This window comes from Pseudomonas sp. NPDC087336 (assembly GCF_044744285.1).
Classification (GTDB): domain Bacteria; phylum Pseudomonadota; class Gammaproteobacteria; order Pseudomonadales; family Pseudomonadaceae; genus Aquipseudomonas.
Window position 1 is genome coordinate 162,606 of sequence record NZ_JBIUYA010000004.1, and the last position, 56,738, is coordinate 219,343.

The following is a 56,738-nucleotide window of genomic DNA, read 5'->3' on the forward strand; positions in this document are numbered from 1 at the left end:
CGTGCGAATACCGCCAGGGACGCTCCGCGTTCCGCTGACGACGCATGACATGAGCCATGCGCAACGGTGGCGCGGAGCGTCACATGATGCATTCCCACGCAGAGCGTGGGAACGATCATTTGGGTGCCCCATTAAACCTTCGTGTATTCAGCTCTCGGCTTTTTTCTCGGCCGTACCCAGTTCCTTGAGCCGCTGATCGATCAGCTGGCACTTATCCGGTAAATCCTTGGAGGCCGTGCCCAGATCCATCTTCTGCAGCTCGTCGTTGATCTCCTTGGCCTTGGCCGGGTTCTGTTCAGTGAGCTTGGTGACTTCCTTGGCCAACTGCTCGCGCTTGAGGGTGGCCTCCTCCGGCGTGCAAGCCCATACGGGCAGGGCGCAGGCGAGGGTGGCGGCGAGGGTGAGTTTCAGCAGGATTTTCATCTGTCGGGCCTCAGTTCCGGTTAAGGCGGGTTAACCGGTTGAGGGCTTTCGGTCGGAAAAAGTTCACCGCCATCCTCTCGATTTGGGCCTAGCCGCCATGGCAGCAACTCGTCGTTGCCTTCTCCTCATACCGATCATGATGCCGCACCCAATCCATGATTTCTTCTTCATTGCGGCCCTTGGGCATCAGGTCGAGGTAGTTGTAGGTGCCCACCAGCAGATCCAGCCCTCGGGCATAGGTGGAGTAGGTGTGGAAAATCTCGCCGGCTTCATTGCGATAAAACACGCTGAGGCCGGGAAGTTCTTCTTCCGAACCGTCGGTTTTTTCGTAGTTGTAGGTGGCTTTTCCGGCGGCGACGTCTTCGGGGCGGGCCGTCACGCCGAAGTCATAGTTGAAATCGCAGCCTTCGGACGACACCCAATCGAATTTCCAGCCCATGCGCCGCTTGAACGCCTGGAATTGGGCGAACGGTGCGTGGGAGACCGCCACCACCGAGACGTCGTGGTGTGCCAAATGCTGGTTGGCCCCGTCGATGTGGTCGGATAGGAACGAGCAACCGGGACAGCCTTCGTCCCAGCCGTCGGCGAACATGAAATGGTAAATGACCAGTTGGCTGCGGCCACCAAACAGGTCCGCGAGTTTCAGTTCACCGTCGGGTCCCTGGAAGTGATAGTCCTTGTCGATTTTTACCCAGGGCAGGGCGCGGCGTTCTGCACTGAGTTTGTCCCGCTCCTTGGTGAAGGCTTTCTCGTGGGCCAGGTGTTGTTTGCGCGCGGCGAGCCATTCTTCCCGCGACACAACGGGGTGGTTCTGCATGTTCATTTGGCGTTCTCCTGCGTGATGCGGGGGAGGTTGACTTACACAGCCTAGTCGTTTGACCTGCCGGTAAATCGACATACCGCCGGTCGGTCGCAAGAAAGGAACACGGGCTGAACGGCTGCCGTTCGCTTGTGTCACAACCTATGAAGGCCCTCTTTCTCACGGCCACCGGAGGTTGAATCAGGATGACGACTTATAACTGGGATTTGATTGAGCACTTGCTGCATGAAGTGCAGAAAGGTGCGAGCAGCTACACACCACGGCACTACGCCGAGGAGTACGCCGCGCAGAAAGCAGCGCAAGGTGAGCAGATTGAAAACCTGGATCACTTGAAAGCGGTGGCCGGTGAGTATGAAAAATTACTCCTACTGCGCGGTTATATCGAGCCTCGGCCCGAGGAGCAGGGAGGTACCGGTTCCAATTATATTTTGACGATGCGTGGTTCGAGGTTGTTGAGCCTGATCGACAGCAGCATTCCGGGCGATGAGCATCCACGACAGGTGCTGGATGATCAAGAGGATGCGCTGGACGAAGAGATGTTTGATGAAGTGGCTTCGAAGGCGCAGATTGCCTGAATCAAAGGATCGCAGCCTGTTTCCCAGCTTTCAGACACTTCAAATCACTGAAATCCTTCTTCACGCCCTCGATCTTCGTCAACAAGCGCTGACGTTGTTGCGGCGTACTTTGCGCCATCAGATCCACAAACAGCGCCCGCGCCTGGGCTTCGGTCCTGGCGAAGGCCTGGCGGTAGGCCGGTGTCCATAAGCTCTCACGGTTGACCAGGAGCGTCTCGATTCGCTGTGGGAATTGTGGGGTGTGGCGCTGCGATACGGCGGCACTGAACTGTTTTTGCCAGTGGATGCGGTTGGCGATCCATTGCGTGTACTGGTCGCCCAGGGCGTTCGACCATGCCATGACGCGCTGGTGCTGACTTGTGCTGAGAGGCCCGAGCCATTCATTCAGGCGTTTCTCCATGCGCGCGCCACGCTGCTTGATCTGCTGGTCCAGCGTGGGTTTCAGGTATTGCTCCTGGCGCTTGCGCTGGTCCTTGGCGAAGGCCTCGTTCATTTCTGCGACTTGATTGTCGTCCAGTCCTTGCAGCAATTCGATGGCGGATGGCGTGATTTCCCGGGCTGTCTCGGCAATGGCTGCTTCGGCTTCAGCCGTGCGCGCCTGCAGCGCGGCATCGGTGACCTGATTGGTAGCGATCATGGTCTGCAAGCGGTCCAGCCAGTCGAGATACCCCGGCATTTGTGTCGTGCAATGCCAGCTCAGGTGTTCCTTCAGGCGTTCGTTGAGCCAGCTTTTCTGCTCGCCGTTCATGTCCAGGTAATCGCTGAGCGTCCAGGGGACAATCACGTCGAGGTTGCGATAGGCCAGGCCCATGCGGCTGCACGCGCCGAGGGCAACGGTGAACATGAGCACAAAGGCGATGTGTTTAATCCAGCGAGACATGGGCGAATCCTTGCTAAAGCCTGGCTTCTGGAGCTGATTCTTATCAGAGCGCGCGATGAATCCGGCAGTTCACCTCATCAATAGAACGCGCGTTCGGCCTTGAGGGTGAAAAGTGCGTCGCACTGGCTATTTTGCCCGGTATAGGCTGAACAATAGCTGCCGTTGAGGCTCGAATCGCTGTAGATCAGATCAAGGTCGATGCCCATGAACGGTCGGGAAAACTTTACCGACCAATCGGTGAAGCTGCCGACATAACCGCCGTCCACCGCGACTGGCGTGTTCAACTGATGGGTGGTGTATTTCATGCTGACCCCGATGCCGAACGGCTGGTTGCCGCGCAGGTCGGCAAACAACGTGCTGTTTTGTTTGTCTGGATCGTTGCTCAAGGCTGCGCCAAAACGGCTGCCCAGCAGGGTCAGGCCACCGAACACTTCCTGGCTGTCGAGGGTGTCAACTTCGGGGTAGCTGTAATGGATGATGCCCACTTCGTAGCCGAGGACCTGGTCGAAGGGTTGCTTGTAGCCCACGTAGGAGTCGATCTCGAGGTTTTTTCCCGGGCTGATGCCCATGCTGGGTGACCATTGGCCGACGTAGAAACCGCTGTCATGGGTCAGGTCCAGGCCGCCATGGAACGAACCGACGGCCGATGGCTTTACGAGGCCCTGGGCCATGCTGCGACTGGGACTGGTCCCGAGCTTGAGGTCGAAATCCCCCAGCTCGCGTTGAAAGATTTGCCCCTGCACTCCCGAACAGGTCAGCAGGCCGCCGAGCAGCAAGGATAAACAAGAGGGTGTGCGCATGCGTCGCTCCATGAACCGCGCAGGCAGGTTTAAGTCTGCTGAAACGCTTGATCTAGACGCGTGCAAGGATACCGGCGAATGACAGGCAGCGTGGGCCGTTCGTCGATTTCTACAAGATGGGGAGAGTCAGGGAGAGGGTGTAGCCAGGTTCCAGTCCAAGCGCTTCGATGCTCAAAGCGCTTAGGGACCAGGTGCAGCGCGGGGGATTACTTCTTGCCCAGGGTGATCTGCTTGGATGGGCCGAACGACTGGCCGCTGACACCTTTGGCAATTTGCTGGATTTCACCACCGGATTTGAGGAACGCAGCGATCTGGCTGTTGATCGACTCGCTGGTTTCGACGGCTGGAGCTGGCTTTGCTTTGCTGTTGGATGCTTTTACGCGCATGGCGGCCATTAACCTGTAGAAAATTAACTTGGCCAGGCATCGTACAGGATTGAGTTCATATTTGCTTGGCAAATATCCGCTGGGGGACATTGAGTGGGGATGCCACAAATTGCAAGTTATAATTGAAATATTGCCCTAAGCCGCTGTTTTAATTAAGAACCTGGTTGGGAAAACTGCGTTTCACCCAGGGCAGGCGGGAGGATGAGCCTCGGCCCCGGTCTGACGGGCGGCGGACAAAAAATGGCAAAACCAGGAAAATCAGGGCTTTGCGGGGAATTTCTGGCGCCACCGGGCTGACTGGCGAACCTGGCCGCTAAAAAAGGGTAGAATGCCGCCACGCAATGAGGGTATTGGACATGGCTTTAGTCGGGCGTTACAACAGTTTACAAGTGGTTAAACACACTAACTTCGGTTTATATCTGGACGGTGGCGCGGATGGCGAAATCCTGTTGCCTAATCGTTATATTCCCAAAGATATTCCCAGCGAAGATGAAGACTGGCTCAACGTTTTTGTTTATCTGGACAGCGATGACAAACTCATCGCAACTACTGAAAAGCCGAAAGTTCAAGTTGGTGAATTCGCCAGTTTGAAAGTTGTTGAAGTCAACAGCATTGGCGTGTTCCTGGATTGGGGATTGCCCAAAGACCTGTTGCTGCCGTATTCGGAAGAAAAGCGTCAGATGCAGGCCGGTGAATACGCCGTGGTGCATGTCTACCTCGACAAGCATACCCGCCGCATTACCGCGACAGCGCGCCTGGACCGGTACCTGGACAAGACGCCCGCCAACTACACCCCGGGGCAGGAAGTTGACCTGCTGGTGGCTGAAGCCACCGACATGGGTTTCAAGGCCATCATCAACAACAAGCACTGGGGCCTGATTCACAAGAACGAAATCTTCAAGTTCATGCGCGCCGGCAAGGAAGAGAAGGGCTTCATCAAGGAAGTTCGCAGCGACGGCAAGATCAGCCTGAGCCTGCAACCGGTGGGCGTCGAAGCGGCCAGCAGCCTGAACTCGAAGATCCTCGCCAAGTTACGCGAGAACAACGGCAGTCTGGCGGTCAGCGACAAAAGCGATCCGACTTTGATCAGCAGCATGTTCGGCGTCAGCAAGGGCAACTTCAAGAAGGCCATCGGTGCGTTGTACAAGAACGGCCAGATCGTGATTCATGCCGACCGCATCGAATTGAGCTGAGCGCACCCTCGCACAATGACGTGCGCAGAGAAGTAAAGGTCTCTAACAGACGGCAATTTCTGTCCATCTGGTTAATAATCGACAGCATGATATTGACGCCCCGGCATCGCACCGGGGCTTTTGTTTTTGACTGTCGAGCCACTGCCATGTTCTGTGTTGTCGAGGTATTACGGTGAGCGCCACCCGGCGCAGCGCCGATGGATTTGCCCTGCAAGTAATGGTGGGGTTGTGCCTGGTCTGGGGCATTCAGCAGGTGATGATCAAGTGGGCGGCGCCCGATATCGCGCCGGTCATGCAGGCAGCCGGGCGTTCGGGCATGTCCGCGCTGCTGGTGGGGTTGCTGATCTGCTGGAAGGGCGGCTGGGATCAGGTGGGCGCCACCTGGCGCGGCGGCCTGTTGGCCGGGGCCTTGTTTGGCCTGGAGTTCCTGTTCATTTCCGAAGGCCTGCAACTGACCACGGCGGCGCACATGTCGGTGTTCCTCTACACCGCGCCGATTTTCACGGCGTTGGGTGTGCACTGGTTGTTGCCGAGTGAGCGTTTGCGGGCTGTGCAGTGGCTGGGTATTTTCCTGGCCTTCGTCGGCATCGGCATTGCGTTTGCCGGGGGATTGTCCTGGGATAACCTCGATCGCCGCATGTTGCTGGGCGATGCACTGGGCGTTCTGGCCGGGGCTTGTTGGGGCGCGACTACCGTGGTGGTACGCGCTTCGCGTCTGTCGGAGGCGCCGGTGACCCTGACATTGTTTTACCAGTTGATCGTCGGTTTCGTCGGCCTGCTGTTGATTGCGTTGCTCAGCGGCCAGATCAGCCACGTCAGCTTCACCGGCGTGGCGGTGGCCAGTGTGTTGTTCCAAGGCATTGTGGTGTCGTTTTTCAGCTATCTGGTCTGGTTCTGGCTGCTGCGGCGTTATCTGGCAGCCAACCTGGCGGTGTTTTCATTCATGACGCCTTTGTTCGGCGTCACGTTCGGGGTTGTCCTGCTGGGGGAGGCGCTGAGCCTCAATTTCGTCATCGGTGCCGTGCTGGTGTTGCTGGGGATTACCTTTGTCAGCGCTGAACAGTGGGTGCGGCGCCGTCTGCGCAGAGCGCTTGGGCAGCCTTGATTGGGCTGCAAGGCAAGCCGCTCGCCGTCGACAAAGCCTCTGGGTGAACTCATGTCGTCGGATTGTGATCCATTCAGTAACAGATCGTTGCTATGTTCGGCGAGCATTGCTCAGCACTTCGGACTATTATCAGTGCGAAGCGACTACAGAATTCCGGTCGCCCGGCACTACCCTGAAGGGGGCATCATGAAAGAGAAAATTCAAAACTGGCTGCATGACCTGGGTGTTGCACTCGGTTTGATCGAACCGCCTCTGCAACCTGTGCCTATTCGCACCGACGACGAACAGCGCCGACGCCAACAACGTCGCCGGTAAACGCGACGCCGTTTTGCAGCAGCAGCCAAGAGCTGCTGTTTGATGAGTAATGAGGGCTTCCTGGGAGATCGGCCAGGTCAATGCCGTCCGATCTCCATCAAGAACCGGCTCAAGTCATTCGCCGTCCTGGCAGTCTTGAGCATCTGGTCTTCCTCGGCGGTGAACGCCGTCAAGCCGAGTTCGTCTTCCAGATGGAAGATCAGGTCTTCGATATCCGCCTTTTCCAATCCCAAATCCGCCAGGCTGGCGTTGTCGTCGAAGTCATCCCGGCCTTCAAGCATCCGGCTGATGAACAGACGTACGGCGGCACGCACGGCAGCTCTTTTCATGGCAGGTCTTCGACGACGTTGTTGTGATCATCCCTGCGCTTTGTTCCTGGGATTGAGTACAGCAGGCTTCAGCCGTGCGAGCGTTGCCACTGGTCAATCATGTGGCGCAGATGCGCCCCGGAAAAACTGCCGAAATGCCCGCCATGCACCGTACGGATCGGCAGGGCGCGCAAGCGCTGCAGGCTGCGTGCGTAATCATCGAGGTTGGAGTGGTAGGCGTCTTCGATCAACGGCCCGTCGTAGATGATGTCGCCGCTGAACAGGGTCTCGGTGGCCGCTTCGTACAGGCTGATGCCGCCCGGCGAGTGCCCCGGCGTGTGCAGTACTTGCAGCACCCGGTTACCCAGGTCAAGTACATCGCCTTCGTCGATTGTCCCGGTGGCCGGTGCGGCTTTGACCCGGTATTCGGCGTAGCACAACGGGCAATCGGGGTGCGCTTCGAACATGTCGTCGCCGACGAAGGCCTTGCTCAAGTCGTTTTCGCCATCCGGTGCGGCCAGGATGTCCGCTTCCGCCGGGTGCACCAGGCGCTGCGCGAATTCGTGGTGCCCGGCGATGTGGTCGAAATGGCAGTGACTGGCCACCGCCACCAGGGGCCGCTCGGTGATCCACGGCAGTTGTTCGCGCAGGCTGACCAACCCCGAGCCGCTGTCGAGCAACAGGTCTTTGTCGCGGCCTTGAATGTGCCAGAGGTTGCAGCGATAGAAGGGGCGAATCCAGGGCTCATGGATCAGGCGGATGCCATCACTGAGCGGTTTGACTTCGAACCACTGGTCGCGGCTGACGATCTTCATGGGCAGTTTCCTTCAGGCGAAAAAAAACGAGTGTGGCAACCGACGCCACACTCGTCGAAGAAAGCATCAAGTCGTTATGTTTCAGCTTAGGCGGCGCTTGCCTGCATCGCCGGGCGACGGGACAGCAGGCTGACCACCACGAAGCTCACCAGGCCTACGCCGAGGCTGTAGTAGATCGGCGTGTTGGCGTCCAGGCCGTCCTTGAACATGAACAGCAGCGCAGTGGCGAAGCCCAGGCCCATGCTGGCGATGGCGCCGGCGGTGGTGGCGCGCTTCCAGAAGATCGCACCGATCAGCGGAACCAGCATGCCGCCTACCAACAGGTTGTAGGCCAGGGTCAGGGCGCTGATCACGTCGTTCACCACCAGGGCGATACCCAGCACGACGATACCGGTCAGCATGGTCACCAGGCGGTTCAGGCCCAGGCTCGACTGTTTACCGCCACGCAGTTTTGGCAGCAGGTCTTCGGTCAGGGTGGTGGCAGCGGCGAGCAGGCCGGCGCTGGCGGTGGACATCATGGCGGCCAGTGCGGCAGCGATCACCAGGCCACGGATACCGTCGGGCAGGGACAGTTTGACGATGGCGGCGAACGCGTTGTTGACGTTGTCCAGATCCGGGATCAGTACGTGGGCAGCCATGCCGATCAGGGCGCAGGCCAGACCGTAGAGGATGCAGTAGACACCGGCGAACGTACCGGCAACCTGGGCCACTTTGGCGGTCTTGACGGTGAACACCCGTTGCCAGATGTCCTGACCGATCAGGATGCCGAAGAAGTAGATCATGAAGTAGGTGATGATGGTGTCCCAGCCGATGGTGGTGAAGCTGAAGCTTGCCGCCGGCAGTTTCAACACCAGTTCATCCCAACCGCCGACGCGGTACAGGCAGATTGGCAACAGGATGAACATCAGGCCTACGGTCTTGATGATGAACTGGACGATGTCGGTCAGGGTCAGCGACCACATGCCGCCAATGGCCGAGTAAACCACCACGACGCCACCGCCGAGCAGTACCGAGACCCAGAATGGCAAGCCGAACAGTACTTGCAGCACGGTGCCGATGGCCAGGATCGAGGTCACGCCGATCATCAGTGCGTACGCCAGCATGATCGCCGCGCTCGCGGAGCGGGCCATCGGGTTGTAGCGTTTTTCCAGCACCTGGGTAACGGTGTAGATCTTCAGTTTCAACAGCGGTTTGGCGAGGAACAGGTTCAGCGCGACGATGCCGCAACCCAGTGCGGCGCACAGCCAGAAACCGGAGATGCCATGTACGTAGCCAAGGCGCACGGTGCCCACGGTGGACGCGCCGCCGAGGACGGTGGCGGCCATGGTGCCCATGTACAGACTCGGGCCGAGGTTACGACCGGCGACCAAAAAGTCTTCGTTGGTCTTGGCCTTGCGCATGCCGTAATAGCCGAGTATCAGCATCGCGGCGGCGTAGATGAGTACGACGAATAAATCCAAAGCCATTGTGGCGTGTCTCCGATTGTCTTTTTTATGTGAGGCTGAAAATCAAATCCTGTGGACTGATTCCTGTGGGAGCGTGGCTTGCCCGCGATGGGGGGCCGCGGTCTGTCAGGCAGACCGAGTCATCGTTCATCGCGGGCAAGCCCGCTCCCACAAGTGATGCGTTAGTCACAGGTAATGCGTTTATCAGGCGACTTGTCGCATCGCCGGTTTTGCGAGCGAATCCGTGCTCTTGCTGCGTGAATCATTTGGTCCGAACACCGCGCGGGGTTCCGGGAACAGGCTCAGCAGCACCAGGTACACCACCGAGGCCAGGCCCAGGGTGACCGGCAGGCTGATGTCGATGCCGCCGGCCATTTCGCCCAGTGGTCCGACGAACTGCCCCGGCAGGTTCACGAAACACAGGCCGACGGCCGCGCTCGGGATCCAGGCACCCAGGCCACGCCAGTTCCAACCGTGGGTGAACCAGTAGCGGCCCCCTTTTTCGCCGCGTGTGAACACTTGCAGGTCATCCGGGCAGTAGAAGCCGCGACGCACCAGCAGACCGATGATCATGATCACCATCCACGGGGTGGTGCAGGTGATGATCAGCACGGCGAAGGTCGACACGCTCTGCACCAGGTTTGCCGCGAAGCGACCGATGAAGATGAAGGCAATCGACATCACACCGATCAGCAGCGTGGCCTTGACCCGCGACAGCACCCGGGGGAACACGCTGGACATGTCCAGGCCAGTGCCGTACAGCGAGGTGGTGCCGGTGGACATGCCGCCGATCACCGCAATCAGGCACACCGGCAGGAAGAACCAGCTCGGCGATACCGCCAGCAGGCCGCCGACATAGTTGTTGGCCGCGATGTAGTCCGGTGCCTTGACCGCTACGATAGTGGCGGTGACGAGGCCGAACAGGAACGGAATCAGCGTGGCCAACTGCGCAGCGATCACCGAAACCATGATCCGGCCTTTCGGCGTTTCACGCGGGATGTAGCGCGACCAGTCGCCGAGGAACGCACCGAAGGAAATAGGGTTGCTCATGGCTACCAATGCAGCGCCGATGAACGCGGCCCAGAAACCGGCCTGACCCATGGCCACAGTGCCGGCGTACTGGCTGTCGAACGCCGGGGCAAAAGCGAAAATGCCCAGCAGGAACAACAGGCTGGCCGCCCACACCGCGATGCGGTTGACCCACAGCATGAAGCGGAAACCGTAGATGCACACCGTCAACACCAGCAGCGCGAACAAACCGTAGGCCAGGCCCAGGGTCAGGTCGGTTTCCGGCAGGTCGATCAGGCGCTTGGCGCCGCCTACCAGTGCGTCGCCCGAACTCCAGACGGAGAGCGAGAAGAACGCGATGGCGGTCAACAGCGACAGGAAGGAACCGACGATGCGCCCGTGCACACCGAAGTGCGCGCCGGAAGACACGGCGTTATTGGTGCCGTTGATCGGACCGAACAGGCCCATCGGCGCGAGGATCAATGCACCGAGCACCACACCCAGCACAATCGCCCAGACGCCGGCCTGGAAAGACAGGCCGAACAGTACCGGGAAACTGCCGAGTACGGCGGTTGCAAAGGTGTTGGCGCCACCGAAGATCAAGCGAAACAGATCGCTGGGTCGGGCGGTGCGCTCATTGTCCGGGATCTGTTCGACCCCGTTTGTTTCGATGCTAAGGCTGGTTTCGTTGTTTTTGTTATTCATGATCTGCTCCGATCATAAAGGCGCACTCATCGTGTGTGAGCGTCACCTGTGTTGGCTAAGGGGTTGGCAGCCCTTCCGGCATCGCGGACAAATGTTCGTGGCAGGCCAGCCATGGGCCTTGTTGTTCTAGGCCAGACGCTTGTTTCCTGAAAACAATCGTCTCGCGCTCCTGGCTGAAGTGTTGCTCCCCTTGCATGCGCAGCTCGGTGGCCACGTCATGGATGAAAATCGCCACGTCACCCTGCAGGCTGACGAAAGCGTTGCTCGAAGTGCACGAGAGCACTTCGAAGCCGTCCTCGGCGCGCCAGCTGTCCCACAACGCCTGGTAGGCATCGCGCGACAGCAGGGGCTGTTCGAGGGTGTAGAAGACGAAGCTGGCATCGGCGCTGAACGCGTCGAAGTAGGCTTCGCGATCGTTGCGGGCGAAGGCGGACACCAGGTGGGCAGCCGCTTTCAAGACCTGATCGCGTTCATTCATGACCGATCCTCAGCGATGGACCACGCCAGGCAGTACGCAGAGCATTTCGTACAACAGGTTGGCGGCCAGCAGCGAGGTGTTGCCGGTGGTGTCGTAAGCGGGCGAGACTTCTACCAGATCGCAACCGACCAGGTCCAGGCCTTGGCAGCCACGCACGATCTCGATTGCCTGAATGGTCGTCAGGCCACCGATTTCCGGGGTGCCTGTGCCAGGCGCCCAGGCCGGATCGATACCGTCGATGTCGAAGCTCAGGTATACCGGACCGCCGCCGACTTTCTCGCGCACTTCGGCCATCAGGGGTGCCAGGGACTTGTGCCAGCACTCTTCGGCCTGAACCACACGGAAGCCCTGGTTGCGGCTCCAGTTGAAGTCGTCAGCAGTGTAGCCCTGGGCGCGCAGACCAATCTGGACCACGCGATCCGGGTCGATAAGCCCTTCTTCGACGGCACGACGGAAGGTGGTGCCGTGGGCGATTTTCTCGCCAAACATGTGATCGTTCACATCGGCGTGGGCGTCGATGTGCACCAGGCCGACCTTGCCGTGCTTTTTATGGATGGCACGCAGGATCGGCAGGGTGATGGTGTGGTCGCCACCCAGGGTCAGGGGGATCACATCGTGTTCGAGGATGTTGTCGTAGGATTCTTCGATGATCCGTACGGCATCCAGCAGGTTGAAGGTGTTGATCGCCACGTCGCCGATATCGGCAACCGACAGCGAGTCGAACGGCGCAGCGCCGGTGGCCATGTTGTACGGGCGAATCATGACCGATTCAGCGCGGATTTCACGAGGCCCAAAACGGGTGCCTGGGCGCAGGGAAGTACCGATGTCCAGCGGCACGCCGACAAAAGCGGCGTCCAGACCTGCAGCGGTCGGTACATGGGGGAGTCGCATCATGGTGGCGATGCCGCCGAAGCGCGGCATTTCATTGCCGCCCAGTGGTTGGTGAAGAATCTTGTCCACGGGTAGGGCCTCATCGTCGTTGTTTTATTTATTGGGTTACACCGTTCACAGAGGGACGGGTACCACGAGTAGGTGCCGATTCTGCGAAATGTAGTGGCCGGGAAGAATCGCTACGGGCAAATACTTAGTTCAGATTTTTCTAAACTAATGGAAGTGGCGGCGTTAGACTTCTCCCCGATCGTTCCCACGCTCTGCGTGGGAATGCATTCCGTGACGCTCCGCGTCACAGCCGTGACGCGGACGCAGAGCGTCCGAGGCGGCATTCCCACGCAGAGCGTGGGAACGATCTTTGGAGAGAGCCCCCATGGCCAACGCTTTACCCGACCTGAAACTTTTGCGCATTTTCGTCAGCGTGGTGCGGCTTCAGGGCTTCGCCAACGCCCAGCAAGAGCTCAACCTCTCGACGTCGGCCATCAGCACCTACATGAGCCAGCTCGAATCCGCCCTGGGGCTGGTGTTGTGCCATCGCGGCCGTGGCGGGTTCAGCCTGACCAGCAAGGGTGAACTGTTTCATCAGGAAACCCTGCGCTTGTTGGGCGAGCTCGAAGGTTTCGAGCAATATGCCGCCGCGCTCAAGGGCGAATTGCGCGGCACGCTGAACCTGGGGGTGATCGACTCCACGGTCAGCGACAAGGCCTTGCCGTTCGCCGAAGCCATCGGCGCCTACAGCCAGGAGCACCCGGCGGTGCACTTGCACCTGTCGGTAATGAGCCCCTACGAACTGCAACTGGGCGTGCAGGACAACCGCCTCGACCTGGCCATTGGCGCGTTTTCCACGCGCATGAGCGGTCTGGTGTACATGCCGCTGTACCGCGAACAGCACTGGTTGTATTGCAGCACGCGGCATCCGCTGTTCAACGAACGGCGCATCCCCGAGCAGGTCATCACCCAGCAGCGCATGGTCGGTCGCGGCTACTGGAGCCAGGCGGAGTTGGCCCGTCACGGCTTCAAGCACAGCGCCGCGACCGTGGAAAGCATGGAGGCGCAGCTGATTCTTGTGCTGTCCGGTGCCTACATCGGTTACTTGCCGGAACACTACGCCCAGGCCTGGGCGGACAAGGGCGACCTGCGAGTGCTGCTCCCGGCCACCTTTGGTTATCAGGCACCGTTCTCGATGATCGTGCGCCGTGGTCGTAGCCGTGAGCCGCTGATCCAGACCTTTCGCGATCTGCTCAAAGCACAACTCAACCAGGCGTGAAGAAGATGCCGAGAATTCAATGTCCCCGCTGCCTGCGTCCGCAGAGCCACTGCCTCTGCCCGCTGATCCCCAACCTCGACAGCCGCACCCGGGTGTTGCTGTTGCAGCATCCCGGCGAAGTGAACCATGCACTGAACACCGCGCGGTTGGCGGCGCTTGGGTTGAGCAATGCCGAGTTGATCGTTGGTGAGGTGTTCGAGGATCTGCCGAGGTTGTTGAATCAGCCGGGCTATCAGGCGCGGTTGCTGTTCCCCGGGGAGGCCGCGCAGTCGATGCGGGCTTATGCGGTCACCGATGAGCCGCTGTTGCTGGTCGTCCCCGACGGCACCTGGCGCAAGGCGCGCAAGATGTTGCACCTGAATCCGCTGCTGGCGGCGTTACCCAGGGTGACCCTGGCCGAGGGCGGTGTGTCCCGTTATCGCTTGCGCAAGGCACCGGGGCCGGGGGCCTTGTCGACGGTGGAGGCGATTGTGCAGGCGCTGGAAACCCTCGAAGCGCCGACCACCTTTGCGCCGTTGCTCAGACCGTTCGAGGCGTTGATCGAGGGGCAGATTGCGGCGATGGGGGAAGAAATTTTTCAGCGTAATCATGGCGACAGATGATTGTTGTTTGTACCGGCCTCTTCGCGGGCAAGCCCGCTCCCACAGTGTTTCGTGATGTTCACATGATTTGTGTCCGACGCAGATCCCTGTGGGAGCCGGGCTTGCCCGCGAAGAGGCCAGTTCAATCAGCGCATCTCTCGCAGAATGTCTAGCGCTCGCGCATCGCCTCGGTCCGGGCCTTGAGCACCGGTTTGAGCAGATAATCCAGCACTGTCTTCTCCCCGGTAATGATATCCACCGTCGCCACCATCCCCGGAATGATCAGCAGTGGTTTCGCGTCCCCGCCGAGGTGGTTTTTATCGGTGCGCACCTGGATCAGGTAAAAGCTGTTGCCCTTGTCGTCGGTGATGGTGTCGGCACCGATCAATTCCAGCTTGGCGCTCAAGCCGCCGTAGATCGTGTAATCGTAGGCACTGAACTTGACCATGGCTTTCTGGCCGGGATGCAGGAACGCCACGTCCTGTGGTCGCACCTTGGCCTCGATCAGCAGGTTGTCTTCCAGCGGCACGATTTCCACCATGTCGCTGCCCGGCTGGACCACGCCGCCGATGGTGTTGACCTTCAACAGCTTGATGATGCCCTTGACCGGCGAGGCCACGGTGGTGCGGGTCACGCGGTCGTCGATGGCAATGCTCGAGGCAGTGATTTTTGACAGGTCGGTGCGTTTCTCATTCAGCTCTTTCGCCGCGTCCGAGCGGAACGACTGTTCGGACTCGTCGATCTTGCTCCTGATTTCGGCAATTGCCGATTCCGCCCGGGGAATGGCCAGAGTGGTGGCGTTCAGCGAACCGCGGATTTCCACCGCGCTGCGCTTGAGCCGCAGGATCTCCACCGGCGACACGGCACCGGTCTTGACCAGTGGCTCGGACATCGCCATCTCCTGGTTGACCAGCGCCAGGCTGGAGCCGTATTGCCCGGCTTTCGAGCGAAACTCCGCCAGTTCCTGGGTTTTTTGCCGCAGTTGTTCGGTCAGCGTGCGTTGTTCACTGGCCAGTCGCCGTTGCCGCTGTTCGTACAGCGAGCGTTCGTCTTCGGCGACCTGTGGCGCCTTGGCGATCACCTCTTCTGACAGCTTGAACGGCCGCCCTTCGGCTTCGGCCGACAGGCGTTCGACCTGCGCGGTCAGCGCGTAGCGATCGACTTCGCTTTCGCCCTTGTTCGACAGGTAGCGCGTGTCATCCAGGCGCAACAAGGTGTCGCCCTTGTTCACCATTTGCCCTTCACGCACGAAGATCTCGGTGACGATGCCGCCCTCAAGGTTCTGGATCACCTGAACCTTGCTCGACGGAATCGCCTTGCCTTCGCCCATGGTGACTTCCTGCAGCACCGCGAACTTGGCCCAGACCAAGGCGCTGATCAGCAACGCGGCGGCCAGCCACACGGTGATCCGCGACCAGCGAGGGGAGTCTTGCAGAGCGGCGCCGGCCGTTTCCGGCATGAACTCGGCTTCGGCACTTTTGCCGAAGCTGTCGAAGTAGCCACGTGCTTTCGAAGCATCCGATGAAGCAGGCATAGGCAACTCCTAGACGGCCGCAGAGCCGACACGGCCCTTGCGCAGTGCATCGATGACCGCTTCTTTCGGGCCGTCGGCGACGATCCGCCCGTTGTCCAGCACCACCAGGCGATCGACCAGGCTGAGCATCGAGGTGCGATGGGTCACCAGCAGCAGGGTCTTGCCCTGGACCCAGGTGTGGAGTTTTTGCCGCAAGGCGTCTTCGCTGCTGTTGTCCATGGCACTGGTGGGCTCGTCGAGCAGCATGATCGGCGGGTCGAGCAACAAGGCGCGGGCCAGTAGCACCGCTTGGCGTTGACCACCGGACAGCAACTGCCCGCGCTCGCCGACCGGGCGATCGAAGCCTTGCGGGTGTTGCCGGGCCAATTCGGTGACGCCGGTCAGTTCGGCCACTTCGAGCATGCGCGAATCGCTGATGTAGCGCGCGCCCAGGGTCAGGTTGTCACGCAGGCTGCCGGCCAGCAGCGGCAGGTCGTGGGCGACGTAGCCGATCTGGTGTCGCAGGTCCGCGACGTCGAGTTGACGCAGGTCCAGGCCATCGAGCAGCAATTGGCCTTGCGCCGGTTCGTAGAACCCCATCACCAGCCGCGCCAGGGTACTTTTGCCCGAGCCGCTGCGACCGATGATGCCGATCCGTTCACCGGGTTTTACGCTGAAACTGATATTGGCCAGCGCCGGGGCGTTCTGGCCGTTGTAGTGGAAGGTCACGCCGACCACATCCAGGGCGCCTTGCAGTTGTGTGCGCTCCAGCGGCCTTTGCCTGGCGTCGCGCTCCTGGGGCAGGGACATCAGCGCGTCGGTGCTTTTCATGGTCAGTTGCGCTTGCTGGTAGCGGGTGATCAGGCCCGCGATTTGCCCCAGCGGCGCCAGTACCCGGCTGCCGAGCATGTAGGTCGCCACCAGCGCGCCGACGCTAAGGTTGCCGGCGATGATGCTGTAGACCCCGGCCACGATGGTCGCCATGCCGGAAAACTGCTGGATGAACAGCGTGCCATTCGTGGCCAGCGCCGAGAGGTTACGCGCGTGGCTGTCGAGGCGGGTGAGGGCGCCGTGGGTGCTTTCCCATTTGTGCTGGCGCTCGCTTTCTGCGCTGCAGGCCTTGAGGGTTTCCAGGCCACCAAGGGTTTCGATCAGCAGGGCCTGGCGTTCGGCGCCCAGGCTCAGGCTTTTCTGCACGGTGTCGCGCAAACGCGCCTGGATGATCATGGCGAAAATGATCGTGATCGGAAACGCCAGGACCGGAATCACCACCAGCCAGCCGCCCAGCAGGCCGATCACCACCAGCATCAACAGGGCAAAGGGCAGGTCGATCAGGCTGGTGAGGGTCACGGCGGTGAGAAACTCGCGCAAGCCCTGGAAATCGTGAATGCTCTGGGCAAAACCACCGATGGTCGCGGGTCTGGCTTTCATCGCCATGCCGGTGATGCGTTCGAACAGGGTCGCGGAGAGAATCACGTCGGTCTTCTTGCCGGCGGTGTCCAGCAAATGCGCGCGCACCACCCGCAACACCAGTTCGAACCCGGTGCCGATCAGCAGACCGATGGACAGCACCCACAGCGTCGAGGTGGCCTGGTTCGGCACCACGCGGTCGTAGGTCTGCATCACGAACAGCGGCACCATCAGTCCCAGCAGGTTGATCAGGAAACTCGCCAGGATCGCATCGCTGTACAACCATTTCGACAGCTTCAGGGTATCGCGAAACCACGCCTGCACCCGTGGCACCAGCGGTGAGCGAAGGTCTTCGAGTTCATGCCGTGGCCGGGCGAACAACGCCTGGCCACTGTAATGCCCGGCAAGCTCCTGGACAGTGGTCCATTGTTCGCCGCCATCGGCTTCGCTGGGCAGGATCAGGACCCGGCCATCCTCGCCAAAGCGGCGCAGCACGGTGGTGCGTCCGTTGTTGAGCAACAGCAGTACCGGCAGGTTCAGGGCAGAGATGTCCTTGAGGTCGCGGCGCAGCAGGCGTGCCTGCAATCCCGCCCGGGCCGCTGCGCGGGGCAGCAGGTCCAGGCTCAGGCGTTGGTGTGCCATAGGCAGCCCGGCACTGAGGCTGGCGCGACTGACCGTCGCGCCGTGGAGTTTGCAGAGGATCAACAGACCGTCCAGGAGCGGGTCATCGAAGCTCAGGCGTGGATCGACACCGGTGTTGGCGGTTTCCATGCTGGTCACATTGATCGCTCCGGTAATTGCATAGATACCTGCACATCACGGTAGGAGCTGCGGCAGCTCCTACAGGGGGACTCATTTGAGTTCAGGCAGTCGAGCTTCGCTTTTCACTTCCGCCTGGGCGATGGCGTCGGCGGGCAGCACCACGCGTTGCTTGCTCAGCAATTGCCCCATGTTCGCCAGCACCCGGTACATCGAAAACTCCTCGGTGTAGCGGACTTCGGTGTAACGGCGGTTGGCGTTGTAAAGCTCGTTTTCGCTGTCCAGCAGGTCGAGCAGGGTCCTTTGGCCGAGGCCGAACTGATCCTGATACGCCACGCGCACGCGTCGGCTGGTTTCGGCGTACTCGCGGGCGGTCGGGGTTTGTTTCTTGGCGTTGACCATCGCGTTCCAGGCCAGGTGGATGTTTTCGTTGAGCTGGCGCAGGGCGTTGTTGCGAATGTCCATCGCCTGATTGATCTTGTGGGCATCGGACTGCAGGCGCGCCTTGTCACTGCCGCCGCGGAACAGGTTGTAGTTCATCACCACGCCCACCCGCCACTCGTTGTCATGGCCTTCTTCGCCCGCGATGTTGTTGTTCGCGCCCACCGCGGCTTCGGCGTCGAAGCGTGGGTAGAACGGCGACTTGGCGACCTCGTACTGGCTCTCGGCCGATTGCACGTCGGCCTGGGCGGATTTCAGGTAGGGGTTGTTGTCCACCATGCTTTGCTGGGCTTCCGTCAGCGAGGCCGGTACTTCACCACGGATCGACGACGGGGCTTCGAGTTCATCGGGCAAGCGCCCGACCACGGCGGCGAAATTCGACTCGGCGTCGGCCAGATCGACTTCGGCGGTGTCGAGGTTGTTTTCCGCCAGCGCGCGACGGGCAGTGGACTGGTCGGCGTCGGCGTTGCTGCCGATCCCACGCTGGGTACGCAGGCCGATCTGGTCGTTGACCCGCAAGTGCGCTTGCAGGTTGTTCTTGGCCAGCGTCACCAGTTCGCGGCGCTTGAGCACTTCGAGGTAGACCTCGATGGTGCGCAGGGCCAGGTCCTGGGCGGTGCCCTGGGCGTAATACGCCCGGGAGTTGACGACGCCCTTGGTGCGTTCGACTTCGTTGGCGGTGTTGAACCCATCGAAGAGCATCTGCCGCAGGCGCAGTTCCGACTGGGTGTAATTGAGGATTTCGGTATGGTGATTGCCAAGCGCCCGCGTGTTGGTGTTGTCGCTGTACCCGCGCCCGTACGCGGCATTGAGGTCCACTGATGGATAAAAGCCCCCCTTGGCGACTTTCACGTCTTCGTCAGCCGACAGACGGCTGTCCACCCGCGAGGCGAGCTCGGGATGGGTGGCGATAGTGCTCTGGATCGCTTCGGTCAATGACATGGCGTGCGCCTGGGAAGTGCAGGCAATGGCCAGCAGAACCGCGCTGCAGAGGGGGGTTAAAAGACGCATGTTCATCTCCCTGAATCCTAATGATGCTTTATGAGTCGCCAATTAATTGACGACATTTATAGGTAAAACCGTTTCATACTTGTAACATCAGAGCTAAGAACATTTTGAGGCGAACCTAAGAAGTTTTTCTCATAAGACTTATGCCAAAAAAAACTTATGTACTCTGCCAAATCCAGCACATTGTTCTCTGCGAAAGCCCTTGATTTATGTGCCTTATGGCGCTCATCAGAGCTTGAGGAAAGTTCAAGTCCACTTATCGACAAAGGGCGGAGAAGTGCTGGAGGGGAGGGATGCGGCGCAGACTGGGGTGACGGTTTTTTGTCGCCAAGGTGATTCAGGACTGTTACGCAGCGCTGGCGGATTACGTTGTTTTTGACAGGTAGCCCAATGCCATTGATTGCAAAGGGTTTATCCGGGTCGCAGACATCGGCCGCGAGCAATTCGCTGGACGAAATCGACGTCAGGGCACCGGCTTACTTGGGGTAATCCGTGTTGACCGGCAGGCGATCGGCCAGTTAATCCGCTTGAACCCATGGGCATGTTCTCCGCATTCAGACAGGGTGCCGACAAAGCGTTGGCAGCGGAGGGAATGCACATGGCTACGCTCATCGGTATCGTCAGCAAGGTTATCGGTCAGGTCTTCGCGGTGGCGGGTGACGGCACCCGTCGAGTGCTGATCGAGGGGGACCGGTTATTTGCCGGCGATCAACTGGTGACCGGGGCCGAAGGCGCGGTGGCGGTGCATCTGCAAAATGGCGATGAACTGACGCTGGGTCGCAGCAGTAGCCTGCAAATGACCGCCCAGTTGCTGGCGCAGACGTCGCCCCATGTGGAGACGGTTGAAGCGACGACCCCGAGCCAGGCGCAGTTGACCGATGTCGAGCAATTGCAAAAAGCCATTGCCGCCGGTGACGACCCGACCCAAACCGCTGAAGCCACGGCGGCCGGCCCGGGTTCGACCGGCCCTGCCGAGGGAGCACAGGGTGGGGGCCACAGTTTCGTCATGCTCGAGGAAGTGGGCGGGCGGGTCGAACCGACCATTGGCTTCCCCACCGCCGGGTTCAACGGCATTCCAGAGTTCCCGCTTGCGCGGCACGACGGCGATCGAAACCCCGACGGCGATGCGGCTGCACCGCTGATTACGCCGCCAGTGGTCACTCTTCCCGAAGTCCCACCAACGGACGTCACACCGCCTGTTGTCTTGCCTCCTGTCGTCACGCCGCCTGAAGTCTTGCCACCGACAGTCACACCACCCGTGAACAATCCGGTCACCCTCGATGGCCTGTCGGTGGCCGGCGGTGAGCTGACCGTCAAGGAAGCCAACCTGCCTGACGGTTCGGCAAGCAATCCCGCCGCGCTGACCCAGAACGGCACCTTCACCGTCACGGCGCTGGACGGGCTGACCAGCCTCACCATCGGCGGGATCAGCGTGATCAGCGCTGGCGTGGCCAGCGGGTTCCCGCAGTCGATCACCACGCCGCTGGGCAGCACCCTGACCATCACCGGGTACAACCCGACCACGGGCGTGGTGAATTACAGCTACACCCTCAACGACAACGAAAACCATTCGAGCGGCGACGGCACTCACCTCAGCGAACACTTCACCGTGATTGCGGGTGACAGCAATGGCGACACCGCCACCGGTTCCCTGGACGTCACCATCCTCGACGACAGGCCCAAGGCGTACGATGACGACAACCCCGACACCGCCTCGGAAACCCGGCTCACCCTCGAAGGCAGCGTCCTGGGCAATGACGTGCAAGGCGCCGACCGTATAACAACCGGCCCTGCAAGTGGCCCGATCACCCCCGGCACCTTCATCGGCACCTACGGCACCCTGGTGCTCAACGCCAATGGCACCTACACCTACACCCTCAATCCCGGCGATGCCGACTTCAAGGCCTTGCACGCCGGTGGCAACGGCACCGAGACGTTCACCTACTCCCTGACCGACGCCGACGGCGACAGCAGCACCGCCCACTTGGTGCTGAACGTGCACAACAACGATGACGGGGTGACCCTTGGTGGCCTGGACGTCGCAGGCGGCGAACTGACCGTCTACGAGAAAAACCTCATGTACGGCAGCGACCCCGACGCCCCGGCGCTGACACAGCATGGGACCTTCACCGTCAACGCCCCGGATGGCCTGCAGAGCCTGAGCATTTCCGGCGTCGCGATCATCAGCGGTGGCGTGGTGCAGCCCTTGCCGATCTCCGGCAGCACCTGGCTGGGCAGCACCCTGACCGTCACCGGCTATGACCCGGCCACTGGCGTGGTGAGCTACAGCTACACCCTGAACTACACCGACACCCACCCCAACGCCGACGGCGCCAACAGCATCAGCGAGAACTTCGAAGTCATCGCCGTCGATGCCGACGGCAGCGAGGCGCGCGGGGAAATCAACGTCAAGATCGTCGACGACCTGCCGACCGCCAAACCCGATGCGACGTCGGTGGTCGAGGGTGGCACCGTCACCGGCAACGTGCTGTGGAACGACGTCGGCGGCGCCGATGGCTCCGGTGGCGGCGTGGTCGGCGTGCGCGCTGGCTCCGATACCTCGACCTCGGTGCATGGCGGCCTGAACAGCCAGATCAATGGCACCTACGGCTACCTGACGCTGGATGCGGCGGGCAACGCCGTGTACCACAGTTACCCGAACTCGGTGAGCGGCCCGGGCGCGAGCGACGTGTTCACCTATACCCTGCGCGATGCCGACGGTGACGAAAGCACCACCACCGTCACTATCGACGTGCACAACAGTTGCTTTGTGGCGGTCAGCGACCACGACGTGACCGTCTACGAAAAAGCCCTGGACCTGCACCAGGACGGCCAGGACCTGGCCCCCGGCAGCGTGAATGGCAGCCAACCGTGCAGCCCCGGCGAAACCGCCAGCGGCACCCTGGTCGGCGCGGTCCATGGCGGCAGTGGCGCCATCACCTACAGCCTGCTCAGCAATGCCATCGGCACCTACGGCCAGCTGTTGCTGCACCCTGATGGCAGCTACACCTACACCCTGACTTCGCCGGCCAGCACGATGCCGCAGGCCAACGATGGCGCCAACACCCTGCACGAAAGCTTCACCTACCAGGCCATCGATGCCCAAGGCAACATCGCCACCAGCACCATCGTGATCAACATTGTCGATGACGTGCCCACCGCTACCCCTGATATAGCCTCGGTGGGAGAGGGCGGCTACATCGGCGGCAATGTGCTGTGGAACGACAACGCGGGAGCCGATGGCCAGTTTGCAGGCGGTGGCGTGGTCGGCGTGCGCGCAGGCTCCGACACTTCGACTCCGGTGCATGGCGGCCTGAACAGCCAGATCAACGGCACCTACGGCTACCTGACCCTGGACGCGGCGGGTAACGCGCTGTACCACAGCTACCCGAACTCGGTGGGCGGCCCGGGTGCGACAGACGTGTTCACCTACACCCTGCGCGATGGTGACGGTGACGAAAGCACCACCACCATCACGATCGACGTGCACAACAGCTGCCTGGTCGCGGCCAGCGACGACGTGACCGTCTACGAAAATGCCCTGAGCCAGCCGTGCAACCCCGGCGAAACCGCCAGTGGCACTCTGGTCGGCGCAGTCCATGGCGGTAGCGGCGCCATCACCTACAGCCTGGTCAGCAATGCCATCGGCACCTACGGCCAACTGCGGCTGCACCCCGACGGCAGCTACACCTACACCCTGACTTCGCCGGCCAGCACCACGCCGACGGCCAACGATGGCGCCAACACCGTTCACGAAAGTTTTACCTACCAGGCCATCGACGCCCTGGGCAACATCGCCACCAGCACCATCGTGGTCAACATCGTCGATGACGTGCCCACCGCTAACGCCGACCACACCTCGGTAGGAGAGGGCGGCTACATCGGCGGCAACGTGCTGTGGAACGACAACGCGGGGGCCGATGGCCAGTTCGCCGGCGGTGGCGTGGTCGGCGTGCGTGCCGGCTCTGATACCTCAAGTCCGGTGCATGGCGGCCTGAACAGCCAGATCAACGGCACCTACGGCTACCTGACCCTGGACGCGGCGGGTAACGCGCTGTACCACAGCTACCCGAACTCGGTGGGCGGCCCGGGTGCGAGCGACGTGTTCACCTACACCCTGCGTGATGGTGACGGTGATGAAAGCACCACCACCATCACGATCGACGTGCACAACAGTTGCCTGGTCGCGGCCAGCGATCAGGACGTGACCGTCTACGAAAATGCCCTGGCCCAGCCGTGTAACCCCGGCGAAACCGCCAGCGGCACCCTGGTCGGCGCGGTCCATGGCGGCAGCGGTGCCATCACCTACAGCCTGGTCAGCAATGCCATCGGCACCTACGGCCAGCTGCTGCTGCACCCCGACGGCAGCTACACCTACACCCTGACGTCGCCGGCCAGCACCACGCCGCCAGCCAACGACGGCGCCAACACCGTTCACGAAAGTTTTACCTACCAGGCCATCGACGCCCTGGGCAACATCGCCACCAGCACCATCGTGGTCAATATCGTCGATGACGTGCCCACCGCTAACGCCGACCACACCTCGGTAGGAGAGGGCGGCTACATCGGCGGCAATGTGCTGTGGAACGACAACGTGGGGGCCGATGGCCAGTTCGCCGGTGGCGGCGTGGTTGGCGTGCGTGCCGGCGACGACACGTCGACCCCGGTGCATGGCGGTTTGAACAGCCAGATCAACGGGACCTACGGCTACCTGACGCTGGATGCGGCGGGCAACGCGCTGTACCACAGCTACCCGAACTCGGTGGGCGGCCAGGGGGCGAGCGACGTCTTCACCTACACCCTGCGCGACGGTGACGGTGATGAAAGCACCACCACCGTGACCATCGATGTGTCCAACAACAGTTGCGTGGTGGCGGGCCGTGACAGCGACGCGAGTGCCCATGGAAAAGCCGGCGGCCAGGACCTGATCGCAAAAGGCGCGGACTTTACCGGGACCCAGCAGAACTACAACGTCTCCGGCAGCAATGCCGATATAGCCCGCAGCGCCTTCGTCGCGAATACGGCGGCCATGACCGCGGTCCTGGTGGTCAGCGGCGCGCTGGCTGCGGTCAACGGTAACAACAGCGATGACCTGATAACCGTCAATCTCAAGCAGGGCGAAACCCTCAACCTGGATCACAACCTCACCGCCGGCCAGGTCAGCCTGGAGTACTCGATCAACGATGGCGCCTACATCGCCATCGCTGATGACCAGACCATCAAGGCGACGGCGGATGCGACCTATCACATCCACATCAGCAACATCCCCGACGGTTCGGGCCCAGGCGCAAACAGCGCTGAAAACTATCAGTTGAAGATGACCGTCGATTACTCCGGGGCCCAGGAAACCGCGCCGGATCACGCCTACAGTGCCAGCGACCACCAGGGCGGCGGCGACAGCATGAGCATCGGTAACGACGTGCTGACCGCAGTCACCGGCAACACCGAGCTGCACGGTGATGCCGGCAATGACTTGCTCTACAGCGGACCGGGCAACGACCTGCTCGATGGGGGGACGGGCAGCGACACCGCCAGCTATGCCCACGCCACCGCCGGGGTCACGGTCAATCTCGGCGAGACCGGGGCACAGAATACCGTCGGTGCCGGCAGCGACACCCTGACCGCCATCGAAAACCTGACCGGTTCCAACTTCAATGACGCACTCACGGGAGACAACCACAGCAACATCATCACCGGCGGCCTGGGCAACGACGTGCTCAACGGTGAGGGTGGCGACGACTTCCTGGTTGGCGGCCTGGGCAACAACACCCTGACCGGCGGCAGTGGTGCCGACACCTTCCAGTGGCTCAACGGCAACAACGGCCACGACATCATCACCGACTTTACGCCGGGTGCTGACAAGCTCGACCTGTCGCAACTGCTGCAAGGGGAGAACAGCACCGCCGCCTCGCTGGATGACTACCTGCACTTCACCGTCAGTGGCAGCGGCGCTTCACTGGTGACCAGCATCGATGTCAGTGCCATGGCTGGCGCGGCGCCGAACCAGACCATTGACCTGGCAGGTGTCAACCTGGCCAGTCACTACGGGGTGACGCCGGGGGCGGACGGAGTCATCGGCGGCGCGGACACGGCCACCATCATCAACGGCATGCTCAATGACCATTCGCTGAAGGTGGATACCGTGTGACCTGAAACCGCAACGAAAAAACCGCCCTCCTTGTGCAAGGGGGGCGGTTTTTTTCTGTGTGCGAATCGTTGCAAATCACATCGGCAGCGGCTTCCCGACCAAACGGCCCATCACGCCAAACACCCCCAGTGCCTTGATCGTGTCCAGTTCGCCCTGGGTTTCCACTTGCTCCGCTATCAAGGGCAAGTCGATGCTGTGGGTCGTGCGGCAAACCGCCTTGATGAACAACCGTTTGTCACGCTCCACATCGATGCCACGGATGTAGACTCCGTCGATTTTAAGGTAAGCCAGCCCCAGTTGAGTCAGGTTGCCAATCTGGCTGAAGTGACCGCCAAAATGCTGCAGCCCGATACGGTAACCGGTGTCGAGCAGGCTGTGGCTCAAGCGTTGCAGTTGATCCGGTGGTGGCAGTTGGCGTTCATCGATTTCCAGGGTCAGCAGGGGCGCCAGTTCCGGCAGGGATTGCAGTGTGTCGAGGATTATTTGCAGCTGCGCCTGGTCGCGCAATGTGCTGCCGGACAGGCTCAAGGCCAGGGGCAAACGGTTGATGACAAGGTACTCGAGGGTGGCTTCAAGCATCGCCAGGTCAAAGCGCGCCGACCAGCCAAAACGCTCGATCCACGGCAAGAACTGGCCGGCGGCAATCGCTTCGCCCTGTGGATCGAGCAGGCGTGCGAGGACTTTGTGATGCAGCACCTGGTGGGTGTCGGCGCATTGCACCACCGGTTGGAAATACAACTGCAGTTTGCCTTCGTTCAGGGCATCGTCGATCCAGCTGTGCCAGTGGTGTTGGGCCTGCCTTGGCGTGCTGTCGCTGCGACCCGACACGGCCCAGGGACGCTCGGGATGTTGCCGGGCTTCGTTCAGTGCCTGGTCCAGTTGATGCAGAACATGGCTTGCCGGGTCGCCAGGATGGAAGGCGACGATGCCCAGATGGGCGACGGGCATGCAATCACTGTCACCGGTCAGGCGCAGGTTTTCCAGGGTGGCGCTGATCTCGGCGGCCAGGCGTGTCGCATCCTCGGTATCGAGATCTGGTGCCAGCAGGCTGAATTCGCCGCCGCGATTGCGCGCTGCCAGCCAGGTGCGACGTTCCGGAACCTGTGTCAGACGCTTGAGCAAATCGCCGACCGCACCAATCAACGCATCGGTACGTTCCCCGCCAAGGCGCTGATTAAGGCCGGCCAGGTCGTTGAGCTGCAGCATCATCAGGTGACCGCCGCCATTTTGCTCGGTGACCAGCAATTGATCGGCCAATTGTTCATCGAGCAATCGCCGGTTGGCCAGCCCTGTCAGGCTGTCCTGATAGGAGTCGTGGAGCAGTTTTTCACTGCGAGCGGCCTCTTCGGCGAACAACGTCTTGAGCTTCTCGACCATCTGGTTCATCGCCAGCACCACACGTTTCAATTCCGGTGTGCGCGGCAGCGTCGGCACGCTGAGAAATTCGCGTTTGCTGATGGCGTCGGCCTGGCGGACCATGCTGTCGAGCGGACGAAACTGTCGACGCAGCAACCAGCCACCGAACACCGCACTGAGCAGCCCACAGAGCAGCAACCAGACGAGGCTGCCCAGTGTGCTGTCCCAGAGTTTGGCCAGGGCGAATTGTGGATTGCTCAATACTTCGACCCGCGCCACCTGTTGCCAGCCACGGGTGATCAGTGCATCGCCACCCTCGGGACGCAAATTCACCAGGTTGACGAACCAGCCGGGCACGCCGTCGATTTGCTCGGGGATACTGCGCTGCACCAACACCTGCCGATTTTCCAGGTGGGTCACGCGGATGTCGCTGAAATAGCCGCTGTCGAAAATCGAACTGACCATCAACTCCATCATGGCCGGGTCGTCGACCTGTGTGGTCAAGGTCAGGCCCAAGGCGGTCGCGGCGTCCTGGGCATGGGCGCGCAACTGCCCAAGCGTCTGCTCGCGAGAGCTTTCCAGGCTGGCATAAAAACTGCCGCTGAAGGCCACCAGCAAGAACAGGCAAATGGCGAGAAACAACTGGTTGCGCAGTTTCATCGAGCGCTCCTTGGCGTGGCGGCTAACCGTCGCCCACGGCGAACCCTTCGGATTGCATTTTTTTCAAGACGTCTTGCCAGCGTGACAGTTTTTTCGAGTCGCCGCTGCGCGGGTTGCCAGGCTTGCCGGGCAGGTACAGGCCTTCGGCGTTGAATGCGTACACCGGCAGCAGGTCCTTGCGCTGCGAGGCGGGGCGGATGTCGCCGATCAAATTATCGAGCACCAGCGGTTCGGCCCCGGGGCTGCTGTAGTAAGTCAGCACCATGTGCGCCTGGTTTCGGGTCAGGGCTTTGACGTAGGTAATGCGCAGCTTGTCGCTGGGAATGCCCAGCTGGCGCAGGCTGAAGTATTTCGCCAGGGCATAGTCTTCGCAATCGCCGGCGGCCTTGATCAGCGCTTCGACGGGCGTGGCCCAGTAATCGCTCTGGTGCCAGATGCGTACGTCGTCCTGGAATTCCAGCTGCTGGTTGAAGTAGTGATTGACCGCATTCAATTGTTCCTGCTCAGGCAGGTCGCGTTCGCCCTGCAGCATTTCACTCCAGGACTGGATGCGTCCCTGCGTCGGCCCCAGGTTGGCATAGCGTTTTTCGGCGGTTTGCGCAATTTGCGCGAAATCCCAACTCGGCCAGACATTGCCAGGCACGGCCAGCGGAAAACTGGCGAGCAGCAGCCATCCGCCAAACCGAAGTCGGAGTGTTGACCATCCTGGACTACCCGGCCTGCGCGGCATGTCTGGCTGCTCGAGTGCAGAGAACTGAAGTCTAGGTGGTGTTTACAACGACAGTCAGGATTTACGCAGGGTTTTCTGCCGAAGGATGTACAGGGTCACCAGCACCGCACTGGTCAGCATGAACCCCCGTGCCCAAGGCATCGGCACCAGGTAGCAGGAGAACAGGATGCTCGCCCACATCAGGCCGATGGCGTACACCTTGCCCTTGAGCGGAATGCCGTTGCCGTCGAGGTAGTCACGAATCCATGGCCCCAGCCGCGGGTGCTCGACCAGCCATTGATAGAAACGCGGTGAACTGCGGGCGAAACAGGCAGCCGCCAGCAACAGGAAGGGCGTGGTGGGCAACACCGGCAGGAAAATCCCCAGCACCCCCAGCGCTACGCTCAGCCAGCCGATGGCCAGCAGCACGTAGCGCAACATCAGGGAGCGGTTGCCTATGGGGTTGTCCATAGGCAAAACCTTAGTGGTGACGTGGCTTGAGGATCGCCGGTTTTTCGTCCGGTGCGTTGCACAACAGGTACAGCGCAGTCAGGGCTTCCGGGATCTGCACGATCATGTCGTCCATCAGGTTGGCGTCGGCGGCGATGTCGGAGAACTCCGGCTGCTCGTCGAACAGGCCGGAACCTACCATGATCGGCAGCAGCATTTCGCTGACTTCGTCTTCGGCGGTTTCGAACCAGGCTTCTTCGCGCAGGAATACGCCTTCCATGAATCCGATGCACCAGCCGCGCAGTTCGGAATCGTCCGGGTCGTCGCCCAGATCGAGGTCGCACGGCAGCTCGAACTCTTCATCGGAGGCCAGTTGGCGGGCGATGTGCGCCTTGAGGCCGATCAGCGTGGCTTCGATCTCTTCGCGCTGGGCTTCGCTGCTGTAATGCGGCTCTTCAGCGAACAGGGCATCGATCCATTCACGATCGGGAACGGTTTCCGAACAGATCGACAGCGCGGTCAGGTAGCCGTGGGCGGCCACGTAGTCCAGCGCCTCGTCATGCAGTTCATCGGCGTCGAGGAAGACTTGCAAGCGGGTTAGTTGCTCAGCGAAGGACATTAAAGGGCTACCTTGGGGAATATTCGATGCGGGAATTCTAGGCCTTCTTGAGCGCTTGGGCCAGCCGCACGGCATATTTGCAGCGCATTCCCCATGGAAGCGAGCCTCGTTGGTCTTCGTGTGTCTTCTCAGCGGCGCGCTTTGCCGGACAGGGGTCGGGTATACTCGCGCGTTTTGTGATGCCCTGCTGGTTTCGCGGCTTAAATGCACAGCGTCATGCAATCCGTACTTACGATTTGTCAGTGCGAAGTTGCGGGTTCTGCACCAGCCTTGCAGGGATGTTTCGGTGATTTTTGGAGTTTTTATGCTCGAACAGGCTCAGCGCGTCCTCAAGGACATCTTCGGCTACGACAGTTTCCGTGGCCGCCAGGGTGCGATCATTGAGCGCGTGGCCAGTGGCGGCGATGCCCTGGTCCTGATGCCTACCGGGGGTGGTAAATCCCTGTGCTTCCAGGTGCCGGCGCTGCTGCGCGAGGGCCTGGCGGTGGTGGTTTCGCCGCTGATCGCGCTGATGGACGATCAGGTCGCGACCCTGGAAGAACTGGGTGTGGCCGCCGCGGCATTGAACTCCACGCTCAGTGCCGAACAACAGCGTGACCTGGCGGCCAGGATCCGGCGCGGTGAGGTGAAAATGCTCTACCTCGCGCCCGAGCGTCTGGTCCAGCCGCGCATGCTGAGCTTCCTGCAAGGGCTGAATATCTCGCTGTTTGCCATCGATGAAGCCCACTGCGTGTCCCAATGGGGCCATGACTTTCGCCCGGAATACCTGCAATTGGGCCAGTTGGCGCAATTGTTCCCCGACGTCCCGCGCATCGCCCTGACCGCCACCGCCGACAAGCGTACCCGTGAAGAGATCGTGACGCGCCTGCACCTGCAGGAGGCCGAGCGCTTCCTGTCGAGCTTCGACCGGCCCAACATTTTTTATCGCATCGTGCCCAAGGAACAGCCGCGCAAGCAGTTGCTGGCGTTCCTCGCCGAACGTCGCAGCGATGCGGGCATCGTCTATTGCCTGTCGCGCAAGAAGGTCGAGGAAGTGGCTACGTTCCTCACCGAACAAGGGTTTCCGGCGCTGCCCTATCACGCCGGCCTGCCTAACGATCTGCGGGCGCACCACCAGAAACGCTTCCTCAACGAGGAAGGCCTGATCATGGTCGCCACCGTGGCCTTTGGCATGGGCATCGACAAACCCAACGTGCGCTTTGTCGCTCACCTCGACTTGCCGAAGTCACTTGAAGCCTATTACCAGGAAACCGGTCGCGGCGGTCGTGACGGTCTGCCGGCCGATGCCTGGATGGCCTATGGCCTGCAAGACGTGGTGATGCTCAAGCAGATGTTGCAGAACTCCGAAGGCGATGAGCGCCACAAGCGCCTGGAGCAACACAAGCTCGATGCCATGCTCTCGCTGTGCGAGGAAACCCGCTGCCGCCGCCAGACGCTGCTGGCCTACTTTGACGAAGACATGCCCGAGCCCTGCGGGCATTGCGACAATTGTGTCGACGGCGTGCAAACCTGGGACGCCACCGAGCCCGCCCGTCAGGCGCTGTCGGCGATCTACCGCACAGGCCAGCGCTACGGTGTCGGGCACCTGGTGGATGTCTTGCTGGGCAAGGACAACGAAAAAATACGCAACTTCGGGCATCAGCACCTGTCGGTGTACGGGGTCGGCAAGGCGATGGCCGAGGGCGAATGGCGTTCGCTGTTCCGCCAGCTGGTGGCCCGTGGCCTGGCCGACATCGACCTGGAAGGCTACGGCGGCCTGCGCCTGAGCGACACGTGCCGGCCGCTGCTCAAGGGCGAGGTGACCCTGGAATTGCGTCGCGACCTGAAGGCGCAAACCACAGCCAAGAGCAGCAAGAGCCAGGCGAGCCAACTGGTTCGCGGCGAAGAGCGCGAACAGTGGGAAGCCCTGCGTGCCCTGCGCCGCAAGCTGGCCGAAGAACATGGCGTGCCGCCGTACGTCATTTTCCCCGACTCGACCTTGCTGGAAATGCTGCGCAGCCAACCGACTACGCTGGCGCAAATGGCCCGGGTCAGCGGCGTCGGTGCACGCAAGCTGGAGCGTTATGGCGAGGCGTTCCTCGAAGTCCTCGCAGGCCAGGCCGAAGCACCGAAAGTCGTGGCAGACCTGCGCCACGAGCTGATCACCCTGGCGCGTGCCGGCATGACGCCGTTGCAGATCGCCGGGCAGTTGCAGTGCTCGGAAAAGAACGTCTACACCCTGCTCGCGGAGGCGATCGGCAAACAGCAGCTGTCGCTGGAGCAGGCACTGGATCTGCCGGAGGACTTGATGGGCGAAGTCCAGGATGCGTTCCTCGACGGTGAAGGTGAACTGCCGCCTGTCTCGGAAATTTCCGCGCTGTTTGCGGGGCGCGTACCGGAAGGGGTTTTGTACTGTATTCGCGCTGCCCTGCAGTCCGAGTTCGAACTTTGAGCCACCGGTCCCGCTGATGTAACGATTCAGTACAGAACAAGCCTTGCCTCCAGCCAAGGCTCATGCTTAGCTGACTAATTATTAGTATTTCCCTTTTTTCAGTCTAATCATGAGTGTTTTATGTCGTTGACCGATCAACACCGTTTTGGCATGCAATTGGCCCAGATGTCGCGTGGCTGGCGTGCCGAGCTCGACCGTCGCCTTGCCGGGCTCGGATTGTCCCAGGCCCGCTGGCTGGTGCTGTTACACCTGGCGCGCTTCGAACAAGCCCCGACCCAGCGTGAGCTGGCGCAAAGCGTCGGTGTCGAGGGGCCGACCCTGGCTCGGCTGCTCGACAGCCTGGAAAGTCAGGGCCTGGTGCAACGCCAGGCGGTGGTAGAAGACCGTCGGGCAAAAAAAATCGTGCTGTGTGCCCCGGCGCGTCCCCTGATCGAACAAATCGAAACCATTGCCACCCAACTGCGTCATGAACTCTTCGAGGGTGTCGATGAGGCCGATGTAAAGGTGTGCATGCGGGTTCACGGGCACATTCTGGCCAACCTCGAAAAATCCTGAGACAAAGCTTCACGCCAGACTTTTGAGTGAGCGCATTGGGCAGACTATAAGAACTACTCGGCAATATCGTGTTCGTACCGGATGTGCGAACACGTGCAGATTGGTTTTTTGGTGACCTAAGGGATGTTCATGCTCCAGAGTCGGCTATTGGTTGTACGGTGTGGTGCCAGGCTGTTGCTGGCCAGTGCCGCCGTCACTTACTCGGCCTGGGTGCCGGCGTTGGGTTTGGGTGAAATCACCCTGCACTCGGCGTTGAATCAACCGCTACGCGCTGACATCGCCCTGGTGGGTACGGCCGGACTTGCCGAGGGCGAGCTGTCGGTGCGCCTGGCGACGGCGGACGAATTCATGCGCGCCGGCGTCGAGCGCGTATTTTTCCTCAACGACCTGACGTTCACGCCCATTCTTCGGGGCGATCGCAGCCTGATCCGGGTCAGCTCCAAGAAACCGGTGAAGGAACCCTATCTGGATTTTCTGGTTCAGCTCGACCAGCCCAATGGCCGCTTGTTGCGAGAGTACACCGTGCTCATCGATCCTCCGGGTGCCGCAGACATTGCACCGATTGACGATGAACCGCCGCCGGGCCGTCCTTCTTCTGCATTCCCGAGTGTTCAGCCGACAGTCGCGCCACCACCTGTAAACAGGGAAGCGCTGGCAACGCCTGTGGATCCCCTGGCTGAACAACTGGTCGCCAGTGTCCTGCATAGCCAGCAGTTGCAAGCGAGCCTCGATGAACTCAACGCGAAGCTTCAGGCACAGGACGAGCAGATCGCCGTTGAGAAAAAGCAGGCGACCGAGCTGCAAACCCGATTGTCGGAGGTCCAGCAGGCTCCAACGGAACCGGTTGCCGTGGCGCCCGCGCCCGCGCCGGTGGTGGTTGAGGAGCGAGGGGTGAACTGGCTATGGATGCTTGGGTTTGTGGCGCTGCTGGCCTTGGCGCTGCTGCTTGCATGGGGGCGCCGTCAACGACAGCAGGATCAGGCTTTGCCAGAGCCATCGCAACATGACCCCCAGGCCAATCCACCCGTAACGCAGGGTGGGCAGACACTTCAGGAAGTCCGTTCTCCACAATTGAGCGTTCTTGCGCCGGTCGCGGTTGCTACATCGACGGTGTTGCCCCCGGCAACGCCCTCGCAGCCGTCACTCACCGATGAGTTCCAGTTGAATCTGGATGACTTGTCGATGGATACGAATTGGGATCTGGGCCCGATGGAAAACACCCGGCCCTGCGTAGCGACAGCGCTGCCCGAGCCTGAGATCGAATGGACCATCGAACCCACGTCCCTTGACGATAAACGGTAGGAGCCAAACGCCGCGGTGTATCTGCCGCACCGCCTAATCGTTCATCCCGGGCAATAAAGCCCGTTATCATGGCAGCGCCCTCCGTCTCAGGAATTTCAACGATCATGACCGCCAGCAAACCGGAAATCGTCATCACCTATTGCACCCAATGCCAGTGGCTGTTGCGTGCGGCCTGGCTGGCCCAGGAACTGCTAAGCACCTTTGGCGATGACCTGGGCAAGGTGTCGCTGGTGCCCGGCACGGGTGGGGTCTTTCACATTTTCTGTGACCAGGTGCAGCTCTGGGAGCGCAAGGCTGACGGCGGCTTCCCCGAGGCCAAGGTGCTCAAGCAGCGAGTCCGCGACCAGATCGATCCGGACCGCGACCTGGGGCACAACGATCGCACCACTCAGTGAGACACCGCCTCCGCAGCAACGGCTTTCTTGCTGGAACCACTTGAAAGCCTGCTGGACACCACGATCGCGACGATGATCAATGCGCCGCCGAGCAGCATGCGCAGGGTCGGGTTTTCATTGAACAGCAACCAGGCCATGGTGATCCCGTAAACCGGCTCCAGGGCGAAGACCACGGCGGCGGTTCGCGCCTTGATCACCGCCAGGCTGGCGACAAACAGGCTGTGGGCGACGCCGGTGCAGAACACCCCGAGCAGGCCGATCCACAGCCAGTCGATGGCACGCACTTCGCTCAAATGCGGGGCTGCCGCCGGCAGCAGACACAAGCCGACCACCACGTTCTGGCACAACGCCGCCTGCACCGGCGGGATGCGCGCGGAGCTTGCGCGGTTGGTCAGCGACAGCAGGGAAAACAGCAGGCCCGACGCAATTGACCAGAGCAGGCCGGTTGTGGCGCCACTGCCCAGATCGAACTCAGGCGTGACCAGCACCAGCCCGACACTGACCAGAGCCACCAACAGGATTTCATTGGCGCGGATCCGCTCACGGAAAAACAGCCCTTCAAGGATCACGGTAAAGGCCGGGAAACTGGCAAAGCCCAGGGTGGCGATGGCCACGCCAGCGATTTTCACCGAAATGAAGAAGCTCACCCAGTGCCCGGCCAGCAGTAAACCGCTGAGCAGCAGTCGGCGCACATCCACGGCTTCGAGTTTCTGCCAGCGGGTCTGGCTGGCAAAGCGTGCAAAGAATGCTAGCGCCAGCACCGCGAACGCCGCCCGGCCAAAGACGATGATGGGCGCAGAGGCGGCGGCGAGTTTGCCGAACACGCCGGTCAGGCCGAACATCAATGCGCCGATATGCAGGGCGCCCAGGGCGGTACGGGGAGTCATGGCAATCCTTGGTAAAGGTCGTGAGTCCGGTCATTTAACCGCGCCTGCCGCCACCGTGTCTGTCGCCAGGCTCGCGTTATTTGTCGCCAGCCTCGCGCCGCAACTTGCCCGGCGATACACCGAACTCGCGCAGGACCGCGGCGGCAAAGGCGCTCTGGGAGCTGTAGCCGACCCGGCAGGCAATCTCGCCGATGGGCAGCGCCGAATTGCGCAGTAATCCCACGGCCTTGTGCAGGCGTCGGCTGCGGATGTAGTCCATCGGCGTCTGTCCGCATTCGGCCACGAACCGTGCATGCAAACGGGCGCTGGAAAGACCGGCCACGCGGGCCAGGTCGGCGACTTGCAGCGGGTAGGCGGCGTATTGGTCAATATGCGCGTTCAATGCGGCGTAGGGCAGGCGCCGGCCACCGACCGGGTCGGGCCTGGCGTTGTTGAGACTGGCCAGCAACAGCACCGCGCCCTGTTGCGCAATCACCGGGTCATCGACCTGGCTGTTGGCCAGCCACTCGACCAACTGGCTCTGTCCCGTATCGAGCGACAAGCGACCGGCGTTGTCGAGCAGGCGTCGACTGGCATCGGCATGATCACCCAGGGACTGGCCAAGCCATTGATCGCCGGGCACGTCCAGGACCAGGCATCGGCTGCCATTGGGGCTGCCGCAGGCATGGTGAAAACCTGCGGGAATCACCACGAAGCTTTGCTGGACCACCTGACTGCCGCGCCCGTCGACCTCGAAATCCAGCGCACCCGACAGCCCGAATACCAGTTGCGCGTGCTCATGGCTGTGGACGATCAGGTCATGGGTGTACTGGCGCAGGGTAAGGATCGGTCTCATCGTGGCTCTCGTTACAGGCTCTCGTTACAGGCGCTCATTGCAGGGTTGATGAGTCAGGTCGCAGTCTACACCGACACGGCTTGTGCGCGCTGTCACAGGACTGACTTGCGGCTGTCATGGGTCATTAACCCGACCGGGTCAAGCTTGCCAAAACTTGTCCTGAGGGTCGCCCATGACCAGCGCCGAGCTCGCCAAACCCAGTCGTAAGCAACGTGTGCGCACCTTGTGGATTTCCGACGTGCACCTGGGCACGCGCGATTGCCAGGCCGAGCACCTGTCGCAGTTTCTCAAGGGCTATCACGCGGACAAGATCTACCTGGTCGGCGATATCATCGACGGCTGGAAACTGCGCGGCGGCATGTACTGGCCCCAGGCGCACACCAATGTGATCCGGCGCCTGTTGACCATGAGCAAGCGCGGCACCGAGGTGATCTACGTCACCGGCAACCATGACGAGTTCCTGCGCCGCTATTCGAAACTGATCCTGGGTAACATCCAGTTGGTGGACGAAGCGGTGCACGTGACCGCCGATGGCCGGCACTTGCTGGTGATTCACGGTGACCAGTTCGATGTGATTACCCGCTACCACCGCTGGCTGGCGTTTCTCGGCGACTCGGCCTACGAATTCACCCTGACCCTCAACCGCTGGCTCAACCATTGGCGCGCCCGTTATGGCTACGGCTACTGGTCGCTGTCGGCGTACCTCAAGCACAAGGTGAAGACCGCGGTCAGTTTCATCAGCGATTTTGAAGAGGCCATTGCCCATGAGTGCGTCAAGCGCGAGTTGCATGGGGTGGTGTGCGGGCACATTCACCATGCCGAGATCCGCAAGGTGGGCGAGGTGGATTACCTCAATTGCGGCGATTGGGTGGAGTCGTGCACGGCGTTGATCGAGCATTGGGATGGCACGATCGAGTTGTATCGCCTGGCCGATGCCCAGGCGCGGGAAGCGCAGTTGAGGTCGGTGAAAGTTGCCGAGCCTGCATGAAGAGCAAAATCAAAAGATCTTAAACGGTTGAATACTCCTCCATCGCCGCCTTGTAGATCGAATTCTTCGGCTGCGCAAACAAGCGCTCCATCATCGGCTCGAAGAAACTCAGCGGTAGCGTGTCATACGCCGGATCAAAGGCTGCGGCATCGTACTTCGCGCAGAACTCGATGGTTGCCTGATACTGCGCATGGTCGCTGAACTGCTCGCGCAGGTGCCGATCCATGCCCAGGTGATGGAAGAAGTAGTAGCCCTGGAAAATCCCGTGCTTTTCCACCATCCACAGATTCTCGGCGCTGACAAAAGGCTTGAGGATCGCGGCGGCGATGTCCGGGTGGTTATAGGAGCCCAGGGTGTCGCCAATGTCGTGGAGCAGGGCGCAGACCACGTACTCTTCGTCGCAGCCATCGCGCCAGGCGCGGGTGGCGGTTTGCAGCGAGTGGGTCAAGCGGTCCACGGGGAATCCGCCGAAGTCACCTTCGAGCAGCTTCAGGTGCGCCACGATCCGTATCGGCAACTGACGCGCGTAGGCGCTGAAGTCCGCGGCAATGATCGCCCAGTCTTCCTGCGTACCATCCTTCATGTGGGTAAAACGGGCATTGGCATTCATCGGCAATCCTCTGGTGGTCTAGAACGGCACGCGTCCCAGGATCATGTCGCGGTACATGACGAAATCGCCGAGCAGGCTGTAGAAAGGGTGCTGAAAGGTCGCAGGACGATTCTTCTCAAAGAAAAAATGCCCGACCCAGGCGAAGCTGTAACCCGCCACCGGCAATACCCACAACAACATCCAGGCGCCACGACCGATGGTCAGCGCCACAATGAAAATCACCAGCGTGGTGCCGATGAAGTGCAACCGTCGGCAGGTGCTGTTGCTGTGTTCGCTGAGGTAATACGGGTAGAACTCAGCGAAGCTGTTGAAACGCTTGACGTTTTCCACGACTGCGATCTCTGTGGTTATTGTTCTGACTGCAAGTTGTTCGGCGGGTAGCTTATTTGAGTCTAGAGTGATCAATGGCGCCAGCCAGTGACAATAGGCGCCACTTTAGTATCCTTCGGAAAACTCGCCGCGACAGACGGCTCACCAAGACAGTAGACGCCATGAGCGAACGAACGACTTCTGCAAGCTGGGCGATGGGGATTGTCAAAGCACTGGAAATGGACGGCCTGGATTGCCGGGTTCTGTTCAAGCAGCTGGGGCTCGACTACGCGGCACTGGATGATCCGGATGCGCGCTTCCCGCAAGATTCCATGACACGACTGTGGCAACGGGCGGTTGAACTGTCCGGTAACCCGGCAATCGGCCTGAACATGGGCAAGGTGGTGCGACCTGCGCAGTTTCATGTGACCGGCTACGCCTTGATGTCCAGCCAGACCCTGGCCGAGGGTTTCAAGCGGCTGGTGCGTTATCAGCGGATCATCGCCGAAAGCGCCGACCTGAGCTTCCGCCTGCTGGATGAGGGCTATGCGCTGATTCTGACGGTGCATGGCGACCATTTGCCACCCACCCGTCAAAGCGCCGAAGCCTCGCTGGCGTGCGCCCTGGCGCTGTGCGGCTGGCTGACCGGGCGCACGCTGCACCCGCGCAAAGTGCTGGTGCAGGGCGATGAACCGGTCAATCTCGAACCCTACAAACAAGCCTTCCATGCGCCGCTGGTGTTCAACGCGCCCTACGATGCGCTGATTTTCGAACGCGCAGACATGGAAGCGCCGCTGCCGACGGCCAACGAGGCCATGGCGTTGTTGCATGACCGCTTTGCCGGCGAATACCTGGCGCGGTTTTCCGAAAGCCGGGTCACGCACAAGGCGCGGCAGGTATTGTGCCGATTGCTGCCACAGGGCGAGCCCAAGCGCGATACGGTGGCGCAGACCCTGCACCTGTCGCAACGCACCTTGCAACGGCGTTTACAGGAGGAGGGCACGAGTTTTCAGACGTTGCTCGACGACACCCGTCGTGAGCTGGCCGAGCAGTACCTGGCGCAACCGACCATGACCCTGCTGGAAATTGCCTACCTGCTGGGGTTCGCTGATCCGAGCAATTTCTTCCGCGCCTTCCGCCGCTGGTTCGACACCACGCCCGGCGAGTACCGGGCGCGATTGACGGGAACACTTGCGCCGGTCAGTGACGCCAGAACGCCGGAATACACAGCACAAACACCGTAATGATCTCCAGTCGGCCCAGGAGCATGCCGAACGAGAGAATCCACTTGGCGGCGTCCGGCAGCGAGGCGAAGTTGCCGGCCGGGCCGATGGTCTCGCCCAACCCCGGGCCGACGCCGGACACGGTGCTGGCGGCGCCGGTCAGGGCGGTCATCCAGTCCACCCCGAGCAGTGAAAGCAACAGCGCGATCACGCAGATGGTGATGGCGAAGAAGAACGAAAAGGTCAGGATCGAGCGCACGATCTCTTCATCGAGGCGGTGGCCGTTGTACTTCTGCTTGATCACCGCCCGCGGGTGAATCAGCTGGTTAAGGTTGGCCTTGAGCAGGATGTAGGCAACCTGGAAGCGGAAAATCTTGATCCCGCCGGCGGTCGAGCCGGAGCAGCCGCCGACAAAGCCCAGATAGAAGAACAGCATCAGCGAGAAATTTCCCCACAGGCTGTAGTCCCCCAGCGCGAAACCGGTGGTGGTGACCACCGACGTCACGTTCAGCGCCACATGTCGCAACGCTTCGAGCCAATGCAGCTGGGTGGTCCACCAGTACCAGGTGCCGAGCACCAGCCAGGTCACCAACAGCATGCCGAGCAAACCCTGGACCTGTTGGTCCTTGATCAACGCCTTGCGGTTACCTCGCAGGGTCGCCACGTACAGGGTGAACGGCAGGCTGCCGAGAATCATGATGACAATGGCCACCCAATGTACCGCCGGCTGCGTCCACTTGGCCAGGGACTGGTCCGAGGTGGAGAAACCGCCGGTGGAGATCGCCGACATCGCATGGTTGATCGCGTCGAACGGACTCATCCCGGCCCACCAGAACGCCAGGCTGCCGAAAATTGTGATACCGACATAGGCCGCCACGATCAGGCGCGCCACCATGTGCGAGCGGGGCATGACTTTTTCGGAGCGGTCTGACGACTCGGTCTGGAACAGCCGCATGCCACCGATACGCAGCAGCGGCAGGATCGCCACCGCCATGCCGATAAACCCGATGCCGCCGATCCAGTGCAGCAGCGAGCGCCACATCAGGATGCCGGGGGACATGTCGTCCAGGCGGTTGAGCACCGTCGCACCGGTGGCGGTGATCCCGGACATGCTTTCGAAGAACGAATCGGTGTAGCTGATGTGCTGGGTCAGCAGGAAGGGCAGCGCGGCGAAGATACACACCACCAGCCAACTGCTGACGGTCAGCAAGTACATGTCCCGTGGTCGCAGATGGACATGCTCCGGACGCCCGGGAATGACCAGGGCGAGGCCGGCGACAAAGGTGATCATGCTGGCCCAGAGGAACGACGGCAGGTCGCCGGTGCGATCGAAGATCACCAGCGTACCCATGGGCACGACCATGGCGATGGCCAGGGTTATCAGGAAGATGCCGATGATGAAACCAATGAGACGTAAGGTCGGCAACGCCATGAAATCCGCTCGGATGAAGTAAGGAGGGCGCCATTCTACCTGCGGGGCGGGGCATGTAAACCGCACTGCCTCAGTAGTTACAGCTAGAATAGCCGCACAATTTTTTCTGGAGGTGGCCGATGCAGGCTCTCGACGTTTTGCTCAACCGTGTTTCCGTCCCGCGCCTGATCGAACCGGCACCCACCCAGGCGCAACGCGAAGTGCTGTTTGGCGCGGCCATGCGCGCCCCGGATCACGGCCATTTGCAGCCTTGGCGTTTCCTGACGGTCGAAGGCGCGGCGCGCGAGCAAATGGGCGAGTTGCTGGCCGAAGCGGCGAAGTTGCAGGACGCTGAAGTCACCGAAGCAGCCATCGACAAGGCGCGTAACGGACCGCTGCGGGCGCCGTTGGTGGTGGTCGTGATCGCTCGGTTGCAGGAGCACGTCAAGTATCCGAAGTCCGAACAGCTGCTGGCGGCAGGCTGTGCGGCCCACGGGATTTTGCTGGCAGCCTATGCGCAAGGCATTGGCGCGGTCTGGCGTACCGGTGACCTGGCCTATTCGCCGCATGTGGCCAAGGGGTTGGGTTTGGCTGAGGGCGAAGAGGTGATTGCCTTCCTGTACCTTGGCACGCCGCAAAAAGAACCCCGGGTGGCGGAGAAGGTTGATCTGGCCGAGTTCGTCAGCGCCTGGCCAGCCGCGTAAAGATCGTTCCCGCGCTCTGCGTGGGAACGATCACTTAAGCGGCGACTCCAGGTACTAACGGCAATTCCAGACTGGCAATGAACCCGCCTTCGGGATGATTGGCCAGCACCAGGCTTCCGCCATGCCGCTCCGCCGCACGCCGGGCGATCGCCAGTCCCAGGCCATGCCCGGGCGCCGTCTGCCCGGGCGCACGATAGAACGGCTCACCCAGCTGGCTCAAATGTTCAGCGTCCGCCCCCGGCCCATGGTCACGCACGGTCACCACAATCCGATCCCCTTGGCGCAACGCCTGCATTTCAATCGGCAGGCCGCCCACCGGGTTGAAGCGCTGGGCGTTGCGCAGCAGATTGTCCACGGCGCGCTCGATCATGGTCGGCCAACCCTTGAGGGTCAGTTGCGTCTGCGCTTCAAGGTGCACGAGCTGATCGGGTGAGCCCAGTTGCGCATCCTTTTGCAGGGTATTGAGCAGGGCGTTGAGATCCACGTCTTCGGCGCTGGCGTTATCGGCGTCGACCCGTGCCAGCACGAGGATTTCGCTGATCAACGCTTCCAGGCGGTCGCATTCGCGGGTCAGGCGCGGCCAAAGTTTTTCCCGTTCCTGCGGCGTGGCCCGCTCGGCCAGTGCCAGCGCAATGCGCAGGCGAGCGAGGGGCGAGCGCAGTTCGTGGGACACATCGCGCAGCAATTGTCGCTGACTGCCGATCAGGCTTTGCAGGCGCGCACCCATGCGATTGAAATCGTTAGCCAGCACGCCGAATTCGTCGCGGCGATTGGCCAGTTTGACCAGGCTGTTCTGTTGGTAGGTGGTTTGCCCCAGATCATGCACCGCGCCGCGCAAACGGCTGAGCGGGCGGGTGATGGAGAAGGTCACCAGCAGGCTGAACAGGGTCAGCACCACCAACGCGATCCCCAGCGCACTCAACGGCCAGAGCAGGCTTTCACGGTGCCAGGCGTTGAGTTCCGGGTGTGGAATCCGGTAGATGAACAGGTAGGTGTCACCGCTTTTTTCGCTGGTAAACTCATCGGTCAGGCGCCGCCATGGCAGGCGCCGGTCATCGTTGTTCTGCCGCGCTTCAAACGCCGCCGCGCGGCGCGGGAAGGTGCCGCGAACCACTGGGTCGCCGCTTTCGTTGAGCACCTGGACGTCGATGTGGTACTGGTGTTTACGCTCCTGCAGAAGATCCTGCGCGGCGTCCTCACCTTGGGATTCGTAAGTCTGCGTCCATTGCTCGGCCAGGGTATTGAGGCCCGGGTGGCGGCTGAGAATCCACGCGTCCTGATTGAGCATGTGCCCGAGCAGGATGGAGAGCCCTGCAACCAGGGCGATGGCCAGCCAGAAGCTGGCCAGGATCCGCCAGAACAATGAACGCACAGAAAATCCTCAAGCAAACACAATGTACTGCGTGGGGTCAGACCCAACGGTGATGAACCGTTGGGTCTTGGGGTTAGCGCATTATTGCGCTTTTTGGGCCTGTTGCGCTTTCCACGCCTTGAACTCGGCCCACTCGGCGCGACGTTCAGCCTGTTTTTTCTGGATCTCGTCGAATTTCTTCTGTTGATCCGGTTTCAGCAAGGCACGCACCTCGGCTTCGGCTTTCTTGTGGTTGGCGGCCATTTCATCTTTCATGGCTTTCTGGTCGGCTGGCGAGAGTTTTTCCAGGTACTTGTCGACCACTTGCTTACGTTCATGCATCTGCTCGCCCATGATCTTGCGGATCTGCTCGCGCTGTTCGCGGCTCAGGTCCAGCTGGCTGTACGGGCCTTTACCGTGCATGCCGTGCATGCCGTGCATCTGACCGCCGTGGTGCGAGTCATCCATCGGGCCTGCGCCTTCAGGCATGGCCATGGCAACGGTCGGCAGGGCGGCGGCGAACATCAGAGCGATAAGAGTCTTGCGCATGGTGAATCTCCTTGTCTCATTCCCGGTACGTTCCGGATGTGTGCAGATTACGCAGTTCAAGGTCAACGGCGGTCAGCGGTACGTAAAGCTTGGGTAAAGACGGATTGCCGGTGACCTGACAAAACCAAACCTCGTAGGAGCCGGCTTGCCGGCGAAGGCGTCCTCATGTGCGCCAAAAGCTTCGCTGGCGAGCCAGCTCCTGCAGGGGGGCGTTGGGTCAGAGGCTGTAGTAATAGCCACGGCTACGCAGCGCCACGATGCGCGGGCGGCCATCGGGATGCGGGCCGATCTTTTTGCGCAGGTTGCTGACGTGCATGTCGAGGCTGCGGTCGTACAGGGTCAGCTTGCGGCCGAGGGCGATTTGCGCCAGTTCCTGTTTATCCAGCGGCTCGCCGGGCTGCTTGAGCAGGGCTTCGAGCAGGCGGCTTTCAGATACCGTCAGGGTGAACTCCTGTTCATCGATGCTGACCACGCCGCGCACCGGGCTGAAACAAAGGTCGCCCAGTTCCATCTGGCTGGACACCGCCGCGGGATGGCTGCGGCGCAACACGGCGCGCAGGCGGGCGGTCAGTTCCCGTGGGTCGCAGGGTTTGGCCAGGTAGTCGTCGGCGCCCAGTTCCAGGCCAAGGATACGGTCCAGGGGTTCGCCGCGGGCTGAAAGCATCAGCACCGGCAAGTCGGGGTGATCGCTGCGCAGCTGCTTGAGCAGTTCCAGTCCACTGCCATCGGGCAACATCACGTCCAGCACCACGGCCGCCGGGGAAGCTTCGGCCAGTGCGCGACGGGCGCTCTGGCCGTCATGACAGGCGCGCACCTGAAACCCTTCCTGGCTCAGCCAGCTGCCCAGGAGCTCGCACAGCTCCTGGTCATCATCAATCAGTAACAACTCGCTCATGGATCACTCAATTTAGCCATTGTCGACGTTTTCGACTCGCCCCACTGGCGAAGATACCGCAGAGCAGGGCCAATAGCGCCACCCCGGCGCCAACGACGAACCACTGTTGCTGATCGGTCAACCAGCGCGGGATCGAACTGCCGGCCTGCAGTTCCCGAAGTTGCAGCTTGAGTCGCTGATTCTCCTGGCGCAAGCGGACCAGTTGGGCGCTTTCGCGTTCGCCATCGGCAGTGTTCAATTGTTTGCTCAGTTCTTCTCGTTGCCGCTCGCTTTCCTTCAAGCGTTGCTGCAGTTCGTTGATCTGGCTGCCGGCGCTCAAGGACAGCGGCGTGGAGTTCGCGCCTTCGGCGGCTTCTTCACCGTGGGCGGGCGCCACGATCGACAACGTGACCAACATCAGACACAACGGACCTTTGCGCATCGCGACTCCTGATTCCAATACGGATATTGGGGAGTTTGTCGGCAGGCAAACGAGATTAATGAGCGATTGAGAACGCGATGAACCGATAAGGTTCACCGCGCAAGGGGAGGTTACGGGAGGACTTGCTTGAACGGCTTGACCAGAACGTTGGCGTAGACGCCTGCGGCGATGTACGGATCGGCGTCGGCCCAGGCCTGTGCGGCGTTCAGGGAGTCGAATTCGGCGACGATCAGGCTGCCGGTGAAACCCGCTGCTCCCGGATCATTGCTGTCGACCGCCGGATGCGGGCCGGCCAATACGATGCGGCCTTCGCCCTTGAGCGCTTGCAGGCGCTCCAGGTGTGCAGGCCGTGCGGCCAGGCGGGCTTCCAGGGAGTTGGCGACGTCTGTGGCAATGATTGCGTAAAGCATGTCAGTCCTCGGTTTTCGGCGTTGTGGTATCGGCGTCGTGCAGGTGGCGGGACAAGTAGATGCCCTGGCCGACCAGGAATAGCAAAGTCATGCCCAGGCTGCCGAAGACCTTGAAGTCGACCCAGTAGCTCTGGAAAGTGAACGCGACGAACAGGTTGGCGGCGCCGCAAAACAGGAAAAACGCGATCCAGGCGATGTTCAGGCGCGTCCAGACCGGCTCCGGCAGGCTCAGTGCGTGGCCCATGATGCGCTTGATCAGCAGTTGGTCACCGATGAAGTGGCTGCCGATGAAAGCCAGGGCGAACAACCAGTTGACCACCGGGGCTTTCCATTTGAGGAAGGTCTCGCTGTGGAAAGCCAGGGTCAGGCTGCCGAAGACCAGGCAGGCGATGAGCGTCAGCCACTGGCTCTTCTCCAGCTTGCGCTGTTTGATGAACAGCGTGCCGTAGACCACCAGGGAGCTGATGATCAGCATCGCGGTGGCGCTGTAGATACCGCCTACAGTGACCTCGTGGCCGGCAATGTCGACGACCCGTGGATCGATTTTGAAGACGATGAAAAACAGCAGGAGCGGGATGAAATCGATGAATTGTTTCACAGTGGCAGCCAGAAGCAGGATGTGGCGGCATAATAACAAACATATGGGCGCGCGATAGCGCCAGCTGATTTGAGGTTACAAAGCCCTGTGAATGTTGATCTGCACTGCCATAGCACGGCCTCCGATGGCGCCCTGGCGCCTGCTGTCCTGGTCGCGCGTGCGTTCGAGAAAGGCGTGCAGGTCCTGGCCTTGACCGATCACGACACCCTGGAAGGCCTCGACGAGGCCCGTCACGCCGCGAATGGGCTGGGGATGCAACTGGTCAACGGCGTCGAGTTGTCCTGCACCTGGGGCGGCGCGACCATTCACGTGCTGGGCTACGGTTTCGACGTCAATGCCGCGCCGTTGGTCGAGGCGATTGCAAAATTGCGCGATGGTCGCTGGCTACGTTCCGAGGAAATCAGCCGCAAACTGGCGCTCAAGGGCATGCCGGGTGCGCTCGAAGGCGCCCGGGAAATCCAGCAGACCCTGGGTGATAGCGGCAACGCACCGGCCCGCCCGCACTTTGCCGACTGGATGGTGCGCGAAGGTTTCGTCAAGGATCGCGCCGAAGCGTTCCGTAAATGGCTGGGTGCCGGCAAGCTGGGGGACGTCAAGCAACACTGGCCGACCCTGGAAGACACCGTCGAAACCCTGCGCGCGGCCAAGGCCTGGGTCAGTCTGGCCCATCCCTGCCATTACGAATTCACTCGCAGCAAGCGTCGCCGCCTGATTGCCGACTATATTCAAGCAGGGGGCCACGCGATTGAGGTGGTCAATGGCCATCAACCTGCCGAGCAAGTGGGCAGTCTCGCGATTTTGGCCCGCGAGTTCGGTCTGCTGGTCAGCGCCGGCAGTGATTTTCATGGCCCTGGAGGCTGGTCCGAGATCGGTGAATACCGCCCGCTCCCGGAGGATCTGCCACCACTGTGGTGTCGATTCAAACATGACCCAATTATTGCCGCCGTCTGAACAGGTAGAGAATGTGAGTCAATTTTTCCAGATTCATCCGGAAAACCCGCAGGCGCGCCTGATCAAGCAGGCTGTCGAGATCATCCGCAAGGGCGGGGTGGTGATTTATCCCACAGACTCCTCCTACGCAATCGGTTGCCAGATCGGCGACAAGGTCGCCGTGGAACGCGTTCGCCGCCTGCGTCAGCTCGACGAAAAGCACAACTTCGCGCTGATATGCAGCGATCTGTCACAACTGGGACTGTTCGCGAAGATCGACACGGGCACTTTCCGCCTGCTCAAGGCCCATCTTCCGGGCCCTTACACTTTTATCCTCAACGCCACTCGCGAAGTCCCGCGCCTGCTCTTGCATCCGAAGAAGCGCACCATCGGCCTGCGGGTGCCGAGCCACCCGATTGCCCTGGCGCTGCTGGAAGAGCTAGGCGAGCCGCTGATGAGCGTGACGCTGATCATGCCGGGCTTTGAGGATCCGATGACCGACCCCTACGAAATGCGCCAGTTGCTCGAGCATCAGGTGGACCTGATCATCGATGGCGGTTTCGGCGGGATCAAGGCGTCCACCGTGATCAACCTCGCCGATGGCGAGCCGGAAGTGATCCGTGTCGGTTGCGGCGACCCTGCGCCGTTCATGGTCGAGGCCTAGATGTCCGCAGTAGAACCCGTCGACAGTCAGGCCGGAGCCCAGCAAGAGCTGCCTTTCGCCATGGTCTATGGCCAGGCGGTTCTGGAAATGCCGCTGGACCTGTACATCCCGCCGGATGCGCTGGAAGTCTTTCTCGAAGCCTTCGAAGGCCCGCTCGACCTGCTCCTGTACCTGATCCGTAAACAGAACATCAACATCCTCGACATCCCGGTGGCGGAAATCACCCGGCAGTACATGGGCTATGTCGAGTTGATGCAGTCGGTGCGCCTGGAACTGGCCGCCGAGTACCTGGTGATGGCCGCGATGCTGGCCGAGATCAAGTCGCGGATGCTGCTGCCGCGGGCCGAAACCGTCGAGGATGAGGAAGAAGACCCCCGCGCCGAACTGATCCGCCGCTTGCAGGAGTACGAGCGTTTCAAGGCCGCCGCCGAAGGCATCGACGGCCTGAGCCGGGTCGGACGCGACGTGGTGGTGCCCAAGCTTGACGCCCCGGAGGCGCGGGCGCGCAAACTGTTACCGGATGTTCGTCTGTCAGAGCTGTTGCTGTCCATGGCCGAGGTATTGCGCCGCGGCGACATGTTCGAAAGCCATCAGGTCAGCCGCGAGGCGCTGTCCACCCGCGAACGCATGAGCGATGTGCTGGAACGGCTTAAGGGCGGCGGTTTTGTGCCGTTTGTCGAGCTGTTCACCGCCGAGGAAGGGCGCCTGGGGGTTGTCGTGACATTCATGGCGATCCTCGAACTGGTCAAGGAATCCTTGGTCGAGCTGGTGCAGAATGAGCCGTTCGCCGCGATCCACGTCCGAGCACGAGCCGAATAACGAGTCCAATCATGAACCTGAGTGAACCCCGCGAGCTGGCGCCATTGCTCGAAGCCTTTCTGTTGGCCTCCGGAAAACCGCAATCCCTGGAGCGCCTGTTCGAGCTCTTCGAAGAGGCCGAACGCCCGGAACCGGCGGTCTTCAAGAAAGCCCTGACTATCCTGGGCAAGTCCTGCGATGGCCGCGCGTACGAGTTGAAGGAGGTGGCTTCCGGCTATCGCCTGCAAATCCGTGAAAAGTTTTCGCCGTGGGTCGGGCGCCTATGGGAAGAGCGGCCGCAGCGTTACTCGCGCGCCATGCTCGAAACCATTGCCTTGATCGCCTATCGTCAACCGATCACCCGGGGCGAGATCGAGGATGTGCGGGGCGTGGCGGTCAACAGCCAGATCGTCAAGACCCTGATGGAGCGCGAGTGGATTCGCATCGTCGGTTACCGCGACGTGCCGGGCAAACCGGCGATGTTTGCCACCACCAAGGCGTTTCTCGATCACTTCAACCTGAAGAACCTCGATGACCTGCCGCCGCTGGCCGAAGTGCGCGAACTGGAGCCGGATCCGGTGCTCGACTTCGACGACGCGCCAGTGCCCGCCGGGCTGCAGGAACTGGCCGACGCCAGCGCCGAGCCGGAAGAGCCCAAGGAAGAGACCAGCTTCCATACGCTGTTGCTGGAGCTGGACAGCATGGAGGAGGGGATCAAGACCGACTTCGATGATTTGCTGCGTGATGGGGAGATGCCGGGGATTGATCGGGAGCAGCCCGAGATCGAGCCGGAACAGGTGGATCTGCAGGTCGAATCTGAACCTGAACCCGAGCAGGAAGACGACATCCTCGGCGTGGCCGAGGCCCGCGAAAAACTCCTGGCCGCCATTGCTGCGCTGGAACAGCCGAAACCCGAGCTTAGCGATGAAGAAGCCGAAGCATTGGCCTTGGCCGAAGCCATCGAAGCCGAACGCCGCCAGTTCGACGACTGACCCAATACCTCCTGCCAATGAAGATCCCCTGTGGGAGCGAGCCTGCTCGCGATAGCGGTGGGTCTGACATGAGGATGTTGAATGTGCCGCCGTCATCGCGAGCAGGCTCGCTCCCACAGGGGATTTGTGTTCGCCGGAGTGGTCACCGGCCGGCGGAAAAGCTAATAACCTTGCCTCGATCAGCTAGTCTCTGATGCGCAAACGCCCGCATGCGCGTATGATTCGCGACCCTTCGGCGATCCCTTCGCCAAAGTACCCAGTTTTCAGAACACACCGGGAGGTGCCCAGATGAGTATCAAAGACCAGAAAGACGACCAGGAAATCGGCCCAGCAGGCGAAAAACTGCAGAAAGTCCTCGCCCGTATCGGCGTCGGCTCGCGCCGTGACGTGGAAGCCTGGATCAGCCACGGCCGGATCAAGGTCAATGGCAAAGACGCCACCCTTGGCCAGCGCGTCGACATGCACGACGCCATCACCATCGATGGCAAGGTGATCAAGCGTGAAGAGGCCGCCGAGTCGGTCCGCCGCGTGATCATGTACAACAAGCCCGATGGCGAAATCTGCACCCGCGTTGACCCGGAAGGCCGTCCCACCGTGTTCGACAAGATGCCGCGCCCGAAAGAAGGTCGCTGGATCAACATCGGCCGCCTGGACATCAACACCACTGGCCTGCTGATGTTTACCACCGACGGTGAGCTGGCCAACCGCCTGATGCACCCGTCCTACGAAATGGACCGCGAGTACGCGGTACGTGTGCGTGGCGAAGTCGACGACGAGATGATCGAGCGCCTGAAAGCCGGCGTGGTCCTCGAAGACGGCCCGGCCAAGTTCACCGATATCAAGCAGGCGCCGGGCGGCGAAGGTTTCAACCACTGGTATCACTGCGTGGTGATGGAAGGTCGCAACCGCGAAGTTCGTCGCCTGTGGGAATCCCAGGGCCTGGTGGTCAGCCGCCTGAAGCGCGTGCGTTTCGGTCCGGTGTTCCTCAACTCGGACCTGCCGATGGGTCGCTGGCGCGAAATGAGCCAGTACGAAGTCGACATCCTCAGTGCCGAAGTCGGCCTGACCCCGGTGGCGATGCCGCAAATGAATGCCAAGAGCAAGGACAAGCTCGATCGGATGCAGCGTAAATCGTCGCGTCCAATGGCCAAGACCGAGCGCGTACGTACCTTGCGTCCAGCCACTGCTGCGCCTGCCGCTCCCCGTGCCAACCGCGAGCCGCAGATCGAAGGCGAGCGTCCAGCACGCAAGCCAGCCGCCCGTCAGGACGGCGAACGCGGTCCACGCACGCCACGTCCGGCCAATGGCCGTACCGAGCGCGGTGAAGGTCGTGGTACGCCGGTGGCGGATCGTCCAGCCGACACCAAGCGCCCGGCCAAGCCTGCGCCGAAGCGTCCGGGGATCAAGCTGGTAGACGGTGATGCGCCATCGGGCAAGCGCCGTGGCGCGCCGGCAGGTTCCGGCCAGCGTCCGGGGTTTGGTCGTCGCAAGCCTGAGTAATCGGTAAGCGCTTCATGAAAAACGCCAACCTTCGGGTTGGCGTTTTTTTGTGTGCGCGCCAGGCATGGCGCGTTGCGCGCAAACTCAGCCCTGCACTATGTCCTGCCTCATAGACGAGAAGAACGTATTTATCCCCGCGCCATCAGGCTTAAATCCCCGAAGTATCCGATCAGAAATAAAAATGCCAGCTTGGCCGACTGGAATTATCCAATAGAACGCCTTTTTTGTATGTGGATTCAAGAGCCTGCGCTGGATCAAGGACTGTTCAATGCATCGAGTTCATGCTAAAACTTTTCCGTTTGCCAATCCGTCTGTAGCGCTCGCGCAACAGGGGTCACTACCGCGCCCCCCAGATGGATTGAGCGTTTTTATAGTCATTTGCAGGTAAGGTTTTCCATGAAGGCGGTAATTCTGGCGGGTGGGCTGGGCACGCGTATTTCTGAAGAGTCTCATTTGCGCCCCAAGCCAATGATCGAAATTGGTGGAAAACCGATTCTCTGGCATATCATGAAGCTCTACTCTTCTTACGGAATCAATGATTTCGTAATTTGCTGTGGCTACAAGGGCTATGTGATCAAGGAGTACTTTGCCAACTACTTCTTGCATATGTCCGATGTCACGTTCGATATGTCCAATAACACCATGGAAGTTCATCAACGCTACGTCGAGCCGTGGCGTGTGACGCTGGTCAATACGGGTGAAGACACCTTGACCGGGGGGCGCCTGAAGCGCGTCCGCGAGCACTTGGGCAATGAGCCGTTCTGTTTTACCTATGGTGATGGTGTGTCGGATGTGAATATCCGCGAATTGATCGATTTTCACCACGCCCATGGCAAGCTTGCTACCGTCACGGCTATTCAGCCACCGGGAAGGTACGGCGCGTTGAATATGCAAGGCAGTCAGGTTAAGAGCTTCCAGGAAAAACCGGCCGGCGATGGTGCCTGGATCAATGGCGGTTACTTTGTACTCGATCCGTCGGTCATTGATTTCATTGTTGACGATCAATCCAGCTGGGAAGCCGAGCCGCTGATGCTATTGGCAGAAGAGGGTAACCTCATGGCTTATCAGCACAGTGGCTTTTGGCAAGCGATGGATACCTTGCGCGATAAAAATCACCTTGAAGATTTGTGGAGCAAGGGTAACGCGCCCTGGAAGCGCTGGGCATGAAGCAGTTCGGCGATCTCTATCGGGGCCGCAAGGTTCTGCTCACCGGGCATACAGGCTTTAAGGGCAGTTGGTTGGCGACTTGGCTCTGCGAGCTCGGAGCGAATGTGACCGGTCTCGGTCTGGCGCCTGAAAGTGCGCCGGCTCACTGGGATCTGCTGAACAGCCCATCGATTGATTTACGCGGCGACATTCGCGATTCGGCGCTGGTTCGGGAGGCATTCGAGCAAGCGCAGCCGGAAATCGTTTTTCACCTTGCGGCCCAGGCGCTGGTGCGTCGCTCCTACCGCGATCCGCTGGAAAGCTGGTCGACCAATGTGATGGGCACTGCCAATGTGCTTGAGGCCTGCAGGCTTGCGCCTAGTGTGCGGGCCGTAGTCGTCGTCACGACGGACAAGGTATACGCCAACAATGAGTGGCCTTGGGGGTATCGTGAAAATGACCGCCTCGGTGGCCATGACCCCTACAGTGCTTCCAAAGCAGCCAGCGAACTGGTTGTCGACAGCTATCGCAAGGCATTCTGGGGCAGTGATGGTGCGCCGCTGGTCGCCTCGGCGCGTGCCGGTAATGTCATCGGTGGTGGCGACTGGTCCGAAGATCGTCTGATCCCTGACCTGGTCAGGGCCGTTCAGGCCGGCGAATCTCTTGAAATCCGCTCTCCTCAATCCACCCGACCTTGGCAGCATGTACTCGAATGCCTGTCCGGTTATCTGTTGCTCGGCCAGCGGCTTCTGACACTCGATAAAGCTGTTGCCGGCGGATGGAATTTTGGTCCCGCGCCGCAAGACAACCGTACGGTTGCAGAGGTGTTGACAGGGCTGCAGCAGTATTGGCCCGAGCTCGCCTGGCATACCACATCGGTCCCGCAGCCACACGAAGCCAACCTGCTGTACCTCGACTGTGCACAGGCGAAAGCTCGCCTGGGTTGGCAGCCGGTCTGGAGCCTGGAGCAAAGCCTGGAAATGACGGCTGACTGGTACCGTCACCAATCCTCCACAGGTCAGGCGATCACCCGTGAACAACTGGCCGGGTATATCGACGCGGCAGCACGAGCCGGCTGTGTCTGGATTGACTCATGAAATTCAGGCCAACAGCTATAAACGGCGCACTGGTGGTTGAAACCCAACCTTACCAGGACCACCGTGGCGCTTTTAGTCGCTTGTTCTGCGAAAAAAGCCTGGCCCAGGTTTTGGGTTCGCAACATATCGTACAGATCAACCATTCTCGTACCTCCACCGTCGGTGCCGTGCGCGGCCTGCATTTTCAGCATGCCCCTCATGCGGAGATGAAGATGATCCGCTGCCTGAAAGGGCGCGTGTGGGATGTGGTCGTTGACCTGCGCGCAGGCTCCCCGACTTTTTTGCAGTGGCACGCTCAAGAACTGAGCCCGCAAGCCGATCATATGTTAGTGATTCCTCAAGGCTGCGCTCACGGTTTTCAAGTGTTGGAAGCCGAGAGCGAACTGCTTTATCTGCACACCGCTTTCTATGAACCGGCGGCCGAGGGGGCTGTTCGTTTTGATGACCCGCGACTGGGAATCACCTGGCCATTACCTGTTACCGATCTTTCCGAGCGCGACAAGCATCACGCTTTGCTATCTAACGAATTCGCCGGACTTCATGTATGAACTGTCGCCACTGCTCTGAGCCGCTGCAGCACACTTTTCTCGATCTGGGTTTTGCTCCACCCTCCAATTCGTACCTCAGCGAAGCGGAGTTGAGTGCGCCGGAACTCTACTTTCCGCTCAAATTGAAAGTGTGCGAGAACTGCTGGTTGGTGCAGACCGAGGATTACGCTCAGGCAGACCTGTTCTTTTCCAAGGATTACGCCTACTTCTCCTCCACTTCGACCAGCTGGCTCGAACATGCGGCTGCTTATTCGAATGCCATGATCGAGCGCTTGGGGCTCGGAACTGACAGCTTTGTCATCGAAGTGGCTTCAAATGACGGTTACCTGCTGAAGAATTTTCTGGCCGCCGATATCCCTTGCCTTGGGGTTGAGCCAACCGCCAGCACGGCCGCTGCTGCGGAAAAAATCGGTATTGCGGTGTTGCGTGAGTTTTTCGGAGAGGAACTGGGCAAGCGGCTGGCGAAAGAGGGCCGACAGGCCGATTTGATTGCCGGAAACAACGTTTTTGCCCATGTGCCGGATATCAATGACTTCACTCGTGGCTTGAAAGCGGCTTTGAAACCGGGGGGAACCATTACCCTTGAGTTCCCGCATCTCATGCGTCTGATCCAGCATACCCAGTTCGATACGGTGTATCACGAGCACTTCTCCTACTTATCGCTCTACACGGTAAACCGAATCTTTGCGCAGGCTGGATTGCGGGTCAGTGATGTTGAAGAATTACCGACCCATGGAGGTAGCTTGCGTGTCCACGGTTGCCATGCTGAGGACAGTCGCAGTGACAGCCTTGGCGTCGCTCGTCTTCTGGATGCCGAGTTACAGTTCGGGCTGCGGGATCTGGAGGTTTATCGAGCTTTTCAAGTGCGAGCCGATGAAGTCAAGAATGGTCTGCTCAGTTTCCTGATCGAACAGAAGCGCGCGGGCAAGCAGGTAGTGGCATATGGTGCTGCCGCCAAGGGCAATACGCTGTTGAACTATGCAGGCGTCAAACCAGATCTCTTGGCCTATGTGTGTGATGCTGCGCCGTCCAAGCAAGGTAAATACCTTCCGGGCAGCCATATCCCCGTTTACTCGCCACAGAAACTGAAAGAAACCCAACCTGACACCGTGGTAATTCTGCCCTGGAACATCGCCGACGAAGTGATCGGTCATCACGGCTACGTCAGAGAGTGGGGAGGACAGTTTGTCAAAGCTGTTCCCGCGCTGGAGGTCAAATGAGCGAGCGGATTTTCTACACCAAGCCTTCGATTACCGAACTGGAAGTCGAGTACGCCACTGACGCGGCCAGAAACGGTTGGGGCGACAAGTGCTACGACTATATTGTGCGTTTCGAGAATGCATTCAAGGCCCACCTCGGCGTTGAGTATGCGATTGCCACATCGAGCTGTACGGGTGCCCTGCACATGGGCATGGCTGCCTTGGGCATAGGGCCTGGTGACGAAGTGATCATGGCGGATACCAACTGGATCGCCACCGTTTCTCCTGTCGAGCATCTGGGCGCTACGCCCGTGTTCGTCGATATACTTCCCGACACCTGGTGCCTTGACCCCGATCGGGTCGAATCAGCCATTACCCCTAAAACCAAAGCCATTGTCGCAGTGCACCTGTACGGCAATCTCTGCGATATGGACCGCCTGCTGGCAATCGGCGAGCGTCATGGCATCCCCGTTATCGAGGACGCGGCCGAGGCGATAGGTTCGCAGTATCACGGCAAGCGCGCCGGCAGCATGGGGGCTTTTGGCAGCTTTTCTTTCCATGGCACCAAGACCCTGACGACGGGCGAAGGTGGCATGTTCGTCACCAACGATGCCACCCTCTACGAGAAAGTGCTGACGCTTTCGAACCATGGCAGGGCCAGAGGGCAGACCAAGCAGTTCTGGCCGGACATGGTTGGCTTCAAATACAAGATGTCGAATATTCAGGCGGCGATCGGATGTGCGCAAACGGAGCGCATTGACGACTTGATCCGGCGCAAGCAGGAGATCATGAGTCTCTATCGAGATGGGTTGAAGGCCTTCTTGGACATTGCACTCAATGCGCAGCCTGAAGGAACGATCATTGGCGCGTGGATGCCGACAGTCGTATTTGCAGAGCATTCCGGGATGACCCGTGAGCGTTTGCAGGCGGCTTTTCAGGCCGCCAATATCGACGCTCGGGTATTTTTTCATCCGCTGTCCAGCTTGCCGATGTTCGAGCCGCGGCCTGAGAATGTGAATGCTTATTCCATCCCGCTGCGTGCGATGAATCTGCCGAGTTATCACGACCTTACCGCTGTTGAACTAGAGCGCGTGTGCTCGGTATTTTCGACATTGTAATGTCTTCAAATTGGTCGAGTGTTGTAGACCCTGATCCAGAGCGCGCCATGAATAAATACTTGAGGTCAGAGCAGATTGCCGAGTTTGAGCGCAATGGCGTTTTAATTATTCGGAATTTTTATGACGAGTGCGACATCCGGGCGGTTCAGCGCGGTATCCATGATGTCATTGGTCAGGTCATGCTCAAGTACGGTATTGCCGACCTGAGAGGCGCTTATAACCCATCGGAGTTCGATAAGGGCTATCTGGACCTGATCAAAATAAATCGCTCCTGGGGCGGTGAGATCTATGATGCGGTGAAACAAATCCCAGCCTTCATGCGACTGGTCGGGCATCCCCGGCACGAATCGTTATTTTCGGAATTGAGGCCGGGGTCTATTCCAGGCATTGCGGCGGGGGGGTACGGTATTCGTATCGATTGCCCTTTCGAAGACAAATACCGTGCGATGTGGCATCAGGAGTACCCTGCTCAGTTGCGAAGTGCCGATGGCCTGGTTTTCTGGAGCCCATTACTCGATGTGACCGAGGCGCTGGGGCCGGTAGTGTTTTGCCCTGAGTCGCATAAGCTGGGACCGTTGCCCGTTTGCAATGCTGACCCCGAAGGCGCAGGGCGTTCCGGTGCTTACGCGTTGATGATTAAAGACGAGCAACGGTATCTGGAAAAGTACAATAAAATCGCGCCTCTGACTTCGCCGGGTGATCTGGTCATCATTGACTTCATGCTCTTGCATTGCTCTGGTTATAACAAGGGTGATCGGGCGCGCTGGTCCATGCAGTTCAGATATTTCAATTTTGCAGATCCCGTCGGCCGTGCACACGGTTGGAAGGGGTCGTATGCAGCTGGCGTTGATTTTCGCGCCGTACATCCAGAGTTATTTCACGCGGAGTAAAAAATGATGCACTGCAATGTTTGTCTCACTGAGATCGAGAAGACTGTCTATACAGCCAACTCGAATCAGTCCCTGACTTCGCTGTGTGAGCTTCGCGATGGACAAGTGAATGTGTGGTCGTGCCCAGTGTGCTCGCATCTGCGTAGCGAGGCCCTCGCCGACACCGTTGCTTATTATGAGTCGGATTACAAAATTCTCCTCAGTGACGAAGAGGAAGATCAGATTTATGAGGTGAAAAAAGGTGAGGTTGTTTATCGGACGGACCATCAGATTACAACTTTGCTGAACAAACTGAATTTGCCCGCGGGCGCTGCGGTTTTGGACTATGGTTGTGCCAAGGCCTCTACGCTCAAGAAGTTGAGCGGGGTACGTACTGATTTGAATATTCACTTATTCGATGTCAGTTCGATGTACAAAGAGTATTGGAATAAATTCGTCAGTGCCGATAAGTACGCGATTCACACGACTCCTGAATCCTGGGCATCCAACTTTGACGTCCTGACCTCCTTCTTCGCCCTCGAGCATATCCCTGAGCCGATCGATACGGTGAAAAAGGTTCATGCCTTGCTCAAGGACGATGGTGTATTTTATGGCATTGTCCCTGATACCTTCGGCAATGTTGCAGACTTTGTAGTGATTGACCATGTCAACCACTTCACTGCCCCTTCGCTAGCCTACCTGCTTGATTCTGCCGGGTTCACCGATATTCAGATCGATGATGCCGTACACCGCGGCGCTCTTGTCTTTACTGCTCGTAAAGGCGCTCGACGCTCAGCAGGGTTCAACGTAGCGGAAACCCTTGCACGATCAGAAAAATTGGCTCGTTATTGGGAGGCTGTTAACCAGCATATATCCCAGACATCGCAAGCCTATGCAGGTGTCACCAAGGCCATTTACGGCTCGGGCTTCTATGG

At 60.4% G+C, this 56,738-nt stretch carries 55 protein-coding genes (1 of these 55 only partly in view); 26 read left to right on the forward strand and 29 right to left on the reverse strand.

Annotation, left to right across the window (positions count from 1 at the left end; genetic code table 11):
• Positions 1-147: 147 nt before the first annotated feature.
• Positions 148-423: a hypothetical protein gene (locus ACIO0C_RS05710; protein WP_008060108.1), complete on the reverse strand. Its 276-nt coding sequence runs from the start codon at positions 421-423 to the stop codon at positions 148-150.
• An 88-nt stretch (positions 424-511) separates the two neighbouring features.
• Positions 512-1,246 (reverse strand): DUF899 domain-containing protein, encoded by a 735-nt coding sequence (locus ACIO0C_RS05715; RefSeq protein ID WP_401308942.1) that lies wholly within the window; start codon positions 1,244-1,246, stop codon positions 512-514.
• Positions 1,247-1,428: 182 nt separating this feature from the next.
• Here ACIO0C_RS05715 and ACIO0C_RS05720 point away from each other — a divergent pair, with 182 nt between their 5' ends.
• Positions 1,429-1,818: a transcriptional regulator gene (locus ACIO0C_RS05720; RefSeq protein WP_401308944.1), complete on the forward strand. Its 390-nt coding sequence runs from the start codon at positions 1,429-1,431 to the stop codon at positions 1,816-1,818.
• A 1-nt stretch (position 1,819) separates the two neighbouring features.
• On the opposite strand, the gene ACIO0C_RS05725 is transcribed toward ACIO0C_RS05720, so the two are convergent.
• From ACIO0C_RS05725 to ACIO0C_RS05735, 3 genes are all read right to left on the reverse strand, one after another.
• Complete coding sequence (locus ACIO0C_RS05725) at positions 1,820-2,698, reverse strand: DUF6279 family lipoprotein (protein ID WP_401308947.1); 879 nt, start codon at positions 2,696-2,698, stop codon at positions 1,820-1,822.
• 77 nt (positions 2,699-2,775) lie between these two features.
• Positions 2,776-3,498, reverse strand: coding sequence for a TorF family putative porin (locus ACIO0C_RS05730; protein ID WP_401308950.1), 723 nt, complete (start codon positions 3,496-3,498; stop codon positions 2,776-2,778).
• Positions 3,499-3,704: 206 nt separating this feature from the next.
• Entirely contained in the window at positions 3,705-3,893 is a 189-nt protein-coding gene (locus tag ACIO0C_RS05735) for a hypothetical protein (protein ID WP_177325074.1), read from the reverse strand.
• A 347-nt stretch (positions 3,894-4,240) separates the two neighbouring features.
• On the opposite strand from ACIO0C_RS05735, the gene ACIO0C_RS05740 reads away from it, so the two are divergent.
• The 3 genes from ACIO0C_RS05740 to ACIO0C_RS05750 all read left to right on the forward strand — a co-directional run bounded on the left by ACIO0C_RS05740 (position 4,241) and on the right by ACIO0C_RS05750 (position 6,497).
• Entirely contained in the window at positions 4,241-5,077 is an 837-nt protein-coding gene (locus ACIO0C_RS05740) for a S1 RNA-binding domain-containing protein (RefSeq protein ID WP_008060121.1), read from the forward strand.
• A 172-nt stretch (positions 5,078-5,249) separates the two neighbouring features.
• Entirely contained in the window at positions 5,250-6,182 is a 933-nt protein-coding gene (locus ACIO0C_RS05745; RefSeq protein WP_401308955.1) for a DMT family transporter, read from the forward strand.
• Between the two features lie 186 nt (positions 6,183-6,368).
• A complete protein-coding gene (locus ACIO0C_RS05750; protein WP_007914492.1) occupies positions 6,369-6,497 on the forward strand; it encodes a PA1414 family protein in 129 nt (42 codons plus the stop codon).
• Positions 6,498-6,574: 77 nt separating this feature from the next.
• Here ACIO0C_RS05750 and ACIO0C_RS05755 read toward each other — a convergent pair whose 3' ends face one another.
• The 6 genes from ACIO0C_RS05755 to speB all read right to left on the reverse strand — a co-directional run bounded on the left by ACIO0C_RS05755 (position 6,575) and on the right by speB (position 12,216).
• Positions 6,575-6,826, reverse strand: a complete 252-nt coding sequence (locus ACIO0C_RS05755; protein ID WP_401308958.1) for an acyl carrier protein — start codon at positions 6,824-6,826, stop codon at positions 6,575-6,577.
• A 68-nt stretch (positions 6,827-6,894) separates the two neighbouring features.
• Positions 6,895-7,620: an MBL fold metallo-hydrolase gene (locus ACIO0C_RS05760; protein WP_401308961.1), complete on the reverse strand. Its 726-nt coding sequence runs from the start codon at positions 7,618-7,620 to the stop codon at positions 6,895-6,897.
• Between the two features lie 86 nt (positions 7,621-7,706).
• A complete protein-coding gene (locus ACIO0C_RS05765) occupies positions 7,707-9,086 on the reverse strand; it encodes a sodium:solute symporter (protein WP_401308964.1) in 1,380 nt (459 codons plus the stop codon).
• A gap of 183 nt (positions 9,087-9,269) precedes the next feature.
• Entirely contained in the window at positions 9,270-10,778 is a 1,509-nt protein-coding gene (locus ACIO0C_RS05770) for a purine-cytosine permease family protein (RefSeq protein WP_401308966.1), read from the reverse strand.
• Positions 10,779-10,833: 55 nt separating this feature from the next.
• The gene (locus tag ACIO0C_RS05775; RefSeq protein WP_401308969.1) at positions 10,834-11,256 is read right to left on the reverse strand and encodes a YybH family protein; all 423 of its coding nucleotides are present in this window, start codon (positions 11,254-11,256) and stop codon (positions 10,834-10,836) included.
• Positions 11,257-11,265: 9 nt separating this feature from the next.
• Positions 11,266-12,216, reverse strand: coding sequence for an agmatinase (gene speB, locus ACIO0C_RS05780; RefSeq protein ID WP_008060136.1), 951 nt, complete (start codon positions 12,214-12,216; stop codon positions 11,266-11,268).
• 304 nt (positions 12,217-12,520) lie between these two features.
• Between speB and ACIO0C_RS05785 the strand changes: the two genes are divergently transcribed.
• Positions 12,521-13,414 (forward strand): LysR family transcriptional regulator, encoded by an 894-nt coding sequence (locus tag ACIO0C_RS05785; protein WP_401308973.1) that lies wholly within the window; start codon positions 12,521-12,523, stop codon positions 13,412-13,414.
• A 5-nt stretch (positions 13,415-13,419) separates the two neighbouring features.
• Positions 13,420-14,016 carry a tRNA-uridine aminocarboxypropyltransferase gene (locus ACIO0C_RS05790; protein ID WP_401308976.1) on the forward strand — a complete coding sequence of 199 codons (597 nt, stop codon included), beginning with the start codon at positions 13,420-13,422 and terminating at the stop codon, positions 14,014-14,016.
• Between the two features lie 148 nt (positions 14,017-14,164).
• On the opposite strand, the gene ACIO0C_RS05795 is transcribed toward ACIO0C_RS05790, so the two are convergent.
• The 3 genes from ACIO0C_RS05795 to ACIO0C_RS05805 form a co-directional block, all read right to left on the reverse strand.
• Positions 14,165-15,529, reverse strand: coding sequence for an HlyD family type I secretion periplasmic adaptor subunit (locus ACIO0C_RS05795; RefSeq protein ID WP_401308979.1), 1,365 nt, complete (start codon positions 15,527-15,529; stop codon positions 14,165-14,167).
• Between the two features lie 9 nt (positions 15,530-15,538).
• The gene (locus tag ACIO0C_RS05800) at positions 15,539-17,698 is read right to left on the reverse strand and encodes a type I secretion system permease/ATPase (protein ID WP_401308982.1); all 2,160 of its coding nucleotides are present in this window, start codon (positions 17,696-17,698) and stop codon (positions 15,539-15,541) included.
• 72 nt (positions 17,699-17,770) lie between these two features.
• A complete protein-coding gene (locus ACIO0C_RS05805) occupies positions 17,771-19,129 on the reverse strand; it encodes a TolC family outer membrane protein (protein WP_401308985.1) in 1,359 nt (452 codons plus the stop codon).
• Between the two features lie 595 nt (positions 19,130-19,724).
• On the opposite strand from ACIO0C_RS05805, the gene ACIO0C_RS05810 reads away from it, so the two are divergent.
• Positions 19,725-25,274 (forward strand): retention module-containing protein, encoded by a 5,550-nt coding sequence (locus tag ACIO0C_RS05810; RefSeq protein ID WP_401308987.1) that lies wholly within the window; start codon positions 19,725-19,727, stop codon positions 25,272-25,274.
• Between the two features lie 75 nt (positions 25,275-25,349).
• On the opposite strand, the gene lapD is transcribed toward ACIO0C_RS05810, so the two are convergent.
• The 4 genes from lapD to ACIO0C_RS05830 are packed head-to-tail and all read right to left on the reverse strand — an operon-like array spanning position 25,350 to position 29,068.
• Positions 25,350-27,290, reverse strand: coding sequence for a cyclic di-GMP receptor LapD (gene lapD / locus ACIO0C_RS05815; RefSeq protein ID WP_401308990.1), 1,941 nt, complete (start codon positions 27,288-27,290; stop codon positions 25,350-25,352).
• Positions 27,291-27,312: 22 nt separating this feature from the next.
• Entirely contained in the window at positions 27,313-28,020 is a 708-nt protein-coding gene (lapG, locus tag ACIO0C_RS05820) for a cysteine protease LapG (protein ID WP_401308993.1), read from the reverse strand.
• A gap of 54 nt (positions 28,021-28,074) precedes the next feature.
• A complete protein-coding gene (locus ACIO0C_RS05825; RefSeq protein ID WP_401308996.1) occupies positions 28,075-28,470 on the reverse strand; it encodes a YbaN family protein in 396 nt (131 codons plus the stop codon).
• 10 nt (positions 28,471-28,480) lie between these two features.
• The gene (locus ACIO0C_RS05830; protein ID WP_401308999.1) at positions 28,481-29,068 is read right to left on the reverse strand and encodes a UPF0149 family protein; all 588 of its coding nucleotides are present in this window, start codon (positions 29,066-29,068) and stop codon (positions 28,481-28,483) included.
• A gap of 304 nt (positions 29,069-29,372) precedes the next feature.
• On the opposite strand from ACIO0C_RS05830, the gene recQ reads away from it, so the two are divergent.
• The 4 genes from recQ to ACIO0C_RS05850 all read left to right on the forward strand — a co-directional run bounded on the left by recQ (position 29,373) and on the right by ACIO0C_RS05850 (position 33,751).
• Positions 29,373-31,499 carry a DNA helicase RecQ gene (gene recQ / locus ACIO0C_RS05835; RefSeq protein WP_401309002.1) on the forward strand — a complete coding sequence of 709 codons (2,127 nt, stop codon included), beginning with the start codon at positions 29,373-29,375 and terminating at the stop codon, positions 31,497-31,499.
• 120 nt (positions 31,500-31,619) lie between these two features.
• Positions 31,620-32,054, forward strand: coding sequence for a MarR family transcriptional regulator (locus tag ACIO0C_RS05840; RefSeq protein WP_401309005.1), 435 nt, complete (start codon positions 31,620-31,622; stop codon positions 32,052-32,054).
• Positions 32,055-32,183: 129 nt separating this feature from the next.
• Complete coding sequence (locus tag ACIO0C_RS05845) at positions 32,184-33,356, forward strand: FimV family protein (RefSeq protein WP_401309008.1); 1,173 nt, start codon at positions 32,184-32,186, stop codon at positions 33,354-33,356.
• Between the two features lie 104 nt (positions 33,357-33,460).
• Positions 33,461-33,751 (forward strand): SelT/SelW/SelH family protein, encoded by a 291-nt coding sequence (locus ACIO0C_RS05850; RefSeq protein WP_008055542.1) that lies wholly within the window; start codon positions 33,461-33,463, stop codon positions 33,749-33,751.
• Here the strand turns inward: ACIO0C_RS05850 and ACIO0C_RS05855 are convergent.
• Both ACIO0C_RS05855 and ACIO0C_RS05860 read right to left on the reverse strand, forming a co-directional pair.
• Positions 33,745-34,638 (reverse strand): DMT family transporter, encoded by an 894-nt coding sequence (locus ACIO0C_RS05855; RefSeq protein ID WP_401309011.1) that lies wholly within the window; start codon positions 34,636-34,638, stop codon positions 33,745-33,747. The two genes, ACIO0C_RS05850 and ACIO0C_RS05855, sit on opposite strands and share 7 nt — an antisense overlap.
• Positions 34,639-34,714: 76 nt before the next feature.
• Complete coding sequence (locus ACIO0C_RS05860; protein ID WP_401309014.1) at positions 34,715-35,473, reverse strand: AraC family transcriptional regulator; 759 nt, start codon at positions 35,471-35,473, stop codon at positions 34,715-34,717.
• Between the two features lie 172 nt (positions 35,474-35,645).
• On the opposite strand from ACIO0C_RS05860, the gene ACIO0C_RS05865 reads away from it, so the two are divergent.
• On the forward strand, positions 35,646-36,461 hold the full coding sequence (locus ACIO0C_RS05865) for a UDP-2,3-diacylglucosamine diphosphatase (RefSeq protein ID WP_401309017.1): 816 nt from the start codon (positions 35,646-35,648) through the stop codon (positions 36,459-36,461).
• A gap of 19 nt (positions 36,462-36,480) precedes the next feature.
• Here ACIO0C_RS05865 and ACIO0C_RS05870 read toward each other — a convergent pair whose 3' ends face one another.
• Together ACIO0C_RS05870 and ACIO0C_RS05875 are read right to left on the reverse strand one after the other, a co-directional pair.
• A complete protein-coding gene (locus tag ACIO0C_RS05870) occupies positions 36,481-37,071 on the reverse strand; it encodes an HD domain-containing protein (protein ID WP_401309020.1) in 591 nt (196 codons plus the stop codon).
• Between the two features lie 18 nt (positions 37,072-37,089).
• Positions 37,090-37,401, reverse strand: a complete 312-nt coding sequence (locus ACIO0C_RS05875) for an Mpo1-like protein (protein WP_401309022.1) — start codon at positions 37,399-37,401, stop codon at positions 37,090-37,092.
• 161 nt (positions 37,402-37,562) lie between these two features.
• On the opposite strand from ACIO0C_RS05875, the gene ACIO0C_RS05880 reads away from it, so the two are divergent.
• Positions 37,563-38,624: an AraC family transcriptional regulator gene (locus ACIO0C_RS05880; protein WP_401309025.1), complete on the forward strand. Its 1,062-nt coding sequence runs from the start codon at positions 37,563-37,565 to the stop codon at positions 38,622-38,624.
• Here the strand turns inward: ACIO0C_RS05880 and ACIO0C_RS05885 are convergent.
• Entirely contained in the window at positions 38,581-40,035 is a 1,455-nt protein-coding gene (locus ACIO0C_RS05885) for a TrkH family potassium uptake protein (RefSeq protein ID WP_401309027.1), read from the reverse strand. The genes ACIO0C_RS05880 and ACIO0C_RS05885 overlap by 44 nt on opposite strands.
• Before the next feature lie 119 nt (positions 40,036-40,154).
• Here ACIO0C_RS05885 and ACIO0C_RS05890 point away from each other — a divergent pair, with 119 nt between their 5' ends.
• Positions 40,155-40,718: an NAD(P)H nitroreductase gene (locus ACIO0C_RS05890; RefSeq protein WP_401309029.1), complete on the forward strand. Its 564-nt coding sequence runs from the start codon at positions 40,155-40,157 to the stop codon at positions 40,716-40,718.
• A 34-nt stretch (positions 40,719-40,752) separates the two neighbouring features.
• Here the strand turns inward: ACIO0C_RS05890 and ACIO0C_RS05895 are convergent, their stop codons facing one another.
• The 6 genes from ACIO0C_RS05895 to ACIO0C_RS05920 form a co-directional block, all read right to left on the reverse strand.
• A complete protein-coding gene (locus tag ACIO0C_RS05895; protein WP_401309032.1) occupies positions 40,753-42,090 on the reverse strand; it encodes a sensor histidine kinase in 1,338 nt (445 codons plus the stop codon).
• A gap of 81 nt (positions 42,091-42,171) precedes the next feature.
• The gene (locus ACIO0C_RS05900; protein WP_401309034.1) at positions 42,172-42,618 is read right to left on the reverse strand and encodes an LTXXQ domain protein; all 447 of its coding nucleotides are present in this window, start codon (positions 42,616-42,618) and stop codon (positions 42,172-42,174) included.
• A 217-nt stretch (positions 42,619-42,835) separates the two neighbouring features.
• The gene (locus tag ACIO0C_RS05905) at positions 42,836-43,513 is read right to left on the reverse strand and encodes a response regulator transcription factor (protein ID WP_401309037.1); all 678 of its coding nucleotides are present in this window, start codon (positions 43,511-43,513) and stop codon (positions 42,836-42,838) included.
• 7 nt (positions 43,514-43,520) lie between these two features.
• Positions 43,521-43,934: a translation initiation factor 2 gene (locus tag ACIO0C_RS05910; protein WP_401309039.1), complete on the reverse strand. Its 414-nt coding sequence runs from the start codon at positions 43,932-43,934 to the stop codon at positions 43,521-43,523.
• A 110-nt stretch (positions 43,935-44,044) separates the two neighbouring features.
• On the reverse strand, positions 44,045-44,344 hold the full coding sequence (locus ACIO0C_RS05915; RefSeq protein ID WP_401309042.1) for a YciI family protein: 300 nt from the start codon (positions 44,342-44,344) through the stop codon (positions 44,045-44,047).
• A gap of 1 nt (position 44,345) precedes the next feature.
• Positions 44,346-44,942 carry a septation protein A gene (locus tag ACIO0C_RS05920; RefSeq protein ID WP_008055521.1) on the reverse strand — a complete coding sequence of 199 codons (597 nt, stop codon included), beginning with the start codon at positions 44,940-44,942 and terminating at the stop codon, positions 44,346-44,348.
• 87 nt (positions 44,943-45,029) lie between these two features.
• Between ACIO0C_RS05920 and ACIO0C_RS05925 the strand changes: the two genes are divergently transcribed.
• The 12 genes from ACIO0C_RS05925 to ACIO0C_RS05980 all read left to right on the forward strand — a co-directional run.
• Positions 45,030-45,893 (forward strand): PHP domain-containing protein, encoded by an 864-nt coding sequence (locus tag ACIO0C_RS05925; protein WP_401309046.1) that lies wholly within the window; start codon positions 45,030-45,032, stop codon positions 45,891-45,893.
• A gap of 13 nt (positions 45,894-45,906) precedes the next feature.
• Positions 45,907-46,536, forward strand: coding sequence for an L-threonylcarbamoyladenylate synthase (locus ACIO0C_RS05930; protein ID WP_401309049.1), 630 nt, complete (start codon positions 45,907-45,909; stop codon positions 46,534-46,536).
• Positions 46,537-46,656: 120 nt separating this feature from the next.
• Positions 46,657-47,355 carry a ScpA family protein gene (locus ACIO0C_RS05935; protein WP_172901685.1) on the forward strand — a complete coding sequence of 233 codons (699 nt, stop codon included), beginning with the start codon at positions 46,657-46,659 and terminating at the stop codon, positions 47,353-47,355.
• An 11-nt stretch (positions 47,356-47,366) separates the two neighbouring features.
• The gene (gene scpB, locus ACIO0C_RS05940; protein ID WP_401309052.1) at positions 47,367-48,326 is read left to right on the forward strand and encodes an SMC-Scp complex subunit ScpB; all 960 of its coding nucleotides are present in this window, start codon (positions 47,367-47,369) and stop codon (positions 48,324-48,326) included.
• A 288-nt stretch (positions 48,327-48,614) separates the two neighbouring features.
• Positions 48,615-49,826: a 23S rRNA pseudouridine(2605) synthase RluB gene (gene rluB / locus ACIO0C_RS05945; RefSeq protein WP_401309055.1), complete on the forward strand. Its 1,212-nt coding sequence runs from the start codon at positions 48,615-48,617 to the stop codon at positions 49,824-49,826.
• A 396-nt stretch (positions 49,827-50,222) separates the two neighbouring features.
• Positions 50,223-50,993, forward strand: coding sequence for a glucose-1-phosphate cytidylyltransferase (rfbF, locus tag ACIO0C_RS05950; RefSeq protein ID WP_401309057.1), 771 nt, complete (start codon positions 50,223-50,225; stop codon positions 50,991-50,993).
• Complete coding sequence (rfbG, locus tag ACIO0C_RS05955; protein ID WP_401309059.1) at positions 50,990-52,069, forward strand: CDP-glucose 4,6-dehydratase; 1,080 nt, start codon at positions 50,990-50,992, stop codon at positions 52,067-52,069. Before rfbF ends, rfbG begins: the two co-directional genes overlap by 4 nt.
• A complete protein-coding gene (gene rfbC, locus ACIO0C_RS05960; protein ID WP_401309061.1) occupies positions 52,066-52,617 on the forward strand; it encodes a dTDP-4-dehydrorhamnose 3,5-epimerase in 552 nt (183 codons plus the stop codon). Before rfbG ends, rfbC begins: the two co-directional genes overlap by 4 nt.
• The gene (locus ACIO0C_RS05965) at positions 52,614-53,837 is read left to right on the forward strand and encodes a methyltransferase domain-containing protein (RefSeq protein ID WP_401309064.1); all 1,224 of its coding nucleotides are present in this window, start codon (positions 52,614-52,616) and stop codon (positions 53,835-53,837) included. The genes rfbC and ACIO0C_RS05965 overlap by 4 nt, the downstream gene beginning before the upstream one ends.
• Positions 53,834-54,934, forward strand: a complete 1,101-nt coding sequence (locus ACIO0C_RS05970) for a DegT/DnrJ/EryC1/StrS family aminotransferase (protein ID WP_401309066.1) — start codon at positions 53,834-53,836, stop codon at positions 54,932-54,934. The genes ACIO0C_RS05965 and ACIO0C_RS05970 overlap by 4 nt, the downstream gene beginning before the upstream one ends.
• A gap of 47 nt (positions 54,935-54,981) precedes the next feature.
• Positions 54,982-55,824, forward strand: a complete 843-nt coding sequence (locus tag ACIO0C_RS05975) for a phytanoyl-CoA dioxygenase family protein (protein WP_401309069.1) — start codon at positions 54,982-54,984, stop codon at positions 55,822-55,824.
• Positions 55,825-55,827: 3 nt separating this feature from the next.
• Positions 55,828-56,738, forward strand: partial view of a class I SAM-dependent methyltransferase gene (locus ACIO0C_RS05980; protein WP_401309071.1) — the 5' portion only. 244 nt of this gene lie beyond the right edge of the window; only the first 911 of its 1,155 coding nucleotides appear in the window; it begins with the start codon at positions 55,828-55,830; the stop codon falls past the right edge of the window.

Coding starts and splice junctions, on each gene's coding strand:
- ACIO0C_RS05725 (WP_401308947.1), bottom strand. CDS start 2,698: ATGTCTCGCTGGATTAAACACATCGCCTTTGTGCTCATGTTCACCGTT.
- ACIO0C_RS05740 (WP_008060121.1), top strand. CDS start 4,241: ATGGCTTTAGTCGGGCGTTACAACAGTTTACAAGTGGTTAAACACACT.
- rfbG (WP_401309059.1), top strand. CDS start 50,990: ATGAAGCAGTTCGGCGATCTCTATCGGGGCCGCAAGGTTCTGCTCACC.
- ACIO0C_RS05840 (WP_401309005.1), top strand. CDS start 31,620: ATGTCGTTGACCGATCAACACCGTTTTGGCATGCAATTGGCCCAGATG.
- ACIO0C_RS05775 (WP_401308969.1), bottom strand. CDS start 11,256: ATGAATGAACGCGATCAGGTCTTGAAAGCGGCTGCCCACCTGGTGTCC.
- ACIO0C_RS05910 (WP_401309039.1), bottom strand. CDS start 43,934: ATGCGCAAAGGTCCGTTGTGTCTGATGTTGGTCACGTTGTCGATCGTG.
- ACIO0C_RS05905 (WP_401309037.1), bottom strand. CDS start 43,513: ATGAGCGAGTTGTTACTGATTGATGATGACCAGGAGCTGTGCGAGCTC.
- lapG (WP_401308993.1), bottom strand. CDS start 28,020: ATGCCGCGCAGGCCGGGTAGTCCAGGATGGTCAACACTCCGACTTCGG.
- ACIO0C_RS05830 (WP_401308999.1), bottom strand. CDS start 29,068: ATGTCCTTCGCTGAGCAACTAACCCGCTTGCAAGTCTTCCTCGACGCC.
- ACIO0C_RS05890 (WP_401309029.1), top strand. CDS start 40,155: ATGCAGGCTCTCGACGTTTTGCTCAACCGTGTTTCCGTCCCGCGCCTG.
- ACIO0C_RS05760 (WP_401308961.1), bottom strand. CDS start 7,620: ATGAAGATCGTCAGCCGCGACCAGTGGTTCGAAGTCAAACCGCTCAGT.
- ACIO0C_RS05795 (WP_401308979.1), bottom strand. CDS start 15,529: ATGCCTGCTTCATCGGATGCTTCGAAAGCACGTGGCTACTTCGACAGC.
- ACIO0C_RS05810 (WP_401308987.1), top strand. CDS start 19,725: ATGGCTACGCTCATCGGTATCGTCAGCAAGGTTATCGGTCAGGTCTTC.
- ACIO0C_RS05770 (WP_401308966.1), bottom strand. CDS start 10,778: ATGAATAACAAAAACAACGAAACCAGCCTTAGCATCGAAACAAACGGG.
- lapD (WP_401308990.1), bottom strand. CDS start 27,290: ATGAAACTGCGCAACCAGTTGTTTCTCGCCATTTGCCTGTTCTTGCTG.
- ACIO0C_RS05970 (WP_401309066.1), top strand. CDS start 53,834: ATGAGCGAGCGGATTTTCTACACCAAGCCTTCGATTACCGAACTGGAA.
- ACIO0C_RS05785 (WP_401308973.1), top strand. CDS start 12,521: ATGGCCAACGCTTTACCCGACCTGAAACTTTTGCGCATTTTCGTCAGC.
- ACIO0C_RS05900 (WP_401309034.1), bottom strand. CDS start 42,618: ATGCGCAAGACTCTTATCGCTCTGATGTTCGCCGCCGCCCTGCCGACC.
- ACIO0C_RS05975 (WP_401309069.1), top strand. CDS start 54,982: ATGAATAAATACTTGAGGTCAGAGCAGATTGCCGAGTTTGAGCGCAAT.
- ACIO0C_RS05885 (WP_401309027.1), bottom strand. CDS start 40,035: ATGGCGTTGCCGACCTTACGTCTCATTGGTTTCATCATCGGCATCTTC.
- ACIO0C_RS05765 (WP_401308964.1), bottom strand. CDS start 9,086: ATGGCTTTGGATTTATTCGTCGTACTCATCTACGCCGCCGCGATGCTG.
- rfbF (WP_401309057.1), top strand. CDS start 50,223: ATGAAGGCGGTAATTCTGGCGGGTGGGCTGGGCACGCGTATTTCTGAA.
- ACIO0C_RS05965 (WP_401309064.1), top strand. CDS start 52,614: ATGAACTGTCGCCACTGCTCTGAGCCGCTGCAGCACACTTTTCTCGAT.
- ACIO0C_RS05860 (WP_401309014.1), bottom strand. CDS start 35,473: ATGAGACCGATCCTTACCCTGCGCCAGTACACCCATGACCTGATCGTC.
- recQ (WP_401309002.1), top strand. CDS start 29,373: ATGCTCGAACAGGCTCAGCGCGTCCTCAAGGACATCTTCGGCTACGAC.
- ACIO0C_RS05865 (WP_401309017.1), top strand. CDS start 35,646: ATGACCAGCGCCGAGCTCGCCAAACCCAGTCGTAAGCAACGTGTGCGC.
- scpB (WP_401309052.1), top strand. CDS start 47,367: ATGAACCTGAGTGAACCCCGCGAGCTGGCGCCATTGCTCGAAGCCTTT.
- ACIO0C_RS05825 (WP_401308996.1), bottom strand. CDS start 28,470: ATGGACAACCCCATAGGCAACCGCTCCCTGATGTTGCGCTACGTGCTG.
- ACIO0C_RS05870 (WP_401309020.1), bottom strand. CDS start 37,071: ATGAATGCCAATGCCCGTTTTACCCACATGAAGGATGGTACGCAGGAA.
- ACIO0C_RS05735 (WP_177325074.1), bottom strand. CDS start 3,893: ATGGCCGCCATGCGCGTAAAAGCATCCAACAGCAAAGCAAAGCCAGCT.
- ACIO0C_RS05855 (WP_401309011.1), bottom strand. CDS start 34,638: ATGACTCCCCGTACCGCCCTGGGCGCCCTGCATATCGGCGCATTGATG.
- ACIO0C_RS05750 (WP_007914492.1), top strand. CDS start 6,369: ATGAAAGAGAAAATTCAAAACTGGCTGCATGACCTGGGTGTTGCACTC.
- rfbC (WP_401309061.1), top strand. CDS start 52,066: ATGAAATTCAGGCCAACAGCTATAAACGGCGCACTGGTGGTTGAAACC.
- ACIO0C_RS05805 (WP_401308985.1), bottom strand. CDS start 19,129: ATGCGTCTTTTAACCCCCCTCTGCAGCGCGGTTCTGCTGGCCATTGCC.
- ACIO0C_RS05915 (WP_401309042.1), bottom strand. CDS start 44,344: ATGCTTTACGCAATCATTGCCACAGACGTCGCCAACTCCCTGGAAGCC.
- ACIO0C_RS05755 (WP_401308958.1), bottom strand. CDS start 6,826: ATGAAAAGAGCTGCCGTGCGTGCCGCCGTACGTCTGTTCATCAGCCGG.
- ACIO0C_RS05850 (WP_008055542.1), top strand. CDS start 33,461: ATGACCGCCAGCAAACCGGAAATCGTCATCACCTATTGCACCCAATGC.
- ACIO0C_RS05720 (WP_401308944.1), top strand. CDS start 1,429: ATGACGACTTATAACTGGGATTTGATTGAGCACTTGCTGCATGAAGTG.
- ACIO0C_RS05715 (WP_401308942.1), bottom strand. CDS start 1,246: ATGAACATGCAGAACCACCCCGTTGTGTCGCGGGAAGAATGGCTCGCC.
- rluB (WP_401309055.1), top strand. CDS start 48,615: ATGAGTATCAAAGACCAGAAAGACGACCAGGAAATCGGCCCAGCAGGC.
- ACIO0C_RS05845 (WP_401309008.1), top strand. CDS start 32,184: ATGCTCCAGAGTCGGCTATTGGTTGTACGGTGTGGTGCCAGGCTGTTG.
- ACIO0C_RS05790 (WP_401308976.1), top strand. CDS start 13,420: ATGCCGAGAATTCAATGTCCCCGCTGCCTGCGTCCGCAGAGCCACTGC.
- ACIO0C_RS05730 (WP_401308950.1), bottom strand. CDS start 3,498: ATGCGCACACCCTCTTGTTTATCCTTGCTGCTCGGCGGCCTGCTGACC.
- ACIO0C_RS05710 (WP_008060108.1), bottom strand. CDS start 423: ATGAAAATCCTGCTGAAACTCACCCTCGCCGCCACCCTCGCCTGCGCC.
- ACIO0C_RS05880 (WP_401309025.1), top strand. CDS start 37,563: ATGAGCGAACGAACGACTTCTGCAAGCTGGGCGATGGGGATTGTCAAA.